This is a genomic window from Arsenophonus nasoniae (genome assembly GCF_004768525.1).
GTDB lineage: Bacteria > Pseudomonadota > Gammaproteobacteria > Enterobacterales > Enterobacteriaceae > Arsenophonus > Arsenophonus nasoniae.
Window position 1 is genome coordinate 1 of sequence record NZ_CP038616.1, and the last position, 53,501, is coordinate 53,501.

The following is a 53,501-nucleotide window of genomic DNA, read 5'->3' on the forward strand; positions in this document are numbered from 1 at the left end:
CTTACAGCTAAAAATTTATCGTCGATTATGAAGCGATACACGAAGTTTTGCTAATCTGCTTACGCAGGAGGAATTTTGAATACAGCAAATGGAGTATTAACCCGATTTCTCAAACTGATGCCAAAGCACATTAAACCGAAATTTAATACCGTTGACGAGTTGTTAGCGTGGCATCGTGAACAAGCTAAATTGGACTCAAACCGAATCTCCGAAGAAAATCGAGTCAGAAGGCTGAATAATATCATGGGTAACTCCGGTATTTCTGAACTTTATCAGCATTGTACTTTTGACAACTTTGAGGCTTTGACGACGGAACAAAGACAAGCGAAATTCAAAGCAAAAAACTATGCTGACAATTTTGGAAAATATTTTGGTGGATTTGTTTTTAGCGGTCATTCTGGCACAGGCAAAAATCATCTGGCAGCAGCAATAGGTAATCACTTAATTCAAGACGGACTGAGTATTTTAATTGTCACTTTTCCTGAGCTGATGATGAGATTGAGAAAAACTTACGAGAGCGCCCCTAAATATACCGAATCACAATTAATCGATGATTTGTGCGGTGTTGATTTGCTCGTATTTGATGATGTTGGCGTTCAGAGAAACAATCTCAATGAAGGACTAGTCATTTTCCAAATTATCGATCGTAGAACATCAAGCAAAAAACCAACCGGAATTTTGACCAATTTACCGCAACAACAATTAACCGAGGTATTGGGGGAGCGAATCGTCGATCGCTTAAGGATGGGCAAACCTACCGTAGTTAATTTCAACTGGTCAAGCTACCGCCGGAAAATTCAATAACAAATACGAGGTCAAAAATGAATAAAGCGCCATACTTTTTCAATCCGAACTTAAGCAGTGAAGAGCTTGAGGATTGGCTGGCTACGCAAAAAACTGCCTTAGCGCATTACAATAATTTAAAACGAGAAAAAGCCGCCTTGACTAAGCGGCTATCAGAGGTAGATCGGATATTAGAGCGTGCAAATCATTTCTTCACATCAGATAAACTGAGTTTTCCTTGGGATCCCAGTCCGCTTGTGAAAGCGAAGCTATCTTTGATGGGTGATGACAGTTAAACGCTTAATTAAATCAAGAGGTCAAATTATGGAAAACAAGGATAATTCAACTGAGAAACTGGTCACTATTGGCGACAGGCAAATAGACAAGGAAATTGCCAAGTACTGCTTGGAAAAAGTGGAACCAGCTATTTTTGAGGTGGTGACGCATTTGGTCAAAGAACGGTGTGAAAAAGCGGAGGTCATCGAAGCAGCAAAAACGACCGCCGAGGCGATCGTCGAAGGCATGACCTCTATTTTTCCTTCTTAACCGTATCGAGGAAGTTACAAGAATTATCACTCATTGTTTCAAGACGGATTTTATAAGTTTCCTCCAACTTCAAAATCTCACTAATGTATTCTTCCGGCGTAAGTTCTTTATCGTTGCGTTTTAAATATTCAACAGCCAAAGCACGAGCGTCGTATGGATAAAATACAGTTTAGACATAAAAAATTCCTTATAAGTTGAAGAGTGATAAGGATACCACCGAGCCTGACGTGGTGAAAAGACAGGCGTTTTCAAACAAAAATTCACGCCTCACTACCTCAAAAACCTCACCGGAAGAAATCACATGATGGAAAAGTATTCCAGCCCCTTGTCGTATCTATGGGCTGGGGCGACAACCGCTATTGGCATTCTCACGCTCGAAGAGTGGGTAGCTGTAGTGGGTATTGTCTGCACGATAGGGACATTTTTTGTTAATTGGTATTACCGCAAAAAGGAATTTGAACTCAAGGAACATCACTATGAAGATACCGAAAAAAATATTGATGGCAACGGGCGGTAGTGCGTTATTGCTGGCATCAAGCATGATAACGCATTTTGAGGGATTGAGGTTTAAGCCCTATTTCGATGGTGGTGGTATTCTTTCTGTTTGCTATGGACATACAGGTAACGATATTGAGCGTAATCGGACGTACACGCAAAAAGACTGCGATAAGTGGCTTGATGACGATTTAAGGGCGGTTAAACGCTATGTTGACCCGCTGGTTAAGGTCAATATCAATACACTGACTCAGGCAGCCCTTTACTCATTTGCTTACAACGTGGGTGTGGGCAATTTTGCCAAATCCACGTTACTCAAAAAGCTCAATGCAGGAGACCCACAAGGCGCTTGTGATGAAATGAAGCGATGGGTTTATGTTGATGGTAGAAAATGGAAAGGGTTAATGACCCGTCGAGAAATAGAGAGCGTAATATATTATGGCGACCTTACGCATTTGTCGTAGTGATTATTGCGGGGTTAATTATTTCACTGATTTTCATCAACGCACGTTACCAAACAGTCAAGCAAAACTACCACACGCTAAAACAGCAATATCACGAGCAAATTGAAGCGTTGAAATTGCAACAACAGAAGATAGATTCCTTGCACCAACTCGATATTCAACACACCGAGGAAGTGAATAATGCCAAAGCTGAAATTGCTAAGCTGCATGATGCTGTGCGTGCTGGCAACAAGCGGTTGCGCGTCAATGCCGTGTGTCATACATCCAAAACCGTTACCGCCCAGAGCCGATATGATGAAGCCACCCCACAACTTAACGCATCAGCTCGACAGGATTATTTCCGTTTCCGAGAAATGATAGTGGAGAATGAGAAGCAGACAGAATATCTACAGCAGTACATCAAAACTCAGTGTCAATTTCATTGATTCGATAATCAACAATATGTCAGGAGTAATAAATATGTCTTTGTACCCTTATAGAATAACAGAAGTATACGATTTTTCGACCAATAAAAGCCTCGAAGAATACCATCTTCAACCTTATATGTCCCATATGGGCAAGATTTCTCCTAAACTGGAGAATGGTATTTTGACCCTAAGTGAACATACGGCTGTTATCATAAAAGCGCTTCCTCTTATAGTCGGTAATAAGTATCGGATTGTACTAAAAAATGCTTCTGGTAATGTGGTTTTTAGTCAAAATAATAGTCGCTATTTTGGTTTTATGGAGAATCTTAAAAATGAAGACGTTAATGTTGAATGGCAAATAGAACCTAATATTTATGCTGATGGTGTAAAAGAGAAATTATATATTCATGCAGGATCTACTACTTTGAGTTTTTCTGGATATGAGATAGGAGAATGGGTGGATTAGCGAAATACGCAATAAAACGGCATCCTTCATATCGAGTAGGATGCTAACGCATTCCACACCAGATAATCTCAATATGAGTTCAATCAAATTACCCAAAACTCGCCACGGTAGCGAGGGTTTTCGTGTGCATTATGAAAATGCAGCAGGGCGATTTCATAAAAGTTTCAAAACGTTGGATGCAGCTTGCCGTTTTCTTTTTTTGAGTGAATCTGAGCGATTTGGTGAGATGACAGCAAAAGAAAAAGAGCGATGCCGAGATTGGCATCTTCGCAAGTTGATTCAGTTTTATGTGGGTAAAAAAGTCTCACAATGTGAAACGGGGCATTTGCGCCAAAGTTCCCTTGATACGATTAAACATGCATTGTTTTCGATTGACGAAACGTTGCAAGCAAAATTGGCGTTGAATATTCGTCCGAGTGAATTTAATGGCTTACCTGAGAATACGCTTAAACATCTGCATTCGGCTTATTTGTTGTTAAAAGCAATGCGAAATATTGGCGTGAGTCCAATACCAAAACTGAAAAAGAAAGTGGAAAAGCCGATTTTTATTCCGGCATTTTGCAATGTAGAAGAGATGATCAAGCAATCGCCTGTTCGTGAAAAGATAACTTTTATTTTGGCATCAAAATTGGGCTTACGGATAAGTGAAATCTTGGCATTGGACTATAGCGATATTCGTGAACAGAGAATTCACATCTCAAAGCACTTAACACGATATGGCGTTGTAAATTTGGGGATGAAAGCGGATTTGCAAAGGATTTTACCGCTGCCAAAAGATTTAATGCAATTTTTGGATAAAGAAAAGAGAGGAAAGCCTATTCCATTGTTGATGTCAGAACGTCAATCTCGTTTGTCATTAACGTACGGAAGAAGTGGGATTATCAAAAAACGGTTATTGGAATATGAGATTGGTACATTTCATAACTTACGGCATTTTGCTGCGATTTCATTAATCCAAAGAGGCTACGGAATAAATGTCGTATCGAAAATGTTGGGTCATCGAAGTATCAAAATCACGCATGATACTTATGGACGTTTTTGTCGGTCAGTTTTGGACATAGAAATTTAACATTTGCGTTTATTTTTTAATCACAATCCAAAACAGGTGGAAAGCGATCAAACTCAATAATCATGAAGTATTCAGTCGTATAAATCACAGAATAGCCAAAAACGCATAATTCCGAAGTCATACTTCCGAATTTTTGAAAATCAAAAAAACTAATAATTACAAATTATTAAGAGGGATTTCTTACGCATAGTTCCGAAGAATAAGTCCGAACTCAAAACGGCTAATTTCACGAATGTTGCACAAATGTTAATAAGAGGTTGTCATGTCAGGGAAAGCGAAATATCAAAAAGCGTATATTGATGACGTGATCAACCTGTCTTTGGTGAAAGGCAAAGTGTCAAATAACTTCATTGCAAAGTGGCTGCACGTTAACGAAAAAACAATCCGAAACTGGCGAAAGGATTATTACGAGTTTGATCATGCCTTTCATCATGCCGCGGACATTTTGAAAAAAGAGATCGCGGAAACGGCAAGGCAAAATACCAAAATGCGCACACGCAAAATCATTAAGAAAACCCCTGACGGCGAAACGACAACGATAGAAGAAGTATTACCCAGTCACAATGATATTGCCGTTTACAAAAAAATGGGGATTAACGAAGTCTTCTTTGACGAAGAAAAGCAGCAACGAAAAGAATATTTAAGATCGATACTTGAGCGCAAAAAAGCGGGTGAAATGACTTCACTGGAAGCAGCGCAATTTTTGGAGATTGAAGGTATTCCCGTTCCCAACACGCTATTGCTCGAAATTAAGCAATCATCAGATTTCAATGAATCGGAAGATATTTTCCCATCTATTATCCATGTTAACGCAGGAAGTTTTAACAATGACGAAAGAAATGGCAATTGATATTCCGCCTAAGTTAACCACAGTGTTTAACGGAAGTGCCCGTTATCGCTGTGCTTACGGTGGGCGAGGAAGTGGCAAAACACGTACCTTTGCGTTGATGTTGGCGGTTAAGGCTTTCAATGCCGCAAGGGTGGGTAAAAAAGGCGTGATACTTTGCGCCCGTGAATTCATGAACTCCCTTGAAGACTCCAGTATGCAGGAAGTAAAACAGGCAATACAAAGCGTCAGTTGGCTTAATGCCTTTTTTGATATTGGTGAAAGGTATATACGAACGAAAGACAAACGGGTTTCTTTTGTTTTCTGTGGATTAAGGCATAACTTGGATAGCCTTAAATCAAAATCATCGATTCTTTTTTGCTGGATAGATGAGGCTGAAAACGTACCGGAGTACGCATGGCAAAAATTAATCCCCACGGTACGAGAAGATGCTTCTGAAATTTGGGTGACGTGGAATCCTGAGCGAAAAGGGAGCGCAACCGATGTTCGCTTCAGACAGAAAAAACCAAGTAACTGTATTTCGGTTGATCTTAACTACAATGACAATCCGTGGTTTCCTAATGTTTTGGAGGAAGACCGGAAAAACGACCGGATCCGGCTTGATGCCAATACCTATGCGTGGATTTGGGAAGGGGCTTATTTGGAAAATTCCAATAAGCAAGTATTGAACGGCAAATATGATGTTGTTGAGTTTGATGATGATCTCTGGAAAAAAGCAGACCGATTGTTGTTTGGAGCCGATTTTGGATTTTCGAATGACCCTAGCACCCTGATACGTAGTTTCATCCTTGGTGACTGTCTGTACGTTGAATACGAAGCCTACAAGGTTGGCGTGGAATTGGACGCACTACCTCAATTCTATCAAGCGATACCGGAAACAAGACGTTGGCCAATTAAAGCAGACAACAGCAGACCAGAGACTATCAGCTACTTAAAACGACAGGGCTTTAATATTGCTCCGGCATCTAAATGGAATGGTAGCGTAGAAGACGGCATCGCGCACCTACGAGGCTTCAAAAAAATCATTATTCACCCGCGTTGCAAACACACAATTGAAGAAGCGCGGCTATATTCGTACAAAATTGACCGTAATACGGGTGATGTTCTGCCTGTCATTGTTGATGCTCACAATCACTGTTGGGACGCAGTGCGTTATTCTTTGGACGGGTATATCAAAGGCTCAGTCTCTTTTCTGGATACGCTATAGTGTATTACTGGAAGTACAAAAACGTTCGTTTTCGTACATCCTACAAAACGCCTGTACAAAAATAGGTTAAATTAATTTCGTACATCCTGTATAATAAGTACATCTATTTCGTACAGGAGAAATAAATATGTCACGGGTTTTTGCCTACTGCCGAGTATCCACCTTAGAACAGACCACCGAAAATCAACGCCGAGAAATTGAAGCAGCCGGATTTAACATTAAACCGCATCGAATTGTCGAAGAGAATGTTAGCGGTTCGGTGGCTGCTAATGAAAGAAATGGATTTGTCAGATTAACAGACAGATTAGAAGCAGAAGACGTTCTTGTGGTAACCAAATTAGACCGACTCGGGCGAAATGCCATGGATATTCGCAAAACCGTTGAAAACCTAGCCTCCTTAGGTGTTAAAGTTCACTGTCTTGCATTAGGTGGCGTCGATCTCACCAGCCCAGCCGGAAAAATGACAATGCAGGTGATTTCTGCTGTTGCTGAATTTGAACGGGATTTGCTAATTGAGCGCACTCAGGCAGGAATAGTCAGAGCAAAAGCACAGGGTAAAAAGCTCGGCAGACCTCGATCACTGGACGACAAACAAAGAGAAGAAGTGATATTGCATTTAAAAAACGGTCAAAGCATCAGTTCTCTTGCAAAAATCTTTAATACAACCAGACAAACGATCATGCGAATAAGGGATGCGGAATTTGCTACGGCAAAATATGGGGTTCCGGCGTAGAACCCCTAGCAAAAGAATTTGGCGCATCACGCGAAACCATTTATCGGTATTTGCGGACTGGCTAGGATTGAGGTAGTAGCCTATGAACTTCAGGTCGTGGTTTCTGAGATGCTTGCCAAAGTTCATATTGAGTTTGCATTTCGATCCACATTTCAGCACTTGTACCAATTGCGCTTTCTAGTCTTAAAGCCATATCAGCAGAAATACCTGAATTACCATTCAATATACGAGAAAGAGAGACTCTAGTAACACCTAATGCTTTTGCTGCCTCAGTCACTGAAACGTGGCTTAAATATTCACGTAAAACGATTCCTGGATGAGAAGGGTTATACATTCTAGTCATAATTACCTCAATGATAGTCTTGATAATCAACAAGGATCACGTCCTCACCTTCAAATTTAAACGTTAATCTCCAATTTCCATTAACAGATATTGCCCAGTGACCTTTTAGCGATTCTCCTTTTAATGGATGCAACTTCCAGCTTGGGGCTGACATATCAGAAGGTTTTTTTGCGACGTTTAAGGCGGTTAATTGCACTCGTAACTTTACAGCATGTTTAGCTTGAATCCCTGAAGTTACACCTGTTTTAAAAAATCGCTCAATCCCTTTGTGACGAAAATTCTTAATCATACATCACCTTGTAAAATGTATATATACACTATACAAAATGGTGATAAAAAAATCAATATAAGAGGTTGTATGTTCCTTTCTCTTAAACGAAAAAAATCACCCCAAAAACTCGCCGATGGCGGATTGGATAACTTGATGCGTGAGGTGAATGCGATAGGGGCGTCCACGACGACATTACCCTCTAGTTTTGCTGCACTTGGCATAACAGGTGCGGGCTATTTTGAAACCGACAAAGGCTTGGCGTGGCTCTATGAGCGTGTGTCAATTGTGCGGAAATATATCAACAAAACGTCAGGCGACTGTATCAAGCACTGGCGTACCGTGCGTTTTACGGGCGATGATGAAGCACGAACCGAACAACTGAATGATGTGTTCACGGGCGAAGAAAAGCGCCTTAACATCAAAAAGCACGCAGAACTGGCGTTAAAACTGGCTTCGCTCTACGGCGGTAGTCTGTTAATCGCGGTGACCGACGAAGAAAATCTGGAAAAGCCGCTCAATGTGAACAACGAACAGTTAAAAGGCTTTTTGGTCGTCCGGCAAGGCGAGTATCGCATTCGCAAAATCGCTACCAACATTTTTAGTCCGTACTTTAACAAGCCATTGTTGTTTGAGTTAGAAAGCGCCGAGAAAATACTTGTTCATCACTCCCGTTGTTGTTTGACGGTCGTTAATCAAATTACCAATAGCACCGTTAGAGCGAATGAAAAAGCCAATGATGGTAAAAGCGATATTTTGGCGTTTATCTCTGATTTACTCGGTTATCTTTACGTCAACGATGAAGTGCTTGGCATGTTGCGTGAGATGAAATCCGATATTTTCTTGCTGAAAGATTTGAACACGGGGATCACCAACGGAAGAGGCAAAGAAATTATCGACTGGCTGCAATTGGTATTGCAAGCCAAGAAAAGACACAACGTGTTGATGCTGGATGCAGACAGCCAGTATGAGCAAAAAGAGTTGTCGCTGGCAAATGTTTCAGACATCTGGACAAAAGCGCAAGACCGATTGGCGATTGCGATGGACAGACCGAAAACGATTTTGTTTGGCGATGGGGCAGCCGGATTTTCCACCGGACAGGAAGATTTGCAATCTTACTACGACACCATTTTCGAAATTCAAGAATCCCGTTTGCGCCCGATTATTAACTTCTTCGACAAATTCATTTGTGCCAAGCATGGCATTAGCGAAACGGAAGTCGCCTTTGAATTTGTCCAAATCAAAACGGAAAACAAAGCCGAGTCTGCCACTAATCTGAATACCGTGACCACGGCATTAATGTTGTTGCTGGAACACGGCGTGATTGAGCCACAAGACGCGCTCAATGAGTTAAACCGTCGTGAACTGGTTGACGTGAAAAACGTACCGGAAGTGACGATGATGGCAAACCTACTCAGTGAGGAGGATGACCGTGAATTTACCACCCAAGGGAAAATTAACGGGGAGGGAGTGTAAGCCGATTAATCCGAGTAAGCGCGCAGAAGTCTATTATGCCGCCTCAGTTAAACATCTTATTTCACTTTTTAAGCTCGTGGTTAAGCAAGAAATTGCCAGAGAAAATCAACAAAAAAATCTTGGCGATGCCAGCCCCAATTCTATCCAAAAACGCTTCCAAACCTTTAACCGCATTGTTGACCGTTTTTTAACGATTGACATCAGCGCATTTGCAACACGGGTCGCGCGTAATTTTGCCAACATTACTAATGCGGATAACAAAAAACGGTTAAGCCGTGAATTTGAGTCTGTGATTGCAATTAACCCCGCAGCGGTGTTGGACAGCAAACAAACGCAGGATTTCTTTAACGGCATGATTGGCGAAAACGTCCAGTTGATTAAAGGATTGCATACCGAGTCATTAAGCCATATACAAAAAATTGTGCAATCGATGATAGGCGGCAACAAAACGTTGCGCGACGCCGGAAAGGAAATCACGGCAGCGTTGAATATTCAGCAAAACCGAGGTATGCGGATTGCGATTGACCAAAGCCGCAAAGCAATGGGTGATTTAACCAATCTCAGAATGCAAAAATTGGGCATTAAGTTATATCGCTGGTCAGCGGTGATGGATAAGCGAAAAAACGGCGGAACCCGTCCCTCTCATGCAGCGATGAATAATCGCATTTGCCGATTTGATGACCCAAGCGTGTATTTCAACGAAAAAACCAAGCAGTGGGAAAAACGAAAACGGATTGGGGGCGTGGAACTTCACCCTTCGCAAGATTTTAACTGTCGCTGCGTTAGCAAAGTAATTTTACAAAGCATAGAAGGATTGAACGATGAACGGCAATAACCGATTGCCTATTGATATTAAGGGCGCACAGCAATTGGAAACGGGTTATCGCATCCCGAGCAAAATTGCCAAAGTGGGGATACAGGAATTTGAAGGCAAAGAACTCTCCAGTCATGTTCCTAATTTGCTCCCCACCCAACGCTACAAGGTTGAGGTATTACCCGAAGACCTTTTTGACGCTGAAACCATCGCCTCGTTTGAGGGAAAACCGCTTACCTTTTTCCATGCACCCAATAACGAGGTGACCAGTGATAACTGGAAGGAAACCGCTATTGGGCATGTGCAGAATGTGAAACAAGACGGCGATTATCTTTCAGCCGATGTTTTCCTTTATGACGCTGAGGCGATTGCTGCCATTAAAAATTACCAAATCAAAGAACTCAGTTGTGGTTACAAGTCGTTTATTGAACCGACTGGCACAACGGGGATTGATTTCAAGAAAACCCATATCAGAGGTGACCACGTCGCAATTGTTGACGAGGGACGCTCTGGACATGATGTCAAACTAGGAGATAGCGCTGTGTCTATGAAAGCAAAACTCGCTGCCGTTAAGGGTCAGCATACGTTGGGGGATGAGGGCGAAACACCCGATACCCTTGATACTCTATTGATTCAGATGAGTGATTACATTCAGTTGCTCACCGAATCCGCCGATGAAGCCACCAAAGAAATTGGCGAGATATTAACGGGATTAATCGGAAAAGCCCAAAGTCTGAATGTGACGCCGTCACCTACCAGTGAGGTTAAGCAAGGCGATGCAGCCAGTGAAATCACCTCCGTGCCTGAAAATACAGAGGTTACCGATGATAAATCGCTGATTGAGACGCTGAAAAAGCAGCTTGAAGAACTGACGGAAAAACTCAAAGCACTGGAGGAAGAAAACGCCCGACTGAAAGCTGAAAAAGAGCTAGCCGAAACGGAAGCCGAAGCGAAGTCAACGTTTGGGGATGTGGCAATTGGACATGCCCGAACCGCACGGCAAATCAAGGAAAATGTGATTATTGCGAAAGGTTTGGTGACACAACAGGAAGCCAGAAAACTCGGCGATTCTGCGATTAACGGTAAGTATGACTATCTCATCAATCGTCAGCGTGAACAGAATAAGCCACGATTAAATCTTGGCGATAGAAAACCCACTAAATCCGCATCACAACGCCTAGGAGGTCGCTAATGGCATTTGGATTCACAAATTGGGATTCCGATAAAGGAACCTTGCGCGCGGGCACAATCTATCGCGCCTCAAGCTCCAATGACAAAGTGTGGGGCGAAGAAAACAACACCACGACTGACCTACCCTACGGCGTGTTTGTGGCGGTGAACCCTGACGGTGGTGTTAAGCCGATTTCTGCTGCCACCGATGTTATCCACGGTATCGTGGTGAGGGATATTTACAGCGAGAAAGCACCACACAACAAGCAAGTCAATATAGGGCATTTTTCCCACGGTGATTGCGTTGGGGCAGCAACGGCAAAAGATGAAACCTTTAAACGGGGCGATAAAGTTTATGTGGTCGCAAAAGGTGACGATGTTGGCAAAGTTTCCAAAACGGCAACAGGCAATATTGATTTGGGGTATTGGGTTGAGAATGTCAGTTCAGGCAGTCAGTGCGTGGCAATAACGCTTGGCTTCATACAAAAGGTAGGAGAATAACCGATGGCAATTGAAGAAGCCTATTTTGAAACGGTGTTGCAAGGAGCGTTAACCGAACGTGACACGCAGCTACAGGAAAAACAGTTACCTGAAATCAATATCGGGGAGGCAATCCCAATCAACGAAGGACTGGATTTTGCCGATGAATACGTAGAATACGGTATTACCGAGGTGTTGGGCTCTGTCAAAGACGGCATTATCGGCAACAAAACCAACTCGCTGGTGACGATTGATAGCACCATTGAGATGTACAAAGCGCCTGTTTGCCAGTGGGCAAAAGCCGTTGTATGGACACAACAGGAGCTTGATGGTTAGGAAATTGAATCGCTTTTAAAGTGAGTAGCAAAAGCCATCCCTTATTGCAAAAAGGAGATGGGGATCGATTTATTGTGTTTAGTGCCAGTTAACATTTCCTCAGAGAGTGTAATTTCTAACCTGATTTCCTTATTTTAGACACATTGATCCTGCGTTTAGCTGCGTAACCATCGCTTTTTCTCCAGGTTATGCAGTCTTTCTGACAACAATTCCGTTGCTTTTTTACCCATTTGCGCCCCGGTGAAAAGCAGCCTGTCGCCACACAGAATACATTTGTACGGATCGGTACGCAGAAATCCTTTCATCAGCACAGAAAAACCTGGGTTCTCCGGTTTTTTACGTGCCGTCATCTCAAGTGCCTTATACACTTTCGGCAATAGTTTTCCTCGTTTACGATTCGACAAAAAACCAGAGTAACGCACCATTTTAAAATGCCTGGCCGGAATATGGCTTATATAGCGTCTAATCATCTCTTCCTGCGGCAGAGTCTGCTGCCGATGCTGGCCAGTTCGGTGGTCATGGTAGTGATGAACAACGGCACCCCCTCGGTAATGCCGCAGTTTTGACGCAGATACCGGTGGGCGTTTAAGGTAGCGACCGAGGTACTTAACACTATGCCATGCCCCTTTCGTTTTTTTAGCAAAGTGCACTTTCCAATAACGTCCGTACTGCGCCCTCAAGTAACGCCGCCAATGTTTTTTGTCACGGATATGGCCAAGACCGGGAAGAAGGCCAGGGTTAATTAAATCATAACTGTGACGCAGTAGTCGGATAACAGCCCCTCGCCAGATTTCTTCGACATCCTTTTTTTTGAAAAACAGCTTTCGCCATACACTATGTTTACTATCCAAACCCCCTCGAGTGACGGAAACATGAACATGCGGATGTTGATTGAGTTGCCGGCCATAAGTATGCAAGGCACAGAAAATACCAATTTCGATACCCTGTTTGCGAGCCAACTGCAGCATAGCTCGAGTGGCTGCCCGAAACAGAGCATTAAGTAGCGGCCAGTTATTGTTAAAAAAAGGCCAAAGGAGATGTGGCATGGTGAAAGTAATGTGTTGCCAGTCGCAGTCGGGTAAAATATGAACCTGCTGTGCTAACCACTGCTCGGTGGCTTTAAAGCCACATGAACTGCAGGCTTTTGACTTACAGCTTTGGCAGAAAAAACGGCTGTGAGAACAATCAGACGAAGCGCAACAATAGCGCCGGACACCCATGGCACAAGTGCCGCAGGCAAGCATGCGCTCCACAGATAAACTCGTCCACGAACTAACGCTATCGCCGTATTTTTCGAGGAATTTATTCCAACCGTCATCAATGGTGAAAAGTAGTTTAGCAGGACGAGGGATATACATCTGACTCAATTACCTTATGGGCATCTTGCCAAAGAAACAGAAATTGTCAGATTCGTCAGCCCAGTTATCGGTGTGTTTATCCCAGGGTTCAAAGGAAACAGGGATTATTCCCAGCTCCGTATAGGTGATGAATTCATCGGCAGGCAGACTTTCAGTTATTCCCCCCTCAGTGTAGTCGTATCCAGCGTCATCGGCTTGGTCTTGGCGTTGTTCAAAACTCCTGATAATCGTGACTAGCGGCGGGTAATACTGCGTGTCGAGAAAAAATTGGGGGCCGAGTCGGACGCAGTGGCGTATGGCTTCTTTTAGGGTGTCATAAAAAAATTCAGGCGGTCTGTCATCATCATTTTCGGGTGGGAGAGAGATCATAAAACGTTTCAGATAAACAGGCGTTGTGGCACGTGAAGTGACGGGCAGCCTGCCTGATTTAACCGGTTTACGCTTTCTGGGAGATTTATTGCGAGCCATCGAGATGAATCCCTGAAAAAAATTAACCTACTGCAGAGTATAAAACAGTACTCAACTCATTAACATCCCCGAAGCAGCACCGCTGCGCCGCTCACGCGTAGCGTGCTACGTTCGCAAACAAAAAGCCGTCTATATGCCGATGGTGGACGGTGTTATCAAACGTGCCCGTCAATCCGGTCAGGTAGCTAATATCATTGCAAAAGTGGTTTATGCTCAAGACGAGTTTGAATATGTGATTGACGAAAATGGCGAGCATTTAACGCATCGTCCGTCGTTTGTTGACGGTGATGAGATAGTGAAAGTCTATGCCTTCGCCAAACTTAATAGTGGTGAACTCGTTGTCGAAGTGATGAGTCGTGCTGACGTGGAAAAAATACGGGATACGGTACAAAGCGCAAAATACGACTCAAGTCCGTGGGTGAAGTGGTTTGATAGAATGGCACTCAAGACAGTGATTCATCGCCTCGCTAGACGGCTTCCTTGCGCTTCTGAGCTATTTTTGATGCTTGAGGTATACGAAGGATGTAAATTCAACAGAAAAACCGCTTAGAATGGCTCCTGCTTCGTTTAAACGGCTATCACTGAGGGATGTTCTGCGCGAACGAAACGAAAAACAGCGTCAAAAAGCAGAAACGGTGATAGAAGCACCAACAGAAACACAACCAGCAACCCATCCAAAACTGGAAGCCGCATTAATTGCCCTCGACGATGCCACCGACGAAAAAAACCTTGCTGAAATCGTTGAGTATTGTACAGTATTGTCCGCCGAGTTGTCTGAGGACGAAAAAATACAACTCAGAGAGAAAATTAAAGTTAGCAAAAAGCGGTTAATTCCAGCCAAAAAAGATAGCGAAGTGTGGATCGCAAGGCTGGCCAACGGCACAGGCGACGCTTGGCGATTTCCAGACGGTGAAATCGTCCACGGATTTTTTGAGGCCGAGAGGAAAGCTAAAGAGATGGGCGTGGTACTTGAAAAGAGAAAACAATACCGATTTAGTCCCAGTCATTGACTTAAATGTTATCACTAACCTATAATGTATTTGCAATGCACTTGCATTATAGGTGAGTAAATGGAAAATTTAACCATTAGAATATCCAAACAAGATAAAGAATTGCTGAAAGATTTTGCAGATTTTAACGGTATTTCTGTTTCAAATCTGTTAAGACAGTCAGCGCTTGAACGTATTGAAAATGAAATTGATATCAAGCTTTATCAGCGCGCAAATAAAATTATGAAAGAAATGACTGATGATGATGTTATTAATCATGATGAGCTAATCTCTGATTTAGGTCTTGATGATGTACACAGTTAAATATCATAAAAATATTGTAAAAACTTTAAAAGGAATCAGTAAATCAGACCAATTATTTATTTTATCTTGGATAAATAAAAACCTAATTAACACCAAAAACCCAAGAATTTATGGAAAATCTTTAAATGGAGAAAAAAAAGGTTTATGGCGTTATCGGGTCGGGAATTATCGAATTGTGGTAAATATTCAAGATAAAGAATTAATTATTCTAATAATAGATATTGGTCACAGAAAAGATATTTATCGTTGAGATTGCAAAACAAACGCTAATGACAGGGATGGATACGCAATCGGTGATGAAATTTACGGGTTTAACTGATTCTGAAATGAGCAACTTGATGGTTAGGAATCTCAATCAATACAGTAAGGCATTAATGGAGGTGTTTTGAACTCAATATTTCTATTAAATTCTGACAGTTTTCTCGTTGATTAACCATGAGAACAGTAATTCGGTTAAATTATCATCTAAAAGCCTAATAATAGGCACACTGCTCCTAGGCTGCGGTTTGTAACCATCGTTTTTTGACCATTTTATCCCGCCTTTCTGACAGTAAAGTGACGGCGTGTATTCCTTTTTCCGCACTCATAAACCGCAATCGGTTTCCACATAAAATACATTGGTACGGGTCAGTATTTAAAAAACCTTTGATAAGGGCCCCAAACCCAGGTTTTTCAGGCACATTAGGAGATATCATGTCTAACGCCTCATACACCTTCGGTAATAAGCACCCGCGTTTGCGATTGGCTAAAAAACCGTAATAACGGATCATCTTAAAATGTCGCGCAGGGATATGACTGACATAACGCCGTATCATTTCTTCTTGGGATAAGGTCTGTCGTCTGTATTGTTGGCTGTGGTGGTCATAGTAATGATGAACCACGGTGCCGCCGCTGTAGTGTTTCAATTGAGAAGCGGAGATAGGGGGACGTTTAAGATAACGGCCCAGATATTTCACATTATGCCAGGCCCCGCGTGTCTTTTTGGCAAAATGTACTTTCCAATAACGTTGAAACTGGGCATTAAGGTAACGGCACCAGGTCTGATAATTGCGAATGTGCCCGAAGCCAGGCAATTTATTGGGTTGTAACTGAAAATAGTTATCCCTAAGGAGTCGAATGACCGCACTGCGCCAGACCTTTTCAACGTCTTTCTTTTTAAAGAAAATCGGTTTCCAGGTGTCATATTGAGTGAGTCCCCCACGCGTGACGGATAAATGAATATGCGGATGTTGATTGAGTTGGCGACCGTAAGTATGCAGCGCACAAAAAATGCCAATTTCGAGGCCTTGGCGCTTGGCGTGTTTGAGTATGGCGCGGGTTGCACAGCGAAAGAGTTGGTTGAGCAAGTACCAGTTATTGTTAAAAAAAGGCCAAAGTAGGTGAGGCATAGTGAGGGTAATATGTTGCCATTCGCAATCCGGCAAAATATGGCGCTGCTGGGCAATCCACTGTTCGGTGCCTTTGAGGCCACACGCACTGCAGGCTTTGGATTTACAGGTTTGACAAAAGAAGCGTGAATGAGAGCATTCAGGTGAAGAACAGCAATAACGGCGAACGCCCATAGCGCAGGTGCTGCAGGCGAGCATCTTTTCGACAGAGAGTAGTTGCCATTGTCACCGATCATGCAAAACTGATCCACTAACGATCATCTAAAACTGATCCACTTGGTATTATTCGCACATTTTTGTACGGATAATTTATGTTAACCAAGGAGATATTTGTGGATATTCATGTTCGCTTTGCACAAGGACAAAGCCTTCGAAAAATTGCCAGTGAGTTGGGTATATCCCGTAACACCGTAAAACATCATTTACAACAACAGACAATGCCAACTTATGCTAAAAGAAGTCAACAACCGACTAAATTATCCCCCTTTAAACCTTATTTGCTTCAGCGAATTGAACTGGCTAAACCTGATTGGATCCCTGCAACAGTCTTATTTGATAAGGTAGTTGAAAACGGCTATCAAGGTGGTATTGCTCAATTACGCCGATTTGTTTGTCAATTTAAACCAAGCATTGTTCCCGAAGTAGTCGTCCGTTTTGAAACACAGCCAGGTCAACAAATGCAAATCGACTTCACCAGCATCCGGCGAGGTAAAAAATCGCTGAAAGCGTTTGTTGCAACGCTAGGCTATTCGCGTGCGAGTTATGTAAAGTTCTTTGATAATGAACGAGCAGAATCGTGGCAGCAAGGTTTAAGAGAAGCTTTCGACTACTTTGGTGGTGTACCACAGGAAGTATTGTGTGATAACGCAAAATCCCTCATCATCGAACGGGATGCTTATGCAGAAGGTGATCATAAATTACATGTCGAAATGCTTCAAATGTCGAAAGATTACGGGTTTAAATTGAAGGCTTGCAAGCCCTACAGGGCAAAAACGAAAGGGAAAGTAGAGCGCTTTAACCACTATTTAAAAAACAGCTTTATCGTGCCATTAAACACCGACCTTCGTGCTCATAATCTTGAACTGGATATTGAAATAGCTAATGCAAAAGTGGGTCCATGGTTACAACGCGTTGCCCATCAGCGAATTCATGGAACAACGTTAGAGAAGCCAGCAGATAGATTAGCTAAGGAAGTTAAGTCTCTTCTACCCTTACCAGCAAGGGTTTGCCAATCTATCCCACAGACTAATACGCTTAATATCCCTATCGTACCGCCCCTTGAATCTGTCAGTTTGCAACACTCAATCAGCGTATACGAAGCATTACTGGGAGGTGAACATGTTATTGCATGAACAAATTGAACACCTGTGTGAGTCATTGAAATTAAATTCTATTCCGACTCATTGGTCATCACTTGCCGAAAAATGCATTGCCCAAGACAAAAGCTACGGAGAGTTTTTACTGTCCCTGTTAAAATGTGAGCAACAACAACGAGATGAACGAACTCGTAATCTTTTGAGTCGGATGGCAGGATTCCCAGCACATAAAGAACTTAATACGTTCGATTTTAAGTTTGCAACGGGGATCCCCAAACAACACATACAGGAATTAAGCGCATTAACGTTTATTGAACGTAATGAAAATGTCGTGTTGCTTGGCCCAAGCGGTGTAGGCAAAACGCATTTAGCTATTGGGTTAGGATTAAAAGCAGTACAGGCCAAGAAGAAAACCCGCTTTACCACGGCAGCTGAACTGATGTTGCAACTCTCAACTGCCAAACGACAAAATAAGCTCAAACAATATCTATCACGTTCGGTGATGGCCCCGAAGTTGTTGATTATCGATGAGATTGGATACCTACCGTTTGGGCGAGAAGAAGCAAACCTGTTTTTCAATGTGATTGCCAAGCGTTATGAGCATGGCAGTGTCATATTGACGAGTAACCTATCATTTGGGCAATGGCCAAGTGCTTTTGCTGATGACGCAACATTAACTGCCGCTATGCTTGATCGTTTACTTCATCATTCGCATGTACTGCAATTAAGCGGTGAAAGCTACCGATTGAAAGATAAGCGGCGCTCAGGAGCAATAACTGAGTAAAACAGTGGATCAATTTTGATTGATCGGATTTAGATAAAAAGTGGATCAGTTTTCGGTGATCGTTGACACTGACCCGTACCAATGTATTTTATGTGGAAACCGATTGCGGTTTATGAGTGCGGAAAAAGGAATACACGCCGTCACTTTACTGTCAGAAAGGCGGGATAAAATGGTCAAAAAACGATGGTTACAAACCGCAGCCTAGGAGCAGTGTGCCTATTATTAGGCTTTTAGATGATAATTTAACCGAATTACTGTTCTCATGGTTAATCAACGAGAAAACTGTCAGAATTTAATAGAAATATTAAGTTCAAAACACCTCCATTAATGCCTTACTGTATTGATTGAGATTCCTAACCATCAAGGAAAAATGTGTTGCGGTCGAACACCCATGGCAACTTTACACGATGGAAAACAAATTTGGAGAGAAAAAGATTTAAATCAAATTTGGCCTGACAGATACTGTATAAATAACCGGTAACTGTCAGATCTAGTTTGAGCTACTACAATTTAATTCAGATGTTGTTTTTCAATAAATGGAATCTTCACCTTGAGGGCGGGTTTTAAATCTACGGTGTAACCAAAGATACTGTTCTGGTGCTCGTAATATTTCTTTTTCCACCACTTTATTCATATAGGCTGCGGCGGCCACTTTATCATCTTTCGGATAATTAGTTAATTCTTCACCTATTATCAAACGATATCCATCCTTATCCTTATTGCGTATCAGTACTATTGTTAACATAGCTGGTTCCGCTAACTTTGATAATACAAATGTCCCGTTTGTTGTCGCTGCGTTTTTAACAGAAAAGAAAGGTGCAAAGACACTACCTTTAGGGCCATAATCTTGGTCTGGTGCAAACCAGACACATTCCCCACTTTTTAGTGCTTTTACCATCTCCCTTAAATTTTTTCTATTAATCATTGCCTTATTTGAACGCATTCGTCCCTTGGTTTGTACCCATTCCATCACCTTGTTGTTGTGCGGTCGATACATAGCCATCATCGGTTGGCATAATCCTGTAATTCTGCCGCCAAGTTCTAGCGACATGAAATGTATACCAATAACCATGACGCCGCGCTTCTCTGTTGTTACCTTCTGTAAGTGAGTTATTCCATGCACAGTAAATAGTTTTCTTACGCGTCTGTCAGGCCAGAACCATGCTATTCCAGTCTCAAGTAATGCTATTCCTAACGAAGAAAAAACATCTTTAATAAGTTCTTCTCTTTTATTTAATGAAATAAGAGGAAAGCATAATTCTATATTTCTGCGCGCTATTGCTTTTCTGCGATTTAAGAAGAATCCAGATAAACTACCAATCGTTGAACCCAGCCGTACAAGTAATGGATAAGGTAGTTGTACTAATAGAAAAAGGACTGATAATCCAAACCACGTTAACCAGTAACGAGGGTGAAGTAAAAATAGTGATAACTTTTCTTTTTTATGCACTTACTATCCATGTTCATGTTTTTTCACCCTAATATATCATATTCATAAGCGATTTACTCTATTGTTAGACGATTAAAAAAGCTCTGCTTCAAGCTCCCCCAATGACAGCATCTCTTCTTTGGGGGGATATTTAAGCCCTTTTTTAACCATTGATGAACGTAGCACGCTACGCGTGAGCGGCGCAGCGGTGCTGCTTCGGGGATGTTAATGAGTTGAGTACTGTTTTATACTCTGCAGTAGGTTAATTTTTTTCAGGGATTCATCTCGATGGCTCGCAATAAATCTCCCAGAAAGCGTAAACCGGTTAAATCAGGCAGGCTGCCCGTCACTTCACGTGCCACAGCGCCTGTTTATCCGAAACGTTTTATGATCTCTCTCCCACCCGAAAATGATGATGACAGACCGCCTGAATTTTTTTATGACACCCTAAAAGAAGCCATACGCCACTGCGTCCGACTCGGCCCCCAATTTTTTCTCGACACGCAGTATTACCCGCCGCTAGTCACGATTATCAGGGGTTTTGAACAACGCCAAGACCAAGCCGATGACGCTGGATACGACTACACTGAGGGGGTAATAACTGAAAGTCTGCCTGCCGATGAATTCATCACCTATACGGAGCTAGGAATAATCCCTGTTTCCTTTGAACCCTGGGATAAACACACCGATAACTGGGCTGACGAATCTGACAATTTCTGTTTCTTTGGCAAGATGCCCATAAGGTAATTGAGTCAGATGTATATCCCTCGTCCTGCTAAACTACTTTTCACCATTGATGACGGTTGGAATAAATTCCTCGAAAAATACGGCGATAGCGTTAGTTCGTGGACGAGTTTATCTGTGGAGCGCATGCTTGCCTGCGGCACTTGTGCCATGGGTGTCCGGCGCTATTGTTGCGCTTCGTCTGATTGTTCTCACAGCCGTTTTTTCTGCCAAAGCTGTAAGTCAAAAGCCTGCAGTTCATGTGGCTTTAAAGCCACCGAGCAGTGGTTAGCACAGCAGGTTCATATTTTACCCGACTGCGACTGGCAACACATTACTTTCACCATGCCACATCTCCTTTGGCCTTTTTTTAACAATAACTGGCCGCTACTTAATGCTCTGTTTCGGGCAGCCACTCGAGCTATGCTGCAGTTGGCTCGCAAACAGGGTATCGAAATTGGTATTTTCTGTGCCTTGCATACTTATGGCCGGCAACTCAATCAACATCCGCATGTTCATGTTTCCGTCACTCGAGGGGGTTTGGATAGTAAACATAGTGTATGGCGAAAGCTGTTTTTCAAAAAAAAGGATGTCGAAGAAATCTGGCGAGGGGCTGTTATCCGACTACTGCGTCACAGTTATGATTTAATTAACCCTGGCCTTCTTCCCGGTCTTGGCCATATCCGTGACAAAAAACATTGGCGGCGTTACTTGAGGGCGCAGTACGGACGTTATTGGAAAGTGCACTTTGCTAAAAAAACGAAAGGGGCATGGCATAGTGTTAAGTACCTCGGTCGCTACCTTAAACGCCCACCGGTATCTGCGTCAAAACTGCGGCATTACCGAGGGGGTGCCGTTGTTCATCACTACCATGACCACCGAACTGGCCAGCATCGGCAGCAGACTCTGCCGCAGGAAGAGATGATTAGACGCTATATAAGCCATATTCCGGCCAGGCATTTTAAAATGGTGCGTTACTCTGGTTTTTTGTCGAATCGTAAACGAGGAAAACTATTGCCGAAAGTGTATAAGGCACTTGAGATGACGGCACGTAAAAAACCGGAGAACCCAGGTTTTTCTGTGCTGATGAAAGGATTTCTGCGTACCGATCCGTACAAATGTATTCTGTGTGGCGACAGGCTGCTTTTCACCGGGGCGCAAATGGGTAAAAAAGCAACGGAATTGTTGTCAGAAAGACTGCATAACCTGGAGAAAAAGCGATGGTTACGCAGCTAAACGCAGGATCAATGTGTCTAAAATAAGGAAATCAGGTTAGAAATTACACTCTCTGAGGAAATGTTAACTGGCACTAAACACAATAAATCGATCCCCATCTCCTTTTTGCAATAAGGGATGGCTTTTGCTACTCACTTTAAAAGCGATTCAATTTCCTAACCATGAACGTAGCACGCTACGCGTGAGCGGCGCAGCGGTGCTGCTTCGGGGATGTTAATGAGTTGAGTACTGTTTTATACTCTGCAGTAGGTTAATTTTTTTCAGGGATTCATCTCGATGGCTCGCAATAAATCTCCCAGAAAGCGTAAACCGGTTAAATCAGGCAGGCTGCCCGTCACTTCACGTGCCACAACGCCTGTTTATCTGAAACGTTTTATGATCTCTCTCCCACCCGAAAATGATGATGACAGACCGCCTGAATTTTTTTATGACACCCTAAAAGAAGCCATACGCCACTGCGTCCGACTCGGCCCCCAATTTTTTCTCGACACGCAGTATTACCCGCCGCTAGTCACGATTATCAGGAGTTTTGAACAACGCCAAGACCAAGCCGATGACGCTGGATACGACTACACTGAGGGGGGAATAACTGAAAGTCTGCCTGCCGATGAATTCATCACCTATACGGAGCTGGGAATAATCCCTGTTTCCTTTGAACCCTGGGATAAACACACCGATAACTGGGCTGACGAATCTGACAATTTCTGTTTCTTTGGCAAGATGCCCATAAGGTAATTGAGTCAGATGTATATCCCTCGTCCTGCTAAACTACTTTTCACCATTGATGACGGTTGGAATAAATTCCTCGAAAAATACGGCGATAGCGTTAGTTCGTGGACGAGTTTATCTGTGGAGCGCATGCTTGCCTGCGGCACTTGTGCCATGGGTGTCCGGCGCTATTGTTGCGCTTCGTCTGATTGTTCTCACAGCCGTTTTTTCTGCCAAAGCTGTAAGTCAAAAGCCTGCAGTTCATGTGGCTTTAAAGCCACCGAGCAGTGGTTAGCACAGCAGGTTCATATTTTACCCGACTGCGACTGGCAACACATTACTTTCACCATGCCACATCTCCTTTGGCCTTTTTTTAACAATAACTGGCCGCTACTTAATGCTCTGTTTCGGGCAGCCACTCGAGCTATGCTGCAGTTGGCTCGCAAACAGGGTATCGAAATTGGTATTTTCTGTGCCTTGCATACTTATGGCCGGCAACTCAATCAACATCCGCATGTTCATGTTTCCGTCACTCGAGGGGGTTTGGATAGTAAACATAGTGTATGGCGAAAGCTGTTTTTCAAAAAAAAGGATGTCGAAGAAATCTGGCGAGGGGCTGTTATCCGACTACTGCGTCACAGTTATGATTTAATTAACCCTGGCCTTCTTCCCGGTCTTGGCCATATCCGTGACAAAAAACATTGGCGGCGTTACTTGAGGGCGCAGTACGGACGTTATTGGAAAGTGCACTTTGCTAAAAAAACGAAAGGGGCATGGCATAGTGTTAAGTACCTCGGTCGCTACCTTAAACGCCCACCGGTATCTGCGTCAAAACTGCGGCATTACCGAGGGGGTGCCGTTGTTCATCACTACCATGACCACCGAACTGGCCAGCATCGGCAGCAGACTCTGCCGCAGGAAGAGATGATTAGACGCTATATAAGCCATATTCCGGCCAGGCATTTTAAAATGGTGCGTTACTCTGGTTTTTTGTCGAATCGTAAACGAGGAAAACTATTGCCGAAAGTGTATAAGGCACTTGAGATGACGGCACGTAAAAAACCGGAGAACCCAGGTTTTTCTGTGCTGATGAAAGGATTTCTGCGTACCGATCCGTACAAATGTATTCTGTGTGGCGACAGGCTGCTTTTCACCGGGGCGCAAATGGGTAAAAAAGCAACGGAATTGTTGTCAGAAAGACTGCATAACCTGGAGAAAAAGCGATGGTTACGCAGCTAAACGCAGGATCAATGTGTCTAAAATAAGGAAATCAGGTTAGAAATTACACTCTCTGAGGAAATGTTAACTGGCACTAAACACAATAAATCGATCCCCATCTCCTTTTTGCAATAAGGGATGGCTTTTGCTACTCACTTTAAAAGCGATTCAATTTCCTAACCATGAACGTAGCACGCTACGCGTGAGCGGCGCAGCGGTGCTGCTTCGGGGATGTTAATGAGTTGAGTACTGTTTTATACTCTGCAGTAGGTTAATTTTTTTCAGGGATTCATCTCGATGGCTCGCAATAAATCTCCCAGAAAGCGTAAACCGGTTAAATCAGGCAGGCTGTGTAATGGTCAACAAATTCTGTAGAAGATCTAAGCGGCATTTTTTAGTTCATGATATTTTTGATGTGGCGTTAAATAACCAATCGTTGAATGGCGTCGATAATAATTGTAAAACTGAATATAATTTTCAACTTCACAGACAACAGATTGATGATTCATAAACGATAAACGGTTAAGTCTTTCTGTCTTTAAACTCCTAAAAAATCTTTCCATCACGGCATTATCGAGGCAATTACCTCGCCGACTCATGCTTTGAGTTATTTTCCGTTCAAAGAGGTGCGCCCTAAACTCCTCCGATGAATATTGGCAACCTTGATCTGAATGGAACATCAAACTTGTCGTATCCGGTAATTGCCGTTCAATTGCGTTATCTAAGGCTTCTTTCACTAATTTCGAATCCGGTTTTGTTGATAAGGCATAACCAATAATTTCTTTGGTGGCTAAATCCAACACACAGGCTAAATAGCTCCACCCATAGTGATGTCTAATATACGTGATATCCCCGACATAATAGTGATTATGCTGTTCAGGGGAAAATTGTCGTTTAAGCAAATTAGGGGCATATCGATGTTCGTTACCCAATGAGTGATAGTAGTGCTTTTTCGTTGGTCTAATTGCAACTAATTGATTTAATTTCATGATGTTCGATATTTTATAAGTGCCAATTTGGTGCCCTAAACCCTTTAACTCGGCTTGAATACGTCTTTTGCCATAAATTTGACCCGATGTATAAAAAATACGTTTGATTTCGCCACACAGTCTTTCATTTTCAACTGTCGGTATTTTCGTTTCATAATAAAAACTACTGCTGCTTACTTCAAAAAGATGGCATAACTCAGTGACCGTAAAATTGGAGTACATGATTTTCAGTTGCTTCACGATTTTGAGTTTTGATTGTCGAGGATGAAGTAAGCCGCGGCTTTTTTTAATATGTCATTATCCCTCTGAGCACGCTTAAGTTGAACTTCTAATTCTTGTATGCGCTGTTGCTCGGGTGTTAACGCTTTTGATTTTACAGGCGTATTCCCATTTAACTCGGCAAGATATTGTTGCTTCCATCGTGATACGGCAGATTTACCCGCACCGGATATTTTTTCAACTTGGATATTGCTATATCCACCTTCAACCATGAGTTTTGCATATTCCAGTTTTTGCTTTCCGCTAAAGGTTACTTTTACTTTTCGGGTCATATTTATACCTATAAGATTTTGCTTAATTATAAGCTATAAATCTCTACAGTTTTATTAGACCACTACACCCGCCGCTAGTCACGATTATCAGGGGTTTTGAACAACGCCAAGACCAAGCCGATGACGCTGGATACGACTACACTGAGGGGGGAATAACTGAAAGTCTGCCTGCCGATGAATTCATCACCTATACGGAGCTAGGAATAATCCCTGTTTCCTTTGAACCCTGGGATAAACACACCGATAACTGGGCTGACGAATCTGACAATTTCTGTTTCTTTGGCAAGATGCCCATAAGGTAATTGAGTCAGATGTATATCCCTCGTCCTGCTAAACTACTTTTCACCATTGATGACGGTTGGAATAAATTCCTCGAAAAATACGGCGATAGCGTTAGTTCGTGGACGAGTTTATCTGTGGAGCGCATGCTTGCCTGCGGCACTTGTGCCATGGGTGTCCGGCGCTATTGTTGCGCTTCGTCTGATTGTTCTCACAGCCGTTTTTTCTGCCAAAGCTGTAAGTCAAAAGCCTGCAGTTCATGTGGCTTTAAAGCCACCGAGCAGTGGTTAGCACAGCAGGTTCATATTTTACCCGACTGCGACTGGCAACACATTACTTTCACCATGCCACATCTCCTTTGGCCTTTTTTTAACAATAACTGGCCGCTACTTAATGCTCTGTTTCGGGCAGCCACTCGAGCTATGCTGCAGTTGGCTCGCAAACAGGGTATCGAAATTGGTATTTTCTGTGCCTTGCATACTTATGGCCGGCAACTCAATCAACATCCGCATGTTCATGTTTCCGTCACTCGAGGGGGTTTGGATAGTAAACATAGTGTATGGCGAAAGCTGTTTTTCAAAAAAAAGGATGTCGAAGAAATCTGGCGAGGGGGCTGTTATCCGACTACTGCGTCACAGTTATGATTTAATTAACCCTGGCCTTCTTCCCGGTCTTGGCCATATCCGTGACAAAAAACATTGGCGGCGTTACTTGAGGGCGCAGTACGGACGTTATTGGAAAGTGCACTTTGCTAAAAAAACGAAAGGGGCATGGCATAGTGTTAAGTACCTCGGTCGCTACCTTAAACGCCCACCGGTATCTGCGTCAAAACTGCGGCATTACCGAGGGGGTACCGTTGTTCATCACTACCATGACCACCGAACTGGCCAGCATCGGCAGCAGACTCTGCCGCAGGAAGAGATGATTAGACGCTATATAAGCCATATTCCGGCCAGGCATTTTAAAATGGTGCGTTACTCTGGTTTTTTGTCGAATCGTAAACGGGGAAAACTATTGCCGAAAGTGTATAAGGCACTTGAGATGACGGCACGTAAAAAACCGGAGAACCCAGGTTTTTCTGTGCTGATGAAAGGATTTCTGCGTACCGATCCGTACAAATGTATTCTGTGTGGCGACAGGCTGCTTTTCACCGGGGCGCAAATGGGTAAAAAAGCAACGGAATTGTTGTCAGAAAGACTGCATAACCTGGAGAAAAAGCGATGGTTACGCAGCTAAACGCAGGATCAATGTGTCTAAAATAAGGAAATCAGGTTAGAAATTACACTCTCTGAGGAAATGTTAACTGGCACTAAACACAATAAATCGATCCCCATCTCCTTTTTGCAATAAGGGATGGCTTTTGCTACTCACTTTAAAAGCGATTCAATTTCCTAACCATCAAGATAACATAATTACTTATTATTTTTCATTTTCCACCTCGCTTAGCTGCCAGTGAATTTTTTAACTTATAAATCTCACGCTTACCTTTTTCCCTTTGTTGCTCTTTCTTTTCCTGTTCCGCCGTCAGATTACGGTTATTAAAAATCACCATATCCACTTTTGAATCGTAACGAACACTGTAATCAGGTAAGTCATTCGCTTTAGCCAGTTGCTTAATGTTATGTCTGAACATTTTCAACAATGCAGTGCTTCCTGTTTTTAAATGCAATTTTTCAAGGGATATCGTAAACTCCCCCTGATTACCACAATGCTTACGAGCAATTTCATAAAGTCGCCTGTCTATTGCTTTTCTGATACGGAAGTAATCGTGACTGATTTTTAGCATTTTCTTTTTATGTAAAGCCTGGTAGAGCCAGTCAGGTAGCGTTACCTCTACCATCCCGATATCCAACTTGCCTTTTTTTTCTTCTAAAAAAAACCATTTATCAATCAGTCCAAAGTTTTCTGTTTTCCTAGAATCATCAGAGTATATGATATTTGTTTCGATTCTAGTACCTGCAAGACGAGCTAATGCCTTTCTTAAATCATCGTATGCTCTACCACTTTTATCTCTGTTGGTCGTGACAAAAAAATCATATGGTGTAAAACAAACTGTTCTGCTTATTTCTTCATGATTATTCATCGCTTCCTGTAACTTTGATATACTATAAATCCATATATCTTTATCAAAAATTGTTGCTAGTCCAATTACAGATGGAGGACTAACCATCAAAGTTACATTGCCATTTTTATATTCTCTAACCTTGGTATCTCCTCCTTTCATGGCAAAAAATGGATGTTCCATGCTAGCAATTTCATCTCTAAAACTTGAAATTTCCACTTCATCAGCAATAAAAAATTCCAGTTCATGTTTACGGGGTCGTAATGTTTTCAAGTTACTTACTCTCTGATTACTTGTATGATCTGCCATAGCTTCAATCCTATCTATCCTAGGGTTGTTAGTCAGAGACGGTTAGATGCTAGTAACATCTAGCCGTTTCGCTATTCGGCTTTTAAAAACCAAAACAAGAAAAAACACCGCTCCAAGATGTGGATAACGTAAAAATCATTCGGCTTTTAAAAACTTTTGAATCGGCTTTTAAAAACCAACAAGTAGTAAAATTTATTGTATTTCATATACTTACACAAAAAAATCCTTTAACTTGTTTAACTTATACATAACTAATCTTTTAATCAGGTTTTACCCTCTTGAGTCTGTGGATAACTTTTTTTTCTAACAAAACCCTAAACCCAAAAATAGGTGACTACTGAGTGACCGTATTTCTCTTTTGCAATTGTGATATTCCGCTTCCTCGTCTGTTCACTCGCTACGCTCGGTCACAGACTGGCGGCGAGCGGCGGGATTTTAATAAAAAAGATTTTTTTGAGTTAATTAACACTGAAACATTGCACTACCCAGTTACTACCGCTAGCATCTCTAGAATTGACTTATCCATTAATTCAGGCACAACATGAACAAAACAGAAGTCATTAATCAAATCGCTGAAAAAACCAACTTAACAAAAAAAGATTCAGAGAAAGCACTGAACACTTTCATTGAAACCGTGACAGAAACGCTAAAGGCAGGAGATGAAGTACAACTCGTTGGCTTTGGCAACTTTCAAGTTAAGCAACGCGCAGCCAGAGATGGACGTAATCCTAAAACGGGCGAGACACTTAAAATTGCTGCTGCAAACGTACCGAGTTTTAAAGCGGGTAAGACTTTGAAAGAAGCCGTCAAATAACTGACCGAAATTGATGTACGAATTAAAACACCTGTACGGAACATAATTTACCTATTTTTGTACAGGTGTTTTGGATGATGTCCGAAACCGAACGTTTTTGTACTTCCAGTAATACACTATAGCGTATCCAGAAAAGAGACTGAGCCTTTGATATACCCGTCCAAAGAATAACGCACTGCGTCCCAACAGTGATTGTGAGCATCAACAATGACAGGCAGAACATCACCCGTATTACGGTCAATTTTGTACGAATATAGCCGCGCTTCTTCAATTGTGTGTTTGCAACGCGGGTGAATAATGATTTTTTTGAAGCCTCGTAGGTGCGCGATGCCGTCTTCTACGCTACCATTCCATTTAGATGCCGGAGCAATATTAAAGCCCTGTCGTTTTAAGTAGCTGATAGTCTCTGGTCTGCTGTTGTCTGCTTTAATTGGCCAACGTCTTGTTTCCGGTATCGCTTGATAGAATTGAGGTAGTGCGTCCAATTCCACGCCAACCTTGTAGGCTTCGTATTCAACGTACAGACAGTCACCAAGGATGAAACTACGTATCAGGGTGCTAGGGTCATTCGAAAATCCAAAATCGGCTCCAAACAACAATCGGTCTGCTTTTTTCCAGAGATCATCATCAAACTCAACAACATCATATTTGCCGTTCAATACTTGCTTATTGGAATTTTCCAAATAAGCCCCTTCCCAAATCCACGCATAGGTATTGGCATCAAGCCGGATCCGGTCGTTTTTCCGGTCTTCCTCCAAAACATTAGGAAACCACGGATTGTCATTGTAGTTAAGATCAACCGAAATACAGTTACTTGGTTTTTTCTGTCTGAAGCGAACATCGGTTGCGCTCCCTTTTCGCTCAGGATTCCACGTCACCCAAATTTCAGAGCCTTCTTCTCGCACCGTAGGGATTAATTTTTGCCATGCGTACTCTGGTACGTTTTCAGCCTCATCTATCCAGCAGAACAAAATTGATGATTTTGATTTTAGGCTATCCAAGTTATGCCTTAATCCACAAAATACAAAAGAAACCCGCTTGTCTTTGGTACGAATATATCTTTCACCAATATCAAAAAAAGGATTAAGCCAACTGACGCTTTGTATTGCCTGTTTCACTTCCTGCATACTCGAGTCTTCAAGTGAGTTCATGAATTCACGGGCACAAAGTATCACGCCTTTTTTGCCCACCCTTGCTGCATTAAAAGCATTAACCGCCAACATCAACGCAAAGGTACGGGTTTTTCCACTTCCTCGCCCACCGTAAGCGCAACGATAACGAGCACAACGGTTAAAAACCTTAACGAGTTTTGGAGGAATTTTAACGGTTGCTATTTTCATCATGTTTAAATTTTCCACCGATAACTTGAATGACAGAAGGGAAAATATCTTGTGATTCATCAAGTCCCGATGCTTGTTTGATTTCTAGCAATAGCGTGTTAGGGACGGGTATACCTTCTATCTCAATAAGTTGACCAGCTTGAAGCGGAGTAATTTCCCCTGAATTCTTTCGTTCTAGAATTGTTTGCAAATAACATATTTTTTCTTCTTCCTGAGACATAATCACACTACTTAATCCAATCTTCTCAAAAACGGCAATATCATTGTGGGTAGGGTGTATTTCCTTGATACTTTCGCTTTCACCGTCAGGGGTCTTATTGATAGTTTTCATTTTTCTGACATCAAGGTTTTTTACCGCCGTTTTTATTATCTTTTCTCTAATCATCGATAGAGCTTCACCAAAAGCCCTATCAAAATCATAATACTCACGCCTCCAATTTCTGATAGTTTTCTCATCGATAGCAAGACGTTTTGCGATCATTCGATTAGAAACTTTGCCATTCGCTAGCGCTACATCACGGACAAAATCAATGTAGTTTTTCTTAAAAACTATTCTCGCTGGCATGACTTACCTTCAATTAATTTAACATTTGTGCAACAAACCAGAGAATCCGCATTTTGGGTGCGGACAGATTTTGCGGAAACCGTAGAGAAAAATTTTAATCGGGTGTTTAAGTTAAGTGAGTTATCCACTGCGGAAATAGGATTAAAAAAAATGCGGAAATAGACGTTTTTGGCTATTCTGTGATTTATCCTGCTGAATCCCTTTGATAGCAAAAAAGTAAGGATTTAACCCCATTTACCTTAATGGTTAAAAAATAAACGCAAATGTTAAAAATTTAACTCGAAAATTGACCCTGAAAATCGCCCATAAATATTTGACGTCGTCTCAATGTTTTTGTGACCCAACATTTTAGAAATAACGTGAATATCATTGTGTTTTTTGATAAGACGTACCGCAGCAAAATGCCGTAAGTTGTGAAATTTCCCAATCCGGTATTTTTCCAGTAATTCCTTAACGATTCCTGTCGTACTGTAATTTAATGACAACCTTTTCCCTGATTGACTGGTGATTAAAGGCTCATTTAAACTAAGTTTGGTTTTATCCAATAAATCCAATAATGCTTTTGGTATAGGCAACAATCGTTGAACGTCCGCTTTTAAACCTTCAATAACACCGTTTCGTGTGACATGTTTTGAGATATTCAAATACTCCCCTTGAATATCGCTATAGTCCAATGCCAGTATTTCACTTATCCGAAGCCCAATCACCGACGCCAAGATGAAGGCTATCTTTTCTCTGACGGGCGCAACTTCGATCATCCTATCCACATTCTCAAAAGCAGGAATGAAAATAGGCTTTTCGACTTTCTTTTTCAGTTTTGGAATTGGACTCACGCCAATATTCCGCATTTCTTTTAACAGCAAATAGGCAGAATGCAGATATTTAAGGCTATTCTCAGGTAAGCCATTAAATTCACGCGGGCGAATATGCAACGCCAATTTTGACTGCAACGTTTCGTCAATCGAAAATAACGCATGTTTAATCGTATCGAGCGAACTTTTCCGCAAATGCCCCGTTTCACATTGTGAGACTTTTTTGCCTATATAGAATTGAATCAGTTTGCGAAGATGCCAGTCTCGGCATCGCTCTTTTTCTTTTGCCGTCATCGACAAAAAACCGCTCGGATTCACTTAGAAAAAGAAAACGGCACGCCGCATCCAGCGTTTTAAAACTTTTGTGAAATCGCCCTGCTGTATTTTCGTAATGCACACGAAAACCCTCGCTACCGTGGCGAGTTTTGAGTAATTTGATTGAGCTCATTTTAGTGATTTGATGTGGAAAAAATCTTTAATCTGAATTAAGGACAGTAAATAAATTCGTTACCTATTTTGTCTTCGAATAAGCCAGCAATTCAGTTACTTGTAAACCAAATTTTGTTATCTCCCTTATAAAAAGGAGTAATACTTTTCTCTTTAAAAGTTAAAACGGTATTCATCGTACTTTTCCTTATAGAAAATCGAACCTGCTCACACATAAAAAGCAGCATTTTAAACGGCGATTATCAGGCTCGACTTTCCTGTAAGGTTCTGTGTTTGATTAATACGAGGGATGTTTATTTAAATAATATATTTGAATGTAGGTAACCGCTGATATTTAAATTTTGTTCGACTTTTATTTCATTAGGAATATTCGCTAATCTCATAACGTCTTCTATACTAACTCCAGTATAATGAATATTATTATTTTCGATTCGGTAGCCTGCAAATATGACACCACTCAAACTAATAGAATAAACAATTCTAGCATTTACTTGATATTCATCATTTTTTAACTCAACAATCGCTTTTTCTTTTGGTTTCAGTGTGAAGTCTGCAGTAGAGCGATGTAATGTTAAGTCAGACTTGCCTATAACACTATTTACTGAATGAGATACAGTCTCACCAATCTTAAAAGTGGGAGCAAATTTAAACCCCGATATTTCCAGAGACAAGCCAATATCAAGATCGAGGTGATCTGCTTTATTTTTATCCCATGATGATTGTACTGTAATAGTATTACTCCCTGATATAGCTGCTGTAAATCTAACATTTCTATCACTATTATCATTACTAAATTCTTGCACGCTTATTATATTCGTTGATGGTTTACTAAAGTCTTCTTGTACCACGTCATCAATTGATATTTTTTTACTACATGTTTACTCTTAGTTTTAGCGTATAAATCTTCATGGCCTTCAGGAGAGTAAACGATACTTTCCGGGAGCCTACCATAATTAATTTTGGGTATCTTTTCGCTGATAATCTTTGCAATACTTTCTCTCTGTGAAGCTGATATCCAATCTTTAAATATTTCACTCTCTGTTATTTTAGATTGATATTCTCCTCCTTTAGAAAGAATTACTACATTTCCTGACTGATTTTCCGTAATTAAACATTTCATTTTATTCACCTCTTGCACCATGATTATTAAAATTCGTAAGTATCAATTACCGATTCATTGACACTGTGTTTTGATGTACTGCTGTAAATATTCCGTCTGCTTTTCGTTTTCAATTATCATTTCTCTGCTCTTCAATTCTCCTTATTGCCTGTTTGTCAAAATTACACTGCTCAATCACTGTCAGTAACTGCTCATTAAGTATCAGGCTATCACGCCATGTCATATTATCTGTGATTGCTGGCGGCAAGCAGTCAGCGAGTAGATGAGAGGGTATTGGAATGTGAGGAGCCTGAACGTATTCGGTTCGTGTGCTGCTGCAACTCGACAACAGCCCCATTAGGGATAATGCGATTGGCGCAATCCCGATTGGCGACATGCGTTTTAATTGCTGCTTGTGTTGCCTCAGAGTCAACTGCTTTACGCTGACGGGTCTCACTATTAATTCGTGCAATATCATTGATTACCCTCATTGACTGAAAAGCATTAGTAGTAATGGCTATCTGGTTATTGAGTTCAACGGTGAGTTTTTATTCAATGACCTGACTTCGTTTAAGGACGTCAACAACCAAGATGCCCATAAGATTAATCCTGCAATAATCACTACGACAAATGCGTAAGGTCGCCATAACATATTACGCTCTCTATTTCTCGACGGGTCATTAATCCTTTCCAGACTTCGCCTTTCACATAAACCCATCGCTTCATTTCATCACAAGCGCCCTTTCGGTCATCAGCGTTGAGCTTTTTGAGTAATGTCGATTTGGCAAAATTTCCCACGCCCACGTTGTAAGCAAATGAGTAAAGGGCTGCCTGAGTCAGTGTATTGATATTGACCTTAACCAGCGGGTCAACATAGCGTTTAACCGCCCTTAAATCGTCATCAAGCCACTTATCGCAGTCTTTTTGCGTGTACGTCCGATTACGCTCAATATCGTTACCTGTATGTCCATAGCAAACAGAAAGAATACCACCACCATCGAAATAGGGCTTAAGCCTCAATCCCTCAAAATGCGTTATCATGCTTGATGCCAGCAATAACGCACTACCGCCCGTTGCCATCAATATTTTTTCGGTATCTTCATAGTGATGTTCCTTGAGTTCAAATTCCTTTTGCGGTAATACCAATTAACAAAAATGTCCCTATCGTGCAGACAATACCCACTACAGCTACCCACTCTTCGAGCGTGAGAATGCCAATAGCGGTTGTCGCCCCAGCCCATAGATACGACAAGGGGCTGGAATATTTTTCCATCATGTGAGTTCTTCCGGTGAGGTTTTGAGGTAGTGAGGCGTGAATTTTGTTTGAAAACGCCTGTCTTTTCACCTCGTCAGGCTCGGTGGTATCCTTATCACTCTTCAACTTATAAGGAATTTTTTATGTCTAAAAAATATGAAAAAACTGTATTTTATCCATACGACGCTCGTGCTTTGGTGAGATTTTGAAGTTGGAGGAAACTTATAAAATCCGTCTTGAAACAATGAGTGATAATTCTTGTAACTTCCTCGATACGGTTAAGAAGGAAAAATAGAGGTCATGCCTTCGACGATCGCCTCGGCGGTCGTTTTTGCTGCTTCGATGACATCCGCTTTTCACACCGTTCTTTGACCAAATGCGTCACCACCTCAAAATAGCTGGCTCCACTTTTTCCAAGCAGTACTTGGCAATTTCCTTGTCTATTTTCCTGTCACCGATAGTGACCAGTTTTTAGTTGAATTATCCTTGTTTTCCATCTTAACCTCTTGCTTGTTATTGAATTTTACGGCGGTAGCTTGACCAGTTGAAATTAACTACGGTAGGTTTGCCCATCCTTAAGCGATCGACGATTCGCTCCCCCAATACCTCGGTTAATTGTTGTTGCGGTAAATTGGTCAAAATTCCGGTTGGTTTTTTGCTTGATGTTCTACGATCGACGATTTGAAAAATGACTAGTTCTTCATTGAGATTGTTTCTCTGAACGCCAACATCATCAAATACGAGCAAATCAACACCACACAAGTCATCAATTAACTGTGATTCGGTATATTGAGATCCGCTTTCGTAGGTTTTTCTCAATCTCATCATCAGGTCAGGAAAAGTAACAATCAAAATACTCAGTCCGTTTTGAATTAACCGATTCCCAATTGCTGCTGCCAGATGATTTTTACCTGTGCCGGAATGACCGCTAAAAACAAAACCCCCAAAGTATTTTCCAAAATTGTCAGCATAGTTTTTTGCGTTGAATTTCGCTTGTCTTTGCTCCGTCGTTAAAGCCTCAAAGTTGTCAAAAGTACAATGCTGATGAAGTTCAGAAATACCGGAATTACCCATGATATTGTTCAGCCTTCTGACTCGGTTTTCTTCGAAGATTCGGTTTGAATCCAATTTAGCCTGTTCACGATGCCACGCGAACAACTCATCAACGGTATTGAATTTCGGTTTAATGTGCTTTGGCATCAGTTTAAAAAATCGGGTTAATACTGCATTTGCTGTATTCAAAATTCCTCCTACGTGAGTAAATTATCAAAACTTGGTGTATCGCTCTGTAAGCAACGATAAAATTTTAGCTTTACGAATTACGTTTTTTTCGAGAAAACGGCTCAGAATTGATTACAGCGCGTTTTAGATGGGGTCTGAGCGATAACTTGAGATTGAATTTTCAATTTCAGCTAAAAATCCAAATGCCAATGTTTTTTCTGCCCATCAAAAATCATCAGTGATGAAAACATCCATTTTGGGGATGTCTTTAAATCGATATCGGGATTTCTGCGTTTGGGTCTCTTTGGGTTCAAAAAGTCCTTGCCAGCCATTGGCAATACTGGTGTTGATGATGTCTTCTGGCGAATACCCCCTATCACGACACTTCGTCAGCAGTTTGATAGTCTGGTCAACCGTCATTAGGGATTTGATAGGTTTGTTAATTTCCTTGCGGTACTGTAACCAAGAATGCCAGGTTGATCTTGATAACCAGTTTGGAAGTTCTAGCGAATTTGGGTCAAAAACCTTCGATTTTTTCGTAAGGGAGATTATAGAGGGATCTATTGTAGTAATCTTTGTAGTAATCTCTTGATCTAACGAACTCGATAATGTCGATTCCCCGAACTCGACAATGTCTACTTCGGGAGCTCCACTTTCTCCATCTCGCGAAAATCCCTTTTGAATTGGCGAAATTATCCAGAATCTCGTTTAATTTTTCTTCGTCAATCCGGTAATAAGTTTTGTGTTCAAGACGCTTTTCAGTCACGATTAACACACCGATTGAAACTAATTTTTTTATTGCTGTTCGTTGTTCGTCATGTGTCAATCCGGTTTCTTCTTCGAGATCAGCTCGAGTTTTGTAAACCCTAATTCAGAATTCGCTTTGTCCTGCCAGTAAAATATTTGGGAAAAAGAATTGCTGAGGTTAATCCGCCAAGCGGTTTGGCTAAATTTGGATAATATGCATGAGGATTACCTATCAGTCGTAATGTAGCGGCACTTTTCACTCAATCACTCCAATTATTAAAATTGTGCAAACAAGTTCATAAAAAATATGAAATAACGTGTGATTTCCCTGATGTGGTTGAAAAAATGACAAAGAAAGGCTTTAATTCAAAAAGAGCGCGTCAATATGCGCTTTCTGTTCGATGATTTTTTGTTTTTGCTGTTTTTTGCGGTGATCCATAAACAGATTGGCGTAAACTACTATCTGTCGTTGAAAATCCCGTAACTGCTGACGTGGATTTTCGTGTCGCCAAAAGGCTTTTTTGAGTTTTTGGTTAAATTCACGTTCAGCGTCTTTTTTGGCAAGAAAATCAAATTTCCTGATTTCTCGCCTAACTTTTGCATTACTCTTACTTTCTTTGAAAATAATTTCTTGGGGCATTTTTCCTCCTGAGCGCTATATTTTGATGTTTCTGAATTTCAGACGATAACAACCCTCGTAAACACGAAGATTTTAAATACGATTTCCACAGACATATTGAATGTAGATAACGGCGTTATTGAATAAAAACACCAAAACAGAACACACAAAACGGTATTCTGTTCTCCGCGACTCGCAGAGAAAACCCCAAATTGTGAAAGAGCAAAAGCCGTACAAAAACAGCTAAAATTGATTTCTAAATTGTAAACCGAAATTTCACCATGTCAATAATTCGATCTATTTCAATAACTTACGTGAAATTTGAGCTTAAAATAAAGTGATCAAAATCAATAACTTACGTGATAAAAAATTCACTTTTTTTAAATTTCAAATTTGCAATCGGAAATCGCTATTTTGGAATTCTGCTATACTTAAATTGAATTGCTGATATTAAACTCCTAGAATCTCTTCTAGCTCTGAACGCCGGGTATTGGATATCTGGCGTTTTTTTTGCTATCAAATAGAACATCTCAATATTTTCTCTGTAATATCTCTCATTTATCTCACCTAACCGGAATAAACTCATTTTATCTCTTAAAGTTACCAATTAATAACTTATATTGAGACTTATTTGAGAATAAGTGGCATTTTAAAACCTTAAATGATTATGTTATTCTCATATTTTAAATTTAATTATCTCTTATTTTTCTCAAAGGTGACTCATGAAAATATATATCGATGATGGCTCGACAAATATCAAATTAACATGGAGTGAGGAAGGAATTCAGAAGTACTTCATTAGCCCAAATAGCTTTAAGCGTGATTGGTCAGTTTCTTTTGGTGACAGCCACAGTTCAAATTATACCATCAATGGCGAGATGTACTCTTTCGATGCGATAAGTCCTATTGCCGTCACAACAACCAATGTGGGTTATCAATATAGCGATGTGAATGTGATTGCAGTGCATCACGCCTTACTCCAGTCAAAATTATCCCCTCAAGATGTGGAAATCGTCGTCTCTTTGCCGATTGCTGAATATTTCGATACCAAAAATCAACCGAATTCAGCGAACATACAGAGGAAAAAGATAATTTTAAAAAATCGGTTGAAGTTAAAGACGGAAGAACCTTTAACATCAAAACGTTGAAGTCATGCCGGAATCCATCCTGCTGGTTTTCCATAGCAAAAGCGCTTGATGACCTCGACTCGCTTTTGATTGTGGATTTAGGGGACAACGCTGGATATAGCGCAAGTGATGGGAAAATGAGTGGTGTGTCGAAGATATACGGAAACTCTCATCTAGGTGTCTCAATGATGACGCAATCTGTCAAAGAAGCGCTTAGTTTGGCAAAAACCAACGGCAGCAACTACTTGGCGGATGATATTATCATCAACAGTCACGATATGAATTACTTAAAACGCCGTATCAACGATGCAAGCCAAATAAATCAGGTTCTTGCTTCACTCAAGGAATCAAAACATCGACTGATTAATCGTGTACTGGACGCCGTTAATACATTCAGTGGGTATACCCATGTGATGGTGATAGGTGGAGGTGCAGAAATTATTGCTGATGCAATTAAATCCCACTGTGTAACGAGGGAAGACAGATTTTTTAAAAGCGAAAACCCTCAGTTTGATTTGGTCAATGGCATGTTTTCTATAGGGTGATACAGAAATGGACACACGTAGAAAAATTCAATTTTATATCAATCCTGATAGACACGGTGCTGACAAGTACACAGCCGAAGTATTGGAGAATATGCCTCAAGGTGAAAGAGGGAAATTCATGCGCGCGGCGTTTTTATCCGGTGTAGCGCTTTTCAAACAAGAGCCTAGATTAATTTATATGCTGAGTGAACTTTTGACAGATAAAACCACACTCGAAGAAATCACGAAAGTGATGGAAACCGTGTTAAAAAACAAAATGTCTGATTTTAATGATGAGTATGTTGAATTGGACGTATTGAATTCAGTCGAAGATTTGAGAGCATTTGAAACGCGCAATAATGCCAAAAATCTATTTGGAAAATCAGGATAACTGGTTGAAATTTTGTATTGAAGTCTTATGATGGGTTTGCCATGAGTCAATTTTGATGATTAAAATTAAAACTGTTTTACTTCGACAAATTAGCCAACTTTTGCGGTTGGCTTTTTTCTTTCTGAAATCCAAAAACTAGAAAACTCTTAAAACGCATCATGAGCAACGATAATTTTTTGGACGTGCGAATTTACGTTTTTTTTCGAGAAAACGGCTCAGAATGGATTACAGGAGCTTTTAGAGGGTATTCTGACTCTTCTTTCTGTCTTCCTTTAGCACTTCGATGAAGACTTGCTCGAATTCGTCATTTTTGGGGAGGTCCTGTTTGAGGATATACTTGTTGACGAAGAATTCTGGTTCAATACCGAGTCGTCTTGATGCTTCAAATCCGCGTTTGACCCAATCTAGGGGCAAAATGTGTTCGTGTGCTAATTCCTCAGCCCAATGCCAGTCAAACTGTTTAATTTCGTCTTCACGTAGAATGCGAATTGACTTTGCGTCATAGGTCATGAATTACTTAACTGCCTCTTTGAGTCTTTGACCTGCTTTAAAACTCGGTACGTTTGCAGCAGCAATTTTAAGTGTCTCGCCCGTTTTTGGATTGCGTCCATCTCTGGCTGCGCGTTGTTTAACTTGAAAACAGCCAAAGCCAACGAGTTGTACTTCATCTCCCGCCTTTAGCGCTTCTGTCACGGTTTCTATGAATGCGTTCAGTGCTTTCTCTGAGTCTTTTTTGGTTAAGTCAGCTTTTTCAGCAATTTGATTGATGAGTTCGGTTTTGTTCATGGTGTGCCTGATTTTCAATTTAACGTTAGATAGTGTATTTAATATTTATAAAACTAATTATGGTCATTTTCTTTCACTATCAAATAACCTCGCCAATTATTATTGTCAGAAGTATTCATTGCTCGAAAAAGATCAAGGCTATTCACCCAAACCCAATTATATTTGGTATTGGAAACATCCATAATCAGGAATGAATCGCTATTTTTATCCCAGGCTACTAAAGGGGAGAAATGTCCTCCACCGGATTGTCCAAGAGAAGTCCGTAAATAATTTATGATAACATAACTATCAAAGTCATTTATTGAGCTAATAATTTCCTTCTTCATTTTAGTAATGTTATTTAAGGAAGTAACATGGATTTTTTTTACCTGTAAATCTAAAGTTGTTAGAAGCATTTTTTCGTCATTTAGATTTAATCCATAATCTTGTAAACCATTTTCAATCATGGGCTTACCGAAAATGTTTATTTTCGCTTTAGGACTAAAATTTACCACACTTTCTTGGGTATAACGGTTCCAAAATGGAGTCCAATTCTTGTTTTTAGGAAAATAAATTTGCTCATCCAAGGAAATTCTTGTCGAATCAGGTTTAATCTGATTAGCTTTTTCTTTGTTTTTAACACGTAAAGCGTTAACTACTATAGTTGCTGAAGCAATTCCACAATAGACCTTATTTTCTTGTCCTTCGAATTGTTGAATTAAACTAAAAAAATCATTTTTATATTTTGTTCTCTCAAGTCTATGAATACCTTCAGGAGTGTTCAAATCAATTGTTTTAGCAAATACAGCAGTATTCAGAAATAAACTACTTATAAGCAAAGTAGCTACTTGTTTTGTATAAAATTTATGATGAAACTGAGAATAAATTGCCATTTCAGGTTGTGCCTAATTTTTAAGATAAAGAGTCTAATATTCATCCCAATTATATCCAGCAGCTTCTGCGCTTCTCTTATCAAAAAACTGTCCTTTAATTTGCTTGAATCCGCCGAAGTTTGGAATTTCTTCTAGCTCTTTTTCCAAAGATGTAACTTGGGATTTTGCTAGTATTTTATTGTGAGATTGAAGAATAGCTTTTGTTGGCGTTGAATCTTCAATTTTTCCTTCTCTTATCGCCAATTCTCGCTTCTTCTCTTCGTGCCAATTTTGTTTGCAATATTTTGAGCATTCAACGGCTCTACGCAAATCTGGCATTGTTAGACGCAATGTAGGATCGTATTTCTTCAAATTCTTCTCGTACTGATAGAGAATCTCTGCATTTTTCTTCATCCATTCGCCCTCATCGTGAGAGCCAGATTTAACATGCGGACGCTTGGCTAGTCTTGGGCGAATTGGTTTTGTTTTGAATAGATCATCTTTTTCTAGAATATAAGTAATTTCAATGTCTGTTATTGATCTTCCGGTTTTGATAGTACGCCAATTTAATGAAATGTCTGTAAGTGACTGGATTTGTTCGAAAGCAGGTATTAGTGTGAATTTTTTTATATTATTGAATTCTTTTGATAGGTTTGGAAAAATCTTACGTATTTGCAAAATTGATAATTTCAGCATATGAACTTCTAACTTTTTAGATTTTTTTAATTCAATATTTTTAGCTTTTTTTATTTCACTTAACATTATTAGATATAATCTAAATGCTATTGGATTTGTTAAATTTTGGATTGACTCTATAGAACATATTGTAAAATTACCCTTTAATTCAAAAAGGTATGGTTCTATACTTTTAGTAAATCTTAAAACTATTTTGCTACAATCTTCCTGTCTTTCATAAAAACTTCCTCCGTCTATCCAGTTAGAAAAATTAATTGTTCTCATATTGTTTTTATCTACCCTAAAAAACTCTATTTGTTTTTTCGATAGACTAATTAATGCTTCTCTCATAGTGACCCAAACCTTTTGTTCGTTAGTACTGAACATTTTGATAAATTCTTTTGGGTACAATGTGATATTACCTGGATTTTCTGTTTTTGAGTCTACTTTAGATAAAGCTAATACAAGTAGACGCATTTCATTACGGTTAAGTTTATAGCTAGCATTAATCAAATCGTTACTTTGTACTAAGTTGTAACTTGGATCTCTATCTAGAGTTGCACTCATTTCTTAATCCTTTTGATGTAAAAATAATTATTCGTGACTGTTTTTATTTATCTTTCCTTTTAACTTTGTTAGTTAATTATTCCTTTATAAACATGACATTACATAAAATAAGCCGTAGCAAAAAGTCGTTATAGCCGTAGCAAAAAGTCGTTATAGCCGTAGCAAAAAGTCGTTATAGCCGTAGCGTTTTTCTGTGGATAAAATTGAAGTTTAGAAAATCATCAATTTAAATAAATTCTTATATATCAGTTATTTATTTTATTGCTGTTGATCTTCATCATTAAATAAACTATGCCATTTTATTATTACTTAATAATAGCCGTAGCAAAAAGTCGTTTAATTTTTTTTTAATAGTGACTCTTCTAACATATTAGTTGCTTCCATAACTGCATCAATTAATCTATATTTTTCATATCCTTGTGATTTTTTTATCATTCTTATTTTATCTATTCTTTCTTTTACTTCTCTTGGAATTCTTATAGATACATAATCATCATAGACGATTTTTTTGACATAACTTTCTCCTTTAATTGCAATAATAGTATCAATTAGACAAAATAACGCAACAAAAAATTGACTTTTTTTTTGTTGCGTTATTATAAATTCAATCTTTTCAGTTTTAATATATTCGCTCTATGTAAGTGCTGTAACACCTACACAGAGCTAACCCTAAACCTAGTATCAATAGGAGTAAGGCTAATGAAAAAGTCTACCTTCCGTGTGCGCGTAATTGAAGCGCAAAATCAAATTATCGAGTTATTCGCTCGTGAATCCCGCAATTTAACCCTTCGTCAGCGTGCCCGAATTCTGAATAGAGTCGGAGGTGCGGCATGAACTCCGAGATGATTAAATGCTTTTTGAGTAGTGGTGTTCCCTGTGGATTTTCGAGTGTTCGTGCTCCTTTTAACTTCCGGTTATCTTCCGCTTCCTCGCCTGTTCGCTCGCGTTGCTCGGTCACAGACTCCGGCGAGCGGTGGGCGTTTTAATTTTAAGGATTTTTTGGATTATTTTTTTATTGGTTCAGTTTTCTCAATTTGATTGCGAACACCGAACACCGTCGACGAGGAAGCGGAGGTTAGTTTGTTGCTAATGAATTGTCTGATGGTTCTAAAACAACAAGAAGAACTAAGAATAGAAACCGCAAAAAATCCTTAAAAATCAATGACCATATTTTCATGATTTGCGCTATCCAGGTTTAACATCAGAGCTATAGAAGCTCAAAATTAATTATAAATTCAATCTTTACTAGATCTATTTTTTATTATATATTGAACTTAATAAATCATTCGTTGATATGGCAAAGTCCAAAATTAAAGGTAAAAATGAGCCTTACTAGATATAAAGAAAACCCATTTATAGAAGGAATGGTTGTTCCTATAAAAGGGAAGAAGATTCAGTTATCGAAATTGGGTAAAGATAATAATGTATTGGTTAATCAATACACTGGTGAAATTTATGGTACTCATATTACAACCTTTAAGAAAGTTGACACAGAACAGTTTGTTAAGCTGTTTACTGCTAATATTGCGTTAACTTTTGGATTAAATTCTGCTGGAATCAAAGCATTTAATGTTCTTATATGGGCTGTTCAATTCAAAGCTATTGCAAAAGATCAAGTTGATTTAGACAGTATAGCTTTAGAAGATTTTTTAGAAGCTCATAAAGATAATAATCCCTCAATTAAATTAAGTTTAGCAACCTTTAAAAGAGGATTAAACGAGTTAGAAAACGCATTAATAATAGCAAAAACTTTGAGACCAGGTCGTTATTTTATAAATCCAAATTTTTGTTTCAATGGAGATCGTATCGCATTTACAACCTTGATAGAGAAAAAATAATTATTTAAACACTCTACGCCAGTGTTTACACCACCGACGTAGAGCTAATCCAAAACCTAATGTAACTAGGAGTGGACTATGCGAAATAGTACGCATATTGCACGCATAATGAAAGCGTGCGGCATATCAATCGAGCAGCTTTTGAGCTTTGCTCACACATCAAAATATCTCACCAATCGGCAACGTACCCGAATTCTGAATAGAGTTGGGGGTGCTGTATGAAACCAGAGATGATTAAACTTTCATTGAGCGCTAATGTTCCCTGTGGTTTTAGCAATAGCGAGGGAAAAATTCAGACTGATGCCAAAATGACAGATTTACTTTTTAAGTTAATCCGTACTCCTGAAATGAAAACATTGATAGAAAAAGTACAAACTGAAAGATCCCCGTTTTTCGTAATATGCCATTTGCCATCTGATTACAACAAAGCACCCAAAGTTTGGCAATTCCATTTTCTACCGCTTTTTGATGAACAAAAGGTTTACCTTGGCACTTTCTTTTACGCCCATGAGTTCCTGTTTTTGTCGCCGTTGGAGTATGTCGATGGCATGAGGCCTTATGCTGTGACTACTGAAAAACCAAATGACATATTAAGCCGTAGAGAGTGGCAAGTATTGTTTTTCACGATGCACCGCTTAAGTAGCAAGCAAATTGCTAGAAAGTTAGGGATTTTCCCCTCAACGGTTGAATTTTATTTGAAGGCTATCTACGGAAAAGTCAATGTTCATTCTGCTTGCCAGTTAAGAACATTTTGCAAATCGAAAGGTTTTGAGCGCTATATTCCGGTGAATTTGCTTCCTCGTTCATGCGTTAAGTCTGGTCAACATGTTGGGGGTGCCGCATGAACACCGAGATGAAATTATTCAGAAGATTGACCAAGCGTGAGAACGAGGTGCTGCATTGGGTAAGTGCGGGTAAAACGTATTGGGAAATCTCTGTAATATTGGGAATCAAGGAAGGCACGGTCAAATTCCACATGGGAAACGTGGTGCGGAAGCTGGATGTATGCAGCGCAAAACAAGCGATAAGAGCCAGTGTTGAATTGGAATTTAGCCAAAGCGTTGGAGGTGCAGCATGAAATATACCTACACCCTCAACGGATTTCGGCGAACCTATCAGGGGCGCCCTGATGTGCGTTTTACCTGTTGTCACTGTGGCAAACTTTCCTTAAATCTCGTGAGTTTTTTCTGGCGTGCAAGACTGGATAACCGCCCCTGTGTTTTTCCTGAAGAAGCGTGTATCGAGTTTGTTGAAAAAATTAACCGTAAACAATTCAAGCTGCTTTTTTACCATCCTTCGATGATGAAAGCGTGTTCGGGTGCTTGCTGCCACTGCTCTGATAACCAGCGAGAACAAGCATTACCCAAAGCCAGAGGCAGCATTTTGCGGAGATTGGAACAACAGGCGAGTAACCGCGTAGAGGGGGCGAAATAATGAAATACTTCAAAGCAACCATCATCACAACCGTTGACCACGAGAACGGCAAAACAACATCGCATATCTATCTTGCGTCTGAGACGAAAATTGCCGCCAAGAAATTGGCTTCTCAACATATCTTTGAAACAGATGGCGCAAATTGCTGTTTTTACAAGTCGCCGCGATTGGAAGAAATCAGCGTTGAGGAATACCTCGCTAATACGGAAAAGCAGACGGATATTACCGAAGAGCAGGAAATAGACCAGTTTTGCGCTTTGCTAACGATTTTTGGGATTCAGGAAGAATACGACGAGGGCGAAATGCGAGATGCGGATGATTTGTTGGCTAATCCGTCAGAGGAGCCTGAGCTTTTTGAGGAATATACCAAACTGCGTGACGAGGTAACCTCGGAAATAACAGCGAGTGACAAAGCAATCTCACTCAATGAAATCAAAAAACTGGCGATTAGCATCGAAGAAGGTGTACAAAAAGAGAGGTTATTCACACAATCAACAGAGTTATCCACTGAATCTGTAGTTATGCCTGTGGAAAACGTGGGAGAAGTTGAAAAAAGCGTGACAGATGTCGCACTTGATGAATTGGTTAATAATTGCACAGAAGAAAAGGAGTTGATTAACTCGGTCATCAACAATATTGACGACAACTCTATCTTCTCTGCCTTCCCACCCGTTAACGGAAAAATCATAAGCGGTGAAGGTATCGCGCTTGAGATGTTGAACGGTTGTGTTGATGCATTGAAGCCGACAGAGAGCTTGATTGTTCGCCATCTTGCAAACAGCACCTACCATGCGGCAAACGGTTATTCGAGTACGCAAATTCGATTAGTTCAGAAAAGTGGATTAGGGGCGCTGGACTGGTACAAAAAAGCACCCATTCAAGGAGAAAAAACAAGAGCGTTGTTGATTGGGGATGCGGTACACACGGCTATCCTTGAGCCGGAACTTTTTCCGTTGAGATATGTTTCTGCGCCTGAACTGGATTTGCGTACCAAAGATGGCAAAAAAATATTATCGGATTTTGAGAAAAAAAACCTAACTTTGGCAAGGCTTGTTTTGAAAAAAGAAGAATTTGAGGCAATCCAGTTAATGCGTGATTCTGCACTAGCTTACCCATTGGTTGCCGAACTGCTTGAAAACGGTGAGCCAGAACTCTCAATTTTCTATCGCACGGAAAAGGGGACGCTGCTTAAAATCCGGCCTGACTGGTTAGGGCTGTATTCCGGCGTGCCGTTCATCCTCGATGTGAAAACCACTGATGATGTTCATGACTTTGGCAAATCCGTTGACAAGTTTGGCTATCATCTGCAAGCAGCGTTCATGGTTAGGAAATTGAATCGCTTTTAAAGTGAGTAGCAAAAGCCATCCCTTATTGCAAAAAGGAGATGGGGATCGATTTATTGTGTTTAGTGCCAGTTAACATTTCCTCAGAGAGTGTAATTTCTAACCTGATTTCCTTATTTTAGACACATTGATCCTGCGTTTAGCTGCGTAACCATCGCTTTTTCTCCAGGTTATGCAGTCTTTCTGACAACAATTCCGTTGCTTTTTTACCCATTTGCGCCCCGGTGAAAAGCAGCCTGTCGCCACACAGAATACATTTGTACGGATCGGTACGCAGAAATCCTTTCATCAGCACAGAAAAACCTGGGTTCTCCGGTTTTTTACGTGCCGTCATCTCAAGTGCCTTATACACTTTCGGCAATAGTTTTCCTCGTTTACGATTCGACAAAAAACCAGAGTAACGCACCATTTTAAAATGCCTGGCCGGAATATGGCTTATATAGCGTCTAATCATCTCTTCCTGCGGCAGAGTCTGCTGCCGATGCTGGCCAGTTCGGTGGTCATGGTAGTGATGAACAACGGCACCCCCTCGGTAATGCCGCAGTTTTGACGCAGATACCGGTGGGCGTTTAAGGTAGCGACCGAGGTACTTAACACTATGCCATGCCCCTTTCGTTTTTTTAGCAAAGTGCACTTTCCAATAACGTCCGTACTGCGCCCTCAAGTAACGCCGCCAATGTTTTTTGTCACGGATATGGCCAAGACCGGGAAGAAGGCCAGGGTTAATTAAATCATAACTGTGACGCAGTAGTCGGATAACAGCCCCTCGCCAGATTTCTTCGACATCCTTTTTTTTGAAAAACAGCTTTCGCCATACACTATGTTTACTATCCAAACCCCCTCGAGTGACGGAAACATGAACATGCGGATGTTGATTGAGTTGCCGGCCATAAGTATGCAAGGCACAGAAAATACCAATTTCGATACCCTGTTTGCGAGCCAACTGCAGCATAGCTCGAGTGGCTGCCCGAAACAGAGCATTAAGTAGCGGCCAGTTATTGTTAAAAAAAGGCCAAAGGAGATGTGGCATGGTGAAAGTAATGTGTTGCCAGTCGCAGTCGGGTAAAATATGAACCTGCTGTGCTAACCACTGCTCGGTGGCTTTAAAGCCACATGAACTGCAGGCTTTTGACTTACAGCTTTGGCAGAAAAAACGGCTGTGAGAACAATCAGACGAAGCGCAACAATAGCGCCGGACACCCATGGCACAAGTGCCGCAGGCAAGCATGCGCTCCACAGATAAACTCGTCCACGAACTAACGCTATCGCCGTATTTTTCGAGGAATTTATTCCAACCGTCATCAATGGTGAAAAGTAGTTTAGCAGGACGAGGGATATACATCTGACTCAATTACCTTATGGGCATCTTGCCAAAGAAACAGAAATTGCCAGATTCGTCAGCCCAGTTATCGGTGTGTTTATCCCAGGGTTCAAAGGAAACAGGGATTATTCCTAGCTCCGTATAGGTGATGAATTCATCGGCAGGCAGACTTTCAGTTATTCCCCCCTCAGTGTAGTCGTATCCAGCGTCATCGGCTTGGTCTTGGCGTTGTTTAAAACCCCTGATAATCGTGACTAGCGGCGGGTAATACTGCGTGTCGAGAAAAAATTGGGGGCCGAGTCGGAGGCAGTGGCGTATGGCTTCTTTTAGGGTGTCATAAAAAAATTCAGGCGGTCTGTCATCATCATTTTCGGGTGGGAGAGAGAGCATAAAACGTTTCGGATAAACAGGCGCTGTGGCACGTGAAGTGACGGGCAGCCTGCCTGATTTAACCGGTTTACGCTTTCTGGGAGATTTATTGCGAGCCATCGAGATGAATCCCTGAAAAAAATTAACCTACTGCAGAGTATAAAACAGTACTTAACTCATTAACATCCCCGAAGCAGCACCGCTGCGCCGCTCACGCGTAGCGTGCTACGTTCAAAACTCCTGATAATCGTGACTAGCGGCGGGTAATACTGCGTGTCGAGAAAAAATTGGGGGCCGAGTCGGACGCAGTGGCGTATGGCTTCTTTTAGGGTGTCATAAAAAAATTCAGGCGGTCTGTCATCATCATTTTCGGGTGGGAGAGAGATCATAAAACGTTTCAGATAAACAGGCGCTGTGGCACGTGAAGTGACGGGCAGCCTGCCTGATTTAACCGGTTTACGCTTTCTGGGAGATTTATTGCGAGCCATCGAGATGAATCCCTGAAAAAAATTAACCTACTGCAGAGTATAAAACAGTACTCAACTCATTAACATCCCCGAAGCAGCACCGCTGCGCCGCTCACGCGTAGCGTGCTACGTTCTACCGGATTATCGCCCAGAAGGTATTTAATCTTGATATTGATTTTCTGTTCTGTGCAATTGGCAAAAGGCCGGAGTGTGGACGCTATCCCGTGCAACTGGGTATGTTGGACGAAGAAGATAGCGAAGAAGGCGAGATTCAGGTTAATGGCGTGATTAATGCATTGGAAAAAGGCGGAGAAACGCAAGCCTTTGCGATGATATCCCGTCCTTTCTGGGCAAAACAGGCGGATAGAAAACGCAGAGAAGCGTTGATGTTGGAAGGAGGTGTGGCATGAATACCGAACTGGAAACCATGACCAACGTTTATACCAATCTGCAATCGGTCATTATGCAGCAAGGAATAGCCGCCTTGTTACCTGCTCAGGTTACGCCTGAGCAGTTCACCCGAACCGCAGCGACTGCACTGATAGAAAATACGGAGTTGCAAAACGCGGATAAGCAATCACTAGTACTGGCTTTAACTCGCTGCGCCAAAGATGGACTGATGCCAGACGGACGAGAAGCGGCCTTGATTGTTCGCAAACAAAAAGCCGTCTATATGCCGATGGTGGACGGCGTTATCAAACGCGCCCGTCAATCCGGTCAGGTAGCTAATATCATTGCAAAAGTGGTTTATGCGCAAGACGAGTTTGAATATGTGATTGATGAGAACGGCGAACACTTAACGCATCGTCCGTCGTTTGTTGACGGTGATGAGATAGTGAAAGTCTATGCCTTCGCAAAACTTAATAGTGGTGAACTCGTTGTCGAAGTGATGAGTCGCGCTGACGTGGAAAAAATACGGAATACCGTGAAAAGCGCAAAAGACCTTTCAAGTCCGTGGGTGAAGTGGTTTGACAGAATGGCGCTTAAAACTGTCATTCATCGCCTCGCTAGACGGCTTCCTTGCGCCTCTGAGCTATTTTCGATGTTTGAGGTATACGAAGATGCCAATTCAACGGAAAAACCGCTCAGAATGGCTCCTGCTTCGTTTAAACGGCTATCCCTGAGGGATGTCATCCGTGAACGTAACGAAAAATTACGCCAAAAAGCAGAAGCAGTGATAGATGTGCCCACAGAGGCACAACGAGTAACCCATCCAAAACTGGAAGCAGCATTAATCGCCCTCGATGATGCCACCGCCGAAAAAAACCTTGCTGAAATCGTTGAGCATTGTACCCTATTGTCCGCCGAGTTGTCTGAGGACGAAAAGATACAACTCAGAGAGAAAATTAAAGCTAGCAAAAAGCGGTTAATTCCAGCCAAAAAAGATAGCGATGTTTGGATGGCAAGACTGGCCAACGGAACAGGCGACGCTTGGCGATTTCCAGACGGTGAAATAGTCCACGGGTTTTTTGAGGCTGAGAAAAAAGCCAAAGAAACAGGTGAGGTGCTCGAAGAACGTAAAAAATACCGATTTAGCCCGAGTCATTAAGTGTAGTGAAAAAATGATTAACAAAAACAACAAATTTATTGAATTGCTTGTTAAGTATTTTTCTATTGGAGTGATAAACACTTTAATCCATTGGTTTGTTTTTGTTTTTCTGATTCACTTTTTGAATTTTCAGCAGGCATCCAGTAATTTATTTGCTTTCAGTGTTGCTGTCACGTTTTCTTTCTTAGCTAATGCAAGATTTACTTTCCGAAAAAAAGCGACGAGGAAAAGATATATTTCTTTTGTCATATTTATGGGAATGATAAGTTATTTTATCGGTTTTATTGCTGACAGATTTAATTGTGAACCAATTTTTACATTAGTTATTTTTTCGGCTATTAGTTTTGTTTTAGGGTTTTTATATTCAAAATTTGTTGTATTCAAGGACATTGAATAATGAAAATTTCATTAATTGTTCCGGTATTGAATGAAGAGGAAGCTGTACCTATTTTTTATAAAGCGGTGCGGGATTTCAACGAATTAAAACAGCATGAAGTTGAGATAGTTTTCATCAACGATGGAAGCAAGGACGCAACAGAATCAATTATCAACGCGCTTGCTGTTTCCGATCCGCTCGTCATACCATTGTCATTTACCCGTAATTTTGGAAAAGAACCTGCACTTTTTGCCGGAATTGAACACGCTACAGGTGATGCGGTAATCCCTATCGATGTGGACTTACAAGACCCCATAGAAATTATCCCATTGTTAATAGAAAAATGGCAAAACGGCGCTGATGTAGTGCTTGCAAAAAGAATAGATCGCTCTACTGATAGCTTGTTAAAACGCAAAACTGCCGAATGGTTTTATAAATTACACAACAAAATAAGTCAGCCAAAAATTGAAGAAAATGTGGGGGATTTTCGTTTGATGTCTCGTGCTACCGTCGAAAATATAAAACTTTTACCCGAAAGTAATTTATTCATGAAAGGTTTGCTTTCTTGGGTTGGTGGCAATGTAGATATAGTAGAATATACCCGTTCTGAACGTGTTGCTGGAAAATCAAAATTTAATGGCTGGAAATTGTGGAATCTTGCACTTGAAGGTATAACCAGCTTCTCTACCTTCCCACTCCGTATGTGGACATATATAGGTTTATCTGTCGCAACGGTATCATTTATCTACGGGAGTTGGATGATTATAGATAAACTGTTTTTTGGTAATCCTGTTGCGGGTTATCCTTCCCTTCTCGTTTCTATTCTGTTTATTGGCGGTATTCAGCTAATTGGTATCGGTGTTCTTGGCGAGTATATCGGAAGAATTTACATTGAAACTAAAAAAAGACCACGTTATTTGATAGACAAAAATAAAGGATAACTAATTGATGACATTTGATAGAAATGCTTTACCAAAAATTGATTTTTTTAAGAAAGATTTGTATTTATATTTTATATATCTTTTATTTTTTTATTAGTATTATCGCCAACTTATATATTTTCTTATGCTCTTTCTGATGATTGGATTTTGATACAAGCTATATATAATAATTTGACTACTTCTATTATTGATTGGGATGTTAAGTCAGGTAGACCATTGTATGGTTTATTTAAAGTAATAATCACAACATCTTTGAATAACTTAGGCGATCTTAGATATACAAGATTTGTATCAGTGCTGGCAATATGGATTTTATGCTGTCTTTTTTACAAAATGATAAGTAATAGGAAAATTTTAGAAAATAAATACCAAAAAATATTATTTCCTTTTATACTTTGCTTGCTTCCTTCATTTCAAGTGTACGCATCTTGGGCTATCTGCTCACCGTATGTGCTTTCTATCTTATTGTCTTTGTTAAGTTATTGCTGCTTAATTGATTCAAATGGGAATACAAATATTTGTAAATTTTTTATTTCACTTATATTGTTATGTATATCATTTTCAATATATCAACCAGCTGCAATGTGTTTTTTGTTTTTTGTTTTTTTGATAACTGTGTAAGGGAAAAAGATTTTAATTTAAAAAATCTAATTACTTGTGCGATTGTTATATCAATAAGTATGTTATTCTCTTTTTTTATATCTAAATTAGTTCCTCAATTTTTATATGATGATTTAATAAATAGAGCAAACTTAACAAGTGAATTTTTAAAAAAAACACTTTGGTTTTTTCATCAGCCGTTAATGAATTCTATTGCCAACTATAATATAAATCCTAGTTTTTTTTATAAAATTATATCAATAATAATTGTTATTATTGGATTGTATTCTATTTATAATAAAAAACATGGAGGTAAAAAACTACTTTTAACATTATTGTTAGCCGTTTCTTCTTATGTGCCAAATTTAGTTGTTGAAGAAAGTTGGGCTGCTTATCGCTCATTAGTATCTCTAGAATTGATTATGACATCGGTTTTTATTATAGGAATATTTTATATTTCAGATAAATTTAAAATAAATCATGTTACATATCCAACAATTATTATTTTAGTCATGTTTTTTTCTTTCAAAAATATATTAAAAGGATTTGTTATTCCACAAATTTTGGAGTTTAGATTGCTTTATAATGAAATCGCTAAAAATGTCCCACAAGATTTTTCTGGAAATTTACTTTTTAATGTTAAAAACAGTGAAAATAAAACTTTTTCAGACATAAGTGACAATACGTTAATTGGTTATGATGAGTTTGGGCAAACATCTATGATAATTCCATTTGCTACTCCAGGAATGGCAGAAGAAATTAAATCAGAAAGAAAAATGTCTTATAAATATGCAGGAAGTATTACTAATACTGAAAATATTAAATGTGATGAAAACTGCATTATTATAGACGTAACAAAAATAATTGAACAAAATAAGAGTCTTAAATAAAAATCCATATTTTGAAATATGTAGGGATCCTTTTCCAAAATGGATCCCATATACAAAAAATTAATATTTAATCCATCCAATTAACGCTATATTACGTGGGCGATTTTCGTCCGCAGTTGGCACTTCTAAAGATGAGTCGAGCTCATAAGCATCCCATCCTTCGGTTGGGCCATTTCCGCGATTGAAATCGGTATCTTCGGTAGTTAATTCTCCATCAATCCCCCATATTCTATCTTTTATGAATCTGACACTGCCGTCAGTGTGTTTTTTATTTTTGACTCCACCATTCCATTTTCCAGTTATTTTTCTTATCGCATCACCTTGCTTACTACCAATTTCCCGATTGTCTCCGGCAAAACGAGGGAATTCATCACGTAAATCAGGAAGATTGAATGTTGTACTACCATCACCAGCACCGTAATTAGTGCCAATAACCTCGAAAAGTTCATAATATTTTTGTCTGGATACAGCAACGCCGTTAGCTTTAAGATAACGTCC

General features: G+C 40.5%; 72 protein-coding genes and 4 pseudogenes (1 of these 76 running past the window's edge). 46 read left to right on the forward strand and 30 right to left on the reverse strand.

The features are described 5' to 3' along the window. Positions 1-75: 75 nt before the first annotated feature. The 3 genes from ArsFIN_RS21405 to ArsFIN_RS21415 are packed head-to-tail and all read left to right on the forward strand — an operon-like array spanning position 76 to position 1,329. Complete coding sequence (locus ArsFIN_RS21405) at positions 76-804, forward strand: ATP-binding protein (protein ID WP_246067538.1); 729 nt, start codon at positions 76-78, stop codon at positions 802-804. A gap of 17 nt (positions 805-821) precedes the next feature. Beyond that, entirely contained in the window at positions 822-1,079 is a 258-nt protein-coding gene (locus ArsFIN_RS21410) for a hypothetical protein (protein ID WP_135678628.1), read from the forward strand. Between the two features lie 28 nt (positions 1,080-1,107). Further along, a complete protein-coding gene (locus tag ArsFIN_RS21415) occupies positions 1,108-1,329 on the forward strand; it encodes a hypothetical protein (RefSeq protein WP_135678630.1) in 222 nt (73 codons plus the stop codon). Here ArsFIN_RS21415 and ArsFIN_RS26685 read toward each other — a convergent pair. Next, positions 1,313-1,468, reverse strand: a complete 156-nt coding sequence (locus tag ArsFIN_RS26685) for a hypothetical protein (RefSeq protein ID WP_167876735.1) — start codon at positions 1,466-1,468, stop codon at positions 1,313-1,315. The two genes, ArsFIN_RS21415 and ArsFIN_RS26685, sit on opposite strands and share 17 nt — an antisense overlap. A 165-nt stretch (positions 1,469-1,633) precedes the next feature. Here ArsFIN_RS26685 and ArsFIN_RS21420 point away from each other — a divergent pair, with 165 nt between their 5' ends. The 9 genes from ArsFIN_RS21420 to ArsFIN_RS28960 all read left to right on the forward strand — a co-directional run bounded on the left by ArsFIN_RS21420 (position 1,634) and on the right by ArsFIN_RS28960 (position 7,082). Continuing rightward, positions 1,634-1,846, forward strand: a complete 213-nt coding sequence (locus tag ArsFIN_RS21420; protein WP_135678622.1) for a phage holin family protein — start codon at positions 1,634-1,636, stop codon at positions 1,844-1,846. Then, the gene (locus ArsFIN_RS21425; RefSeq protein ID WP_135678632.1) at positions 1,806-2,288 is read left to right on the forward strand and encodes a lysozyme; all 483 of its coding nucleotides are present in this window, start codon (positions 1,806-1,808) and stop codon (positions 2,286-2,288) included. The genes ArsFIN_RS21420 and ArsFIN_RS21425 overlap by 41 nt, the downstream gene beginning before the upstream one ends. Beyond that, positions 2,216-2,713, forward strand: coding sequence for a lysis protein (locus tag ArsFIN_RS21430; RefSeq protein ID WP_135678501.1), 498 nt, complete (start codon positions 2,216-2,218; stop codon positions 2,711-2,713). Before ArsFIN_RS21425 ends, ArsFIN_RS21430 begins: the two co-directional genes overlap by 73 nt. A gap of 34 nt (positions 2,714-2,747) precedes the next feature. Next, a complete protein-coding gene (locus tag ArsFIN_RS21435; RefSeq protein WP_135678499.1) occupies positions 2,748-3,161 on the forward strand; it encodes a hypothetical protein in 414 nt (137 codons plus the stop codon). Positions 3,162-3,234: 73 nt separating this feature from the next. Further along, positions 3,235-4,230, forward strand: coding sequence for a tyrosine-type recombinase/integrase (locus ArsFIN_RS21440; protein WP_167876733.1), 996 nt, complete (start codon positions 3,235-3,237; stop codon positions 4,228-4,230). Between the two features lie 262 nt (positions 4,231-4,492). Continuing rightward, complete coding sequence (locus tag ArsFIN_RS21445; protein ID WP_026824067.1) at positions 4,493-5,080, forward strand: hypothetical protein; 588 nt, start codon at positions 4,493-4,495, stop codon at positions 5,078-5,080. Continuing rightward, a complete protein-coding gene (locus tag ArsFIN_RS21450; RefSeq protein WP_135678495.1) occupies positions 5,058-6,284 on the forward strand; it encodes a PBSX family phage terminase large subunit in 1,227 nt (408 codons plus the stop codon). Before ArsFIN_RS21445 ends, ArsFIN_RS21450 begins: the two co-directional genes overlap by 23 nt. Before the next feature lie 127 nt (positions 6,285-6,411). Then, entirely contained in the window at positions 6,412-7,017 is a 606-nt protein-coding gene (locus ArsFIN_RS21455; RefSeq protein WP_135678475.1) for a recombinase family protein, read from the forward strand. Further along, positions 6,999-7,082: a helix-turn-helix domain-containing protein gene (locus ArsFIN_RS28960; protein WP_370520691.1), complete on the forward strand. Its 84-nt coding sequence runs from the start codon at positions 6,999-7,001 to the stop codon at positions 7,080-7,082. Before ArsFIN_RS21455 ends, ArsFIN_RS28960 begins: the two co-directional genes overlap by 19 nt. Here ArsFIN_RS28960 and ArsFIN_RS21465 read toward each other — a convergent pair. Next, complete coding sequence (locus tag ArsFIN_RS21465; protein WP_135678477.1) at positions 7,079-7,360, reverse strand: HigA family addiction module antitoxin; 282 nt, start codon at positions 7,358-7,360, stop codon at positions 7,079-7,081. The genes ArsFIN_RS28960 and ArsFIN_RS21465 overlap by 4 nt on opposite strands. Positions 7,361-7,367: 7 nt before the next feature. Next, on the reverse strand, positions 7,368-7,649 hold the full coding sequence (locus ArsFIN_RS21470; protein WP_135678479.1) for a type II toxin-antitoxin system RelE/ParE family toxin: 282 nt from the start codon (positions 7,647-7,649) through the stop codon (positions 7,368-7,370). Between the two features lie 15 nt (positions 7,650-7,664). Between ArsFIN_RS21470 and ArsFIN_RS21475 the strand changes: the two genes are divergently transcribed. From ArsFIN_RS21475 to ArsFIN_RS21495, 5 genes are read left to right on the forward strand one after another with little or no spacing between them, the layout of a single operon-like run. Then, positions 7,665-9,104 carry an anti-CBASS protein Acb1 family protein gene (locus tag ArsFIN_RS21475; protein ID WP_135678481.1) on the forward strand — a complete coding sequence of 480 codons (1,440 nt, stop codon included), beginning with the start codon at positions 7,665-7,667 and terminating at the stop codon, positions 9,102-9,104. After that, positions 9,061-9,939, forward strand: a complete 879-nt coding sequence (locus ArsFIN_RS21480) for a phage head morphogenesis protein (RefSeq protein ID WP_167876732.1) — start codon at positions 9,061-9,063, stop codon at positions 9,937-9,939. Before ArsFIN_RS21475 ends, ArsFIN_RS21480 begins: the two co-directional genes overlap by 44 nt. Next, entirely contained in the window at positions 9,926-11,110 is a 1,185-nt protein-coding gene (locus tag ArsFIN_RS21485) for a DUF2213 domain-containing protein (RefSeq protein ID WP_135678485.1), read from the forward strand. Before ArsFIN_RS21480 ends, ArsFIN_RS21485 begins: the two co-directional genes overlap by 14 nt. Then, positions 11,110-11,589, forward strand: coding sequence for a structural cement protein Gp24 (locus ArsFIN_RS21490; protein WP_135678487.1), 480 nt, complete (start codon positions 11,110-11,112; stop codon positions 11,587-11,589). The genes ArsFIN_RS21485 and ArsFIN_RS21490 overlap by 1 nt, the downstream gene beginning before the upstream one ends. Positions 11,590-11,592: 3 nt before the next feature. Beyond that, positions 11,593-11,904 carry a DUF2184 domain-containing protein gene (locus ArsFIN_RS21495; RefSeq protein WP_246067524.1) on the forward strand — a complete coding sequence of 104 codons (312 nt, stop codon included), beginning with the start codon at positions 11,593-11,595 and terminating at the stop codon, positions 11,902-11,904. Between the two features lie 155 nt (positions 11,905-12,059). Here the strand turns inward: ArsFIN_RS21495 and ArsFIN_RS21500 are convergent, their stop codons facing one another. Beyond that, the gene (locus ArsFIN_RS21500) at positions 12,060-13,262 is read right to left on the reverse strand and encodes an IS91 family transposase (protein ID WP_135678014.1); all 1,203 of its coding nucleotides are present in this window, start codon (positions 13,260-13,262) and stop codon (positions 12,060-12,062) included. 9 nt (positions 13,263-13,271) lie between these two features. Continuing rightward, on the reverse strand, positions 13,272-13,730 hold the full coding sequence (locus ArsFIN_RS21505; RefSeq protein ID WP_135678317.1) for a hypothetical protein: 459 nt from the start codon (positions 13,728-13,730) through the stop codon (positions 13,272-13,274). 82 nt (positions 13,731-13,812) lie between these two features. Here ArsFIN_RS21505 and ArsFIN_RS21510 point away from each other — a divergent pair, with 82 nt between their 5' ends. From ArsFIN_RS21510 to ArsFIN_RS21525, 4 genes are read left to right on the forward strand one after another with little or no spacing between them, the layout of a single operon-like run. Then, entirely contained in the window at positions 13,813-14,280 is a 468-nt protein-coding gene (locus tag ArsFIN_RS21510; protein WP_276489436.1) for a recombinase RecT, read from the forward strand. 1 nt (position 14,281) lies between these two features. Continuing rightward, positions 14,282-14,740, forward strand: coding sequence for a hypothetical protein (locus ArsFIN_RS21515; protein ID WP_026824131.1), 459 nt, complete (start codon positions 14,282-14,284; stop codon positions 14,738-14,740). A 60-nt stretch (positions 14,741-14,800) separates the two neighbouring features. After that, positions 14,801-15,043, forward strand: coding sequence for a type II toxin-antitoxin system RelB family antitoxin (gene relB, locus ArsFIN_RS21520; protein WP_026824132.1), 243 nt, complete (start codon positions 14,801-14,803; stop codon positions 15,041-15,043). Continuing rightward, entirely contained in the window at positions 15,030-15,293 is a 264-nt protein-coding gene (locus tag ArsFIN_RS21525) for a type II toxin-antitoxin system RelE family toxin (protein WP_211229687.1), read from the forward strand. Before relB ends, ArsFIN_RS21525 begins: the two co-directional genes overlap by 14 nt. A gap of 244 nt (positions 15,294-15,537) precedes the next feature. Here ArsFIN_RS21525 and ArsFIN_RS21530 read toward each other — a convergent pair. Continuing rightward, positions 15,538-16,656 (reverse strand): annotated as a pseudogene (locus ArsFIN_RS21530) (IS91 family transposase); the annotation flags it as partial. Between the two features lie 86 nt (positions 16,657-16,742). Here ArsFIN_RS21530 and istA point away from each other — a divergent pair. The 3 genes and pseudogenes from istA to ArsFIN_RS26690 form a co-directional block, all read left to right on the forward strand. Then, positions 16,743-17,783 (forward strand): IS21 family transposase, encoded by a 1,041-nt coding sequence (gene istA, locus ArsFIN_RS21535; protein WP_135677398.1) that lies wholly within the window; start codon positions 16,743-16,745, stop codon positions 17,781-17,783. Further along, entirely contained in the window at positions 17,770-18,531 is a 762-nt protein-coding gene (gene istB, locus ArsFIN_RS21540) for an IS21-like element helper ATPase IstB (RefSeq protein WP_135677409.1), read from the forward strand. The genes istA and istB overlap by 14 nt, the downstream gene beginning before the upstream one ends. Before the next feature lie 67 nt (positions 18,532-18,598). Further along, positions 18,599-18,736: pseudogene (locus tag ArsFIN_RS26690) on the forward strand (IS91 family transposase); the annotation flags it as partial. Positions 18,737-19,060: 324 nt separating this feature from the next. Here the strand turns inward: ArsFIN_RS26690 and lpxP are convergent. Next, complete coding sequence (gene lpxP / locus ArsFIN_RS21545; RefSeq protein ID WP_026824150.1) at positions 19,061-19,981, reverse strand: kdo(2)-lipid IV(A) palmitoleoyltransferase; 921 nt, start codon at positions 19,979-19,981, stop codon at positions 19,061-19,063. A gap of 267 nt (positions 19,982-20,248) precedes the next feature. Here lpxP and ArsFIN_RS21550 point away from each other — a divergent pair, with 267 nt between their 5' ends. From ArsFIN_RS21550 to ArsFIN_RS21565, 4 genes are all read left to right on the forward strand, one after another. Further along, positions 20,249-20,707, forward strand: a complete 459-nt coding sequence (locus ArsFIN_RS21550; protein ID WP_210409124.1) for a hypothetical protein — start codon at positions 20,249-20,251, stop codon at positions 20,705-20,707. A gap of 9 nt (positions 20,708-20,716) precedes the next feature. Then, a complete protein-coding gene (locus ArsFIN_RS21555; protein ID WP_135678014.1) occupies positions 20,717-21,919 on the forward strand; it encodes an IS91 family transposase in 1,203 nt (400 codons plus the stop codon). A gap of 276 nt (positions 21,920-22,195) precedes the next feature. Then, positions 22,196-22,654 carry a hypothetical protein gene (locus tag ArsFIN_RS21560; RefSeq protein WP_135678317.1) on the forward strand — a complete coding sequence of 153 codons (459 nt, stop codon included), beginning with the start codon at positions 22,196-22,198 and terminating at the stop codon, positions 22,652-22,654. A 9-nt stretch (positions 22,655-22,663) separates the two neighbouring features. Next, complete coding sequence (locus ArsFIN_RS21565; RefSeq protein WP_135678014.1) at positions 22,664-23,866, forward strand: IS91 family transposase; 1,203 nt, start codon at positions 22,664-22,666, stop codon at positions 23,864-23,866. A 359-nt stretch (positions 23,867-24,225) separates the two neighbouring features. Here ArsFIN_RS21565 and ArsFIN_RS21570 read toward each other — a convergent pair. Continuing rightward, a protein-coding gene (locus ArsFIN_RS21570; protein WP_135678367.1) for an IS3 family transposase occupies positions 24,226-25,385 on the reverse strand; the annotation gives its coding sequence in 2 pieces (ribosomal slippage) (positions 24,226-25,106 and positions 25,106-25,385; 1,161 coding nt in all). A gap of 311 nt (positions 25,386-25,696) precedes the next feature. Here ArsFIN_RS21570 and ArsFIN_RS28965 point away from each other — a divergent pair. Continuing rightward, positions 25,697-26,900, forward strand: a pseudogene (locus ArsFIN_RS28965) (IS91 family transposase). A gap of 190 nt (positions 26,901-27,090) precedes the next feature. Here the strand turns inward: ArsFIN_RS28965 and ArsFIN_RS21585 are convergent. Further along, on the reverse strand, positions 27,091-28,035 hold the full coding sequence (locus ArsFIN_RS21585; protein ID WP_135678635.1) for a replication initiator protein A: 945 nt from the start codon (positions 28,033-28,035) through the stop codon (positions 27,091-27,093). Between the two features lie 541 nt (positions 28,036-28,576). Between ArsFIN_RS21585 and ArsFIN_RS21590 the strand changes: the two genes are divergently transcribed. After that, positions 28,577-28,849, forward strand: coding sequence for an HU family DNA-binding protein (locus ArsFIN_RS21590; protein ID WP_135678493.1), 273 nt, complete (start codon positions 28,577-28,579; stop codon positions 28,847-28,849). A 116-nt stretch (positions 28,850-28,965) separates the two neighbouring features. Here the strand turns inward: ArsFIN_RS21590 and ArsFIN_RS21595 are convergent, their stop codons facing one another. The 12 genes from ArsFIN_RS21595 to ArsFIN_RS21645 form a co-directional block, all read right to left on the reverse strand. Beyond that, positions 28,966-30,192 carry a PBSX family phage terminase large subunit gene (locus ArsFIN_RS21595; protein WP_407062050.1) on the reverse strand — a complete coding sequence of 409 codons (1,227 nt, stop codon included), beginning with the start codon at positions 30,190-30,192 and terminating at the stop codon, positions 28,966-28,968. Then, positions 30,170-30,754 carry a helix-turn-helix domain-containing protein gene (locus ArsFIN_RS21600; protein ID WP_026824114.1) on the reverse strand — a complete coding sequence of 195 codons (585 nt, stop codon included), beginning with the start codon at positions 30,752-30,754 and terminating at the stop codon, positions 30,170-30,172. Before ArsFIN_RS21600 ends, ArsFIN_RS21595 begins: the two co-directional genes overlap by 23 nt. 266 nt (positions 30,755-31,020) lie before the next feature. Beyond that, a complete protein-coding gene (locus ArsFIN_RS21605) occupies positions 31,021-31,860 on the reverse strand; it encodes a tyrosine-type recombinase/integrase (RefSeq protein ID WP_135678637.1) in 840 nt (279 codons plus the stop codon). Between the two features lie 446 nt (positions 31,861-32,306). Then, a complete protein-coding gene (locus ArsFIN_RS21610; protein WP_135678639.1) occupies positions 32,307-32,816 on the reverse strand; it encodes a hypothetical protein in 510 nt (169 codons plus the stop codon). Between the two features lie 5 nt (positions 32,817-32,821). Next, on the reverse strand, positions 32,822-33,133 hold the full coding sequence (locus ArsFIN_RS21615; RefSeq protein WP_135678641.1) for a hypothetical protein: 312 nt from the start codon (positions 33,131-33,133) through the stop codon (positions 32,822-32,824). Positions 33,134-33,187: 54 nt separating this feature from the next. Continuing rightward, positions 33,188-33,253 carry a hypothetical protein gene (locus ArsFIN_RS28970; RefSeq protein WP_407062051.1) on the reverse strand — a complete coding sequence of 22 codons (66 nt, stop codon included), beginning with the start codon at positions 33,251-33,253 and terminating at the stop codon, positions 33,188-33,190. Beyond that, positions 33,243-33,590, reverse strand: a complete 348-nt coding sequence (lysC, locus tag ArsFIN_RS21620; RefSeq protein WP_246067539.1) for an Rz1-like lysis system protein LysC — start codon at positions 33,588-33,590, stop codon at positions 33,243-33,245. The genes ArsFIN_RS28970 and lysC overlap by 11 nt, the downstream gene beginning before the upstream one ends. 143 nt (positions 33,591-33,733) lie before the next feature. Continuing rightward, complete coding sequence (locus ArsFIN_RS21625) at positions 33,734-34,192, reverse strand: lysozyme (RefSeq protein WP_135678643.1); 459 nt, start codon at positions 34,190-34,192, stop codon at positions 33,734-33,736. A gap of 40 nt (positions 34,193-34,232) precedes the next feature. Beyond that, positions 34,233-34,493, reverse strand: a complete 261-nt coding sequence (locus ArsFIN_RS27845) for an HP1 family phage holin (RefSeq protein ID WP_246067540.1) — start codon at positions 34,491-34,493, stop codon at positions 34,233-34,235. A 387-nt stretch (positions 34,494-34,880) separates the two neighbouring features. Beyond that, positions 34,881-35,609 (reverse strand): ATP-binding protein, encoded by a 729-nt coding sequence (locus tag ArsFIN_RS21635; protein ID WP_246067522.1) that lies wholly within the window; start codon positions 35,607-35,609, stop codon positions 34,881-34,883. Between the two features lie 204 nt (positions 35,610-35,813). Next, positions 35,814-36,008: a hypothetical protein gene (locus ArsFIN_RS21640; protein ID WP_135678645.1), complete on the reverse strand. Its 195-nt coding sequence runs from the start codon at positions 36,006-36,008 to the stop codon at positions 35,814-35,816. Positions 36,009-36,696: 688 nt separating this feature from the next. Beyond that, positions 36,697-36,975, reverse strand: a complete 279-nt coding sequence (locus ArsFIN_RS21645; RefSeq protein WP_135678602.1) for a hypothetical protein — start codon at positions 36,973-36,975, stop codon at positions 36,697-36,699. Between the two features lie 701 nt (positions 36,976-37,676). On the opposite strand from ArsFIN_RS21645, the gene parM reads away from it, so the two are divergent. The 3 genes from parM (at position 37,677) to ArsFIN_RS21655 (ending at position 38,996) form a co-directional block, all read left to right on the forward strand. Next, positions 37,677-38,102 (forward strand): plasmid segregation protein ParM domain-containing protein, encoded by a 426-nt coding sequence (gene parM, locus ArsFIN_RS28635; RefSeq protein WP_338023361.1) that lies wholly within the window; start codon positions 37,677-37,679, stop codon positions 38,100-38,102. Positions 38,103-38,173: 71 nt separating this feature from the next. Beyond that, positions 38,174-38,626, forward strand: coding sequence for a hypothetical protein (locus ArsFIN_RS28640; protein ID WP_338023362.1), 453 nt, complete (start codon positions 38,174-38,176; stop codon positions 38,624-38,626). A 7-nt stretch (positions 38,627-38,633) separates the two neighbouring features. Next, positions 38,634-38,996: a plasmid partitioning/stability family protein gene (locus tag ArsFIN_RS21655; protein WP_135678598.1), complete on the forward strand. Its 363-nt coding sequence runs from the start codon at positions 38,634-38,636 to the stop codon at positions 38,994-38,996. 237 nt (positions 38,997-39,233) lie between these two features. Here the strand turns inward: ArsFIN_RS21655 and ArsFIN_RS21660 are convergent, their stop codons facing one another. From ArsFIN_RS21660 to ArsFIN_RS21675, 4 genes are read right to left on the reverse strand one after another with little or no spacing between them, the layout of a single operon-like run. After that, positions 39,234-39,506, reverse strand: coding sequence for a hypothetical protein (locus tag ArsFIN_RS21660; RefSeq protein WP_135678513.1), 273 nt, complete (start codon positions 39,504-39,506; stop codon positions 39,234-39,236). A gap of 3 nt (positions 39,507-39,509) precedes the next feature. Next, positions 39,510-39,794: an HU family DNA-binding protein gene (locus ArsFIN_RS21665; protein WP_276324692.1), complete on the reverse strand. Its 285-nt coding sequence runs from the start codon at positions 39,792-39,794 to the stop codon at positions 39,510-39,512. 41 nt (positions 39,795-39,835) lie between these two features. Next, positions 39,836-40,654: a phytochelatin synthase family protein gene (locus tag ArsFIN_RS21670; RefSeq protein WP_051297195.1), complete on the reverse strand. Its 819-nt coding sequence runs from the start codon at positions 40,652-40,654 to the stop codon at positions 39,836-39,838. Between the two features lie 33 nt (positions 40,655-40,687). Next, entirely contained in the window at positions 40,688-41,875 is a 1,188-nt protein-coding gene (locus ArsFIN_RS21675) for a replication initiation protein (RefSeq protein ID WP_135678595.1), read from the reverse strand. Positions 41,876-42,574: 699 nt separating this feature from the next. On the opposite strand from ArsFIN_RS21675, the gene ArsFIN_RS28410 reads away from it, so the two are divergent. The 7 genes and pseudogenes from ArsFIN_RS28410 (at position 42,575) to ArsFIN_RS21700 (ending at position 46,493) form a co-directional block, all read left to right on the forward strand. Continuing rightward, positions 42,575-42,709, forward strand: a complete 135-nt coding sequence (locus tag ArsFIN_RS28410; RefSeq protein WP_276489431.1) for a hypothetical protein — start codon at positions 42,575-42,577, stop codon at positions 42,707-42,709. A gap of 488 nt (positions 42,710-43,197) precedes the next feature. Further along, positions 43,198-43,713 carry a hypothetical protein gene (locus ArsFIN_RS21680; RefSeq protein WP_026824164.1) on the forward strand — a complete coding sequence of 172 codons (516 nt, stop codon included), beginning with the start codon at positions 43,198-43,200 and terminating at the stop codon, positions 43,711-43,713. 78 nt (positions 43,714-43,791) lie between these two features. Continuing rightward, complete coding sequence (locus ArsFIN_RS26695) at positions 43,792-43,935, forward strand: hypothetical protein (protein WP_167876749.1); 144 nt, start codon at positions 43,792-43,794, stop codon at positions 43,933-43,935. After that, on the forward strand, positions 43,932-44,558 hold the full coding sequence (locus tag ArsFIN_RS21685) for a helix-turn-helix transcriptional regulator (protein ID WP_135678592.1): 627 nt from the start codon (positions 43,932-43,934) through the stop codon (positions 44,556-44,558). The genes ArsFIN_RS26695 and ArsFIN_RS21685 overlap by 4 nt, the downstream gene beginning before the upstream one ends. Positions 44,559-44,593: 35 nt before the next feature. Next, positions 44,594-44,791 (forward strand): annotated as a pseudogene (locus ArsFIN_RS21690) (helix-turn-helix domain-containing protein); the annotation flags it as partial. After that, on the forward strand, positions 44,788-45,147 hold the full coding sequence (locus ArsFIN_RS21695) for a hypothetical protein (RefSeq protein WP_135678646.1): 360 nt from the start codon (positions 44,788-44,790) through the stop codon (positions 45,145-45,147). The pseudogene ArsFIN_RS21690 and the gene ArsFIN_RS21695, both read left to right, overlap by 4 nt. Further along, complete coding sequence (locus ArsFIN_RS21700) at positions 45,147-46,493, forward strand: PD-(D/E)XK nuclease-like domain-containing protein (RefSeq protein ID WP_135678648.1); 1,347 nt, start codon at positions 45,147-45,149, stop codon at positions 46,491-46,493. Before ArsFIN_RS21695 ends, ArsFIN_RS21700 begins: the two co-directional genes overlap by 1 nt. 136 nt (positions 46,494-46,629) lie before the next feature. On the opposite strand, the gene ArsFIN_RS21705 is transcribed toward ArsFIN_RS21700, so the two are convergent. The 4 genes from ArsFIN_RS21705 to ArsFIN_RS26700 are packed head-to-tail and all read right to left on the reverse strand — an operon-like array spanning position 46,630 to position 48,877. Then, complete coding sequence (locus ArsFIN_RS21705) at positions 46,630-47,832, reverse strand: IS91 family transposase (RefSeq protein WP_135678014.1); 1,203 nt, start codon at positions 47,830-47,832, stop codon at positions 46,630-46,632. A gap of 9 nt (positions 47,833-47,841) precedes the next feature. Then, positions 47,842-48,300 (reverse strand): hypothetical protein, encoded by a 459-nt coding sequence (locus ArsFIN_RS21710; protein ID WP_135678353.1) that lies wholly within the window; start codon positions 48,298-48,300, stop codon positions 47,842-47,844. 59 nt (positions 48,301-48,359) lie between these two features. Next, positions 48,360-48,668 (reverse strand): hypothetical protein, encoded by a 309-nt coding sequence (locus tag ArsFIN_RS21715; protein WP_135678581.1) that lies wholly within the window; start codon positions 48,666-48,668, stop codon positions 48,360-48,362. Positions 48,669-48,727: 59 nt separating this feature from the next. Then, entirely contained in the window at positions 48,728-48,877 is a 150-nt protein-coding gene (locus ArsFIN_RS26700) for a hypothetical protein (protein WP_167876747.1), read from the reverse strand. Here ArsFIN_RS26700 and ArsFIN_RS21720 point away from each other — a divergent pair. From ArsFIN_RS21720 to ArsFIN_RS21745, 6 genes are all read left to right on the forward strand, one after another. Further along, a complete protein-coding gene (locus ArsFIN_RS21720; protein WP_135678579.1) occupies positions 48,872-49,057 on the forward strand; it encodes a hypothetical protein in 186 nt (61 codons plus the stop codon). The two genes, ArsFIN_RS26700 and ArsFIN_RS21720, sit on opposite strands and share 6 nt — an antisense overlap. Then, entirely contained in the window at positions 49,054-50,196 is a 1,143-nt protein-coding gene (locus tag ArsFIN_RS21725) for a recombinase RecT (RefSeq protein ID WP_135678577.1), read from the forward strand. The genes ArsFIN_RS21720 and ArsFIN_RS21725 overlap by 4 nt, the downstream gene beginning before the upstream one ends. 13 nt (positions 50,197-50,209) lie before the next feature. Then, a complete protein-coding gene (locus ArsFIN_RS21730; RefSeq protein ID WP_135678575.1) occupies positions 50,210-50,593 on the forward strand; it encodes a GtrA family protein in 384 nt (127 codons plus the stop codon). Beyond that, the gene (locus ArsFIN_RS21735; RefSeq protein ID WP_135678574.1) at positions 50,593-51,513 is read left to right on the forward strand and encodes a glycosyltransferase family 2 protein; all 921 of its coding nucleotides are present in this window, start codon (positions 50,593-50,595) and stop codon (positions 51,511-51,513) included. Before ArsFIN_RS21730 ends, ArsFIN_RS21735 begins: the two co-directional genes overlap by 1 nt. A 216-nt stretch (positions 51,514-51,729) precedes the next feature. Beyond that, positions 51,730-52,134, forward strand: a complete 405-nt coding sequence (locus ArsFIN_RS28975) for a glucosyltransferase domain-containing protein (protein WP_407062052.1) — start codon at positions 51,730-51,732, stop codon at positions 52,132-52,134. Beyond that, a complete protein-coding gene (locus ArsFIN_RS21745) occupies positions 52,098-53,003 on the forward strand; it encodes a glucosyltransferase domain-containing protein (RefSeq protein ID WP_135678650.1) in 906 nt (301 codons plus the stop codon). The genes ArsFIN_RS28975 and ArsFIN_RS21745 overlap by 37 nt, the downstream gene beginning before the upstream one ends. A gap of 60 nt (positions 53,004-53,063) precedes the next feature. Here the strand turns inward: ArsFIN_RS21745 and ArsFIN_RS21750 are convergent, their stop codons facing one another. Beyond that, positions 53,064-53,501 carry the 3' end of a phage tail protein gene (locus ArsFIN_RS21750; RefSeq protein ID WP_135678572.1) on the reverse strand. It continues 663 nt past the right edge of the window, so only the last 438 of its 1,101 coding nucleotides appear in the window; the start codon falls outside the window, past its right edge; it ends in the stop codon at positions 53,064-53,066.

Coding starts and splice junctions, on each gene's coding strand:
- ArsFIN_RS21655 (WP_135678598.1), top strand. CDS start 38,634: ATGGACACACGTAGAAAAATTCAATTTTATATCAATCCTGATAGACAC.
- ArsFIN_RS21605 (WP_135678637.1), bottom strand. CDS start 31,860: ATGACGGCAAAAGAAAAAGAGCGATGCCGAGACTGGCATCTTCGCAAA.
- ArsFIN_RS21470 (WP_135678479.1), bottom strand. CDS start 7,649: ATGATTAAGAATTTTCGTCACAAAGGGATTGAGCGATTTTTTAAAACA.
- ArsFIN_RS21415 (WP_135678630.1), top strand. CDS start 1,108: ATGGAAAACAAGGATAATTCAACTGAGAAACTGGTCACTATTGGCGAC.
- ArsFIN_RS21640 (WP_135678645.1), bottom strand. CDS start 36,008: ATGACGGTTGACCAGACTATCAAACTGCTGACGAAGTGTCGTGATAGG.
- ArsFIN_RS21705 (WP_135678014.1), bottom strand. CDS start 47,832: ATGTATATCCCTCGTCCTGCTAAACTACTTTTCACCATTGATGACGGT.
- ArsFIN_RS21600 (WP_026824114.1), bottom strand. CDS start 30,754: ATGCCAGCGAGAATAGTTTTTAAGAAAAACTACATTGATTTTGTCCGT.
- ArsFIN_RS21670 (WP_051297195.1), bottom strand. CDS start 40,654: ATGGCAATTTATTCTCAGTTTCATCATAAATTTTATACAAAACAAGTA.
- ArsFIN_RS21710 (WP_135678353.1), bottom strand. CDS start 48,300: ATGGCTCGCAATAAATCTCCCAGAAAGCGTAAACCGGTTAAATCAGGC.
- ArsFIN_RS21700 (WP_135678648.1), top strand. CDS start 45,147: ATGAAATACTTCAAAGCAACCATCATCACAACCGTTGACCACGAGAAC.
- ArsFIN_RS21595 (WP_407062050.1), bottom strand. CDS start 30,192: ATGATGAAAATAGCAACCGTTAAAATTCCTCCAAAACTCGTTAAGGTT.
- relB (WP_026824132.1), top strand. CDS start 14,801: ATGGAAAATTTAACCATTAGAATATCCAAACAAGATAAAGAATTGCTG.
- ArsFIN_RS28410 (WP_276489431.1), top strand. CDS start 42,575: ATGAAAAAGTCTACCTTCCGTGTGCGCGTAATTGAAGCGCAAAATCAA.
- ArsFIN_RS21490 (WP_135678487.1), top strand. CDS start 11,110: ATGGCATTTGGATTCACAAATTGGGATTCCGATAAAGGAACCTTGCGC.
- ArsFIN_RS21425 (WP_135678632.1), top strand. CDS start 1,806: ATGAAGATACCGAAAAAAATATTGATGGCAACGGGCGGTAGTGCGTTA.
- ArsFIN_RS21435 (WP_135678499.1), top strand. CDS start 2,748: ATGTCTTTGTACCCTTATAGAATAACAGAAGTATACGATTTTTCGACC.
- ArsFIN_RS21550 (WP_210409124.1), top strand. CDS start 20,249: ATGGCTCGCAATAAATCTCCCAGAAAGCGTAAACCGGTTAAATCAGGC.
- ArsFIN_RS21455 (WP_135678475.1), top strand. CDS start 6,412: ATGTCACGGGTTTTTGCCTACTGCCGAGTATCCACCTTAGAACAGACC.
- ArsFIN_RS21410 (WP_135678628.1), top strand. CDS start 822: ATGAATAAAGCGCCATACTTTTTCAATCCGAACTTAAGCAGTGAAGAG.
- ArsFIN_RS21645 (WP_135678602.1), bottom strand. CDS start 36,975: ATGCCCCAAGAAATTATTTTCAAAGAAAGTAAGAGTAATGCAAAAGTT.
- istA (WP_135677398.1), top strand. CDS start 16,743: ATGTTAACCAAGGAGATATTTGTGGATATTCATGTTCGCTTTGCACAA.
- ArsFIN_RS21685 (WP_135678592.1), top strand. CDS start 43,932: ATGAAACCAGAGATGATTAAACTTTCATTGAGCGCTAATGTTCCCTGT.
- ArsFIN_RS26695 (WP_167876749.1), top strand. CDS start 43,792: ATGCGAAATAGTACGCATATTGCACGCATAATGAAAGCGTGCGGCATA.
- ArsFIN_RS21590 (WP_135678493.1), top strand. CDS start 28,577: ATGAACAAAACAGAAGTCATTAATCAAATCGCTGAAAAAACCAACTTA.
- ArsFIN_RS21560 (WP_135678317.1), top strand. CDS start 22,196: ATGGCTCGCAATAAATCTCCCAGAAAGCGTAAACCGGTTAAATCAGGC.
- ArsFIN_RS21475 (WP_135678481.1), top strand. CDS start 7,665: ATGTATATATACACTATACAAAATGGTGATAAAAAAATCAATATAAGA.
- ArsFIN_RS21505 (WP_135678317.1), bottom strand. CDS start 13,730: ATGGCTCGCAATAAATCTCCCAGAAAGCGTAAACCGGTTAAATCAGGC.
- ArsFIN_RS21525 (WP_211229687.1), top strand. CDS start 15,030: ATGTACACAGTTAAATATCATAAAAATATTGTAAAAACTTTAAAAGGA.
- ArsFIN_RS21715 (WP_135678581.1), bottom strand. CDS start 48,668: ATGGCTCGCAATAAATCTCCCAGAAAGCGTAAACCGGTTAAATCAGGC.
- ArsFIN_RS21485 (WP_135678485.1), top strand. CDS start 9,926: ATGAACGGCAATAACCGATTGCCTATTGATATTAAGGGCGCACAGCAA.
- ArsFIN_RS21585 (WP_135678635.1), bottom strand. CDS start 28,035: ATGGCAGATCATACAAGTAATCAGAGAGTAAGTAACTTGAAAACATTA.
- ArsFIN_RS21735 (WP_135678574.1), top strand. CDS start 50,593: ATGAAAATTTCATTAATTGTTCCGGTATTGAATGAAGAGGAAGCTGTA.
- ArsFIN_RS21625 (WP_135678643.1), bottom strand. CDS start 34,192: ATGGCAACGGGCGGTAGTGCGTTATTGCTGGCATCAAGCATGATAACG.
- ArsFIN_RS21430 (WP_135678501.1), top strand. CDS start 2,216: ATGGAAAGGGTTAATGACCCGTCGAGAAATAGAGAGCGTAATATATTA.
- ArsFIN_RS21675 (WP_135678595.1), bottom strand. CDS start 41,875: ATGAGTGCAACTCTAGATAGAGATCCAAGTTACAACTTAGTACAAAGT.
- ArsFIN_RS21420 (WP_135678622.1), top strand. CDS start 1,634: ATGGAAAAGTATTCCAGCCCCTTGTCGTATCTATGGGCTGGGGCGACA.
- ArsFIN_RS21465 (WP_135678477.1), bottom strand. CDS start 7,360: ATGACTAGAATGTATAACCCTTCTCATCCAGGAATCGTTTTACGTGAA.
- ArsFIN_RS21555 (WP_135678014.1), top strand. CDS start 20,717: ATGTATATCCCTCGTCCTGCTAAACTACTTTTCACCATTGATGACGGT.
- ArsFIN_RS21445 (WP_026824067.1), top strand. CDS start 4,493: ATGTCAGGGAAAGCGAAATATCAAAAAGCGTATATTGATGACGTGATC.
- ArsFIN_RS21515 (WP_026824131.1), top strand. CDS start 14,282: ATGGCTCCTGCTTCGTTTAAACGGCTATCACTGAGGGATGTTCTGCGC.
- istB (WP_135677409.1), top strand. CDS start 17,770: ATGTTATTGCATGAACAAATTGAACACCTGTGTGAGTCATTGAAATTA.
- ArsFIN_RS21730 (WP_135678575.1), top strand. CDS start 50,210: ATGATTAACAAAAACAACAAATTTATTGAATTGCTTGTTAAGTATTTT.
- ArsFIN_RS21680 (WP_026824164.1), top strand. CDS start 43,198: ATGAGCCTTACTAGATATAAAGAAAACCCATTTATAGAAGGAATGGTT.
- ArsFIN_RS21495 (WP_246067524.1), top strand. CDS start 11,593: ATGGCAATTGAAGAAGCCTATTTTGAAACGGTGTTGCAAGGAGCGTTA.
- ArsFIN_RS21440 (WP_167876733.1), top strand. CDS start 3,235: ATGAGTTCAATCAAATTACCCAAAACTCGCCACGGTAGCGAGGGTTTT.
- parM (WP_338023361.1), top strand. CDS start 37,677: ATGAAAATATATATCGATGATGGCTCGACAAATATCAAATTAACATGG.
- ArsFIN_RS21615 (WP_135678641.1), bottom strand. CDS start 33,133: ATGAAATGTTTAATTACGGAAAATCAGTCAGGAAATGTAGTAATTCTT.
- ArsFIN_RS21695 (WP_135678646.1), top strand. CDS start 44,788: ATGAAATATACCTACACCCTCAACGGATTTCGGCGAACCTATCAGGGG.
- ArsFIN_RS21725 (WP_135678577.1), top strand. CDS start 49,054: ATGAATACCGAACTGGAAACCATGACCAACGTTTATACCAATCTGCAA.
- ArsFIN_RS21660 (WP_135678513.1), bottom strand. CDS start 39,506: ATGACCTATGACGCAAAGTCAATTCGCATTCTACGTGAAGACGAAATT.
- ArsFIN_RS21565 (WP_135678014.1), top strand. CDS start 22,664: ATGTATATCCCTCGTCCTGCTAAACTACTTTTCACCATTGATGACGGT.
- lysC (WP_246067539.1), bottom strand. CDS start 33,590: ATGATATTGCACGAATTAATAGTGAGACCCGTCAGCGTAAAGCAGTTG.
- ArsFIN_RS21450 (WP_135678495.1), top strand. CDS start 5,058: ATGACGAAAGAAATGGCAATTGATATTCCGCCTAAGTTAACCACAGTG.
- ArsFIN_RS21500 (WP_135678014.1), bottom strand. CDS start 13,262: ATGTATATCCCTCGTCCTGCTAAACTACTTTTCACCATTGATGACGGT.